This is a genomic window from Agrobacterium cavarae, assembly GCF_004310285.1.
Taxonomy (GTDB): Bacteria; Pseudomonadota; Alphaproteobacteria; order Rhizobiales; family Rhizobiaceae; genus Agrobacterium; species Agrobacterium cavarae.
Genome location: NZ_SISF01000028.1, coordinates 53923 through 108937 on the forward strand (window position 1 = coordinate 53923; position 55015 = coordinate 108937).

The 55015-nt window shown below is 58.2% G+C and carries 55 protein-coding genes (1 of these 55 cut by a window edge); 23 read left to right on the forward strand and 32 right to left on the reverse strand.

All coding sequences use genetic code 11. From position 1 onward, the window contains the following. Together EYC79_RS09090 and EYC79_RS09095 are read right to left on the reverse strand one after the other, a co-directional pair. Positions 1-723: the 5' portion of a metallophosphoesterase gene (locus tag EYC79_RS09090; RefSeq protein WP_130977762.1), read on the reverse strand. The gene continues 126 nt to the left of window position 1, outside the view; only the first 723 of its 849 coding nucleotides appear in the window; its start codon is at positions 721-723; its stop codon lies off the left edge, out of view. A 124-nt stretch (positions 724-847) separates the two neighbouring features. Next, on the reverse strand, positions 848-1450 hold the full coding sequence (locus EYC79_RS09095; protein WP_062425801.1) for a superoxide dismutase: 603 nt from the start codon (positions 1448-1450) through the stop codon (positions 848-850). A gap of 219 nt (positions 1451-1669) precedes the next feature. Between EYC79_RS09095 and EYC79_RS09100 the strand changes: the two genes are divergently transcribed. After that, on the forward strand, positions 1670-2008 hold the full coding sequence (locus tag EYC79_RS09100) for a hypothetical protein (RefSeq protein WP_082447246.1): 339 nt from the start codon (positions 1670-1672) through the stop codon (positions 2006-2008). A 111-nt stretch (positions 2009-2119) separates the two neighbouring features. Here EYC79_RS09100 and EYC79_RS09105 read toward each other — a convergent pair whose 3' ends face one another. Beyond that, positions 2120-2662: a GNAT family N-acetyltransferase gene (locus EYC79_RS09105; RefSeq protein WP_130977763.1), complete on the reverse strand. Its 543-nt coding sequence runs from the start codon at positions 2660-2662 to the stop codon at positions 2120-2122. A 101-nt stretch (positions 2663-2763) separates the two neighbouring features. Between EYC79_RS09105 and EYC79_RS09110 the strand changes: the two genes are divergently transcribed. Further along, positions 2764-3645, forward strand: a complete 882-nt coding sequence (locus EYC79_RS09110; RefSeq protein WP_130977764.1) for a LysR family transcriptional regulator — start codon at positions 2764-2766, stop codon at positions 3643-3645. On the opposite strand, the gene EYC79_RS09115 is transcribed toward EYC79_RS09110, so the two are convergent. Continuing rightward, positions 3623-4231 (reverse strand): LysE/ArgO family amino acid transporter, encoded by a 609-nt coding sequence (locus EYC79_RS09115; RefSeq protein WP_130977765.1) that lies wholly within the window; start codon positions 4229-4231, stop codon positions 3623-3625. The genes EYC79_RS09110 and EYC79_RS09115 overlap by 23 nt on opposite strands. A 91-nt stretch (positions 4232-4322) precedes the next feature. Between EYC79_RS09115 and EYC79_RS09120 the strand changes: the two genes are divergently transcribed. Beyond that, positions 4323-5231 (forward strand): LysR family transcriptional regulator ArgP, encoded by a 909-nt coding sequence (locus tag EYC79_RS09120; protein ID WP_062425805.1) that lies wholly within the window; start codon positions 4323-4325, stop codon positions 5229-5231. A gap of 57 nt (positions 5232-5288) precedes the next feature. On the opposite strand, the gene EYC79_RS09125 is transcribed toward EYC79_RS09120, so the two are convergent. Then, on the reverse strand, positions 5289-6173 hold the full coding sequence (locus EYC79_RS09125) for a branched-chain amino acid aminotransferase (RefSeq protein ID WP_112952233.1): 885 nt from the start codon (positions 6171-6173) through the stop codon (positions 5289-5291). 235 nt (positions 6174-6408) lie between these two features. Here EYC79_RS09125 and tam point away from each other — a divergent pair, with 235 nt between their 5' ends. Continuing rightward, entirely contained in the window at positions 6409-7179 is a 771-nt protein-coding gene (gene tam / locus EYC79_RS09130) for a trans-aconitate 2-methyltransferase (protein ID WP_112952232.1), read from the forward strand. Between the two features lie 52 nt (positions 7180-7231). Here the strand turns inward: tam and EYC79_RS09135 are convergent, their stop codons facing one another. Both EYC79_RS09135 and EYC79_RS09140 read right to left on the reverse strand, forming a co-directional pair. Next, positions 7232-7600 carry a VOC family protein gene (locus EYC79_RS09135; RefSeq protein ID WP_062425808.1) on the reverse strand — a complete coding sequence of 123 codons (369 nt, stop codon included), beginning with the start codon at positions 7598-7600 and terminating at the stop codon, positions 7232-7234. Between the two features lie 45 nt (positions 7601-7645). Further along, positions 7646-8350, reverse strand: coding sequence for a helix-turn-helix transcriptional regulator (locus EYC79_RS09140; RefSeq protein ID WP_113226728.1), 705 nt, complete (start codon positions 8348-8350; stop codon positions 7646-7648). A gap of 163 nt (positions 8351-8513) precedes the next feature. Between EYC79_RS09140 and EYC79_RS09145 the strand changes: the two genes are divergently transcribed. Continuing rightward, positions 8514-9794, forward strand: coding sequence for a TadE/TadG family type IV pilus assembly protein (locus EYC79_RS09145; RefSeq protein ID WP_130977766.1), 1281 nt, complete (start codon positions 8514-8516; stop codon positions 9792-9794). Here the strand turns inward: EYC79_RS09145 and EYC79_RS09150 are convergent, their stop codons facing one another. After that, complete coding sequence (locus EYC79_RS09150) at positions 9795-10694, reverse strand: LysR family transcriptional regulator (protein WP_130977767.1); 900 nt, start codon at positions 10692-10694, stop codon at positions 9795-9797. It abuts the gene before it with no gap. Between the two features lie 136 nt (positions 10695-10830). Between EYC79_RS09150 and EYC79_RS09155 the strand changes: the two genes are divergently transcribed. Together EYC79_RS09155 and EYC79_RS09160 are read left to right on the forward strand one after the other, a co-directional pair. Then, positions 10831-12012 (forward strand): MFS transporter, encoded by a 1182-nt coding sequence (locus EYC79_RS09155; protein ID WP_130977768.1) that lies wholly within the window; start codon positions 10831-10833, stop codon positions 12010-12012. An 86-nt stretch (positions 12013-12098) separates the two neighbouring features. Then, positions 12099-12926: an aldo/keto reductase gene (locus tag EYC79_RS09160; RefSeq protein ID WP_130977769.1), complete on the forward strand. Its 828-nt coding sequence runs from the start codon at positions 12099-12101 to the stop codon at positions 12924-12926. Between the two features lie 104 nt (positions 12927-13030). Here the strand turns inward: EYC79_RS09160 and EYC79_RS09165 are convergent, their stop codons facing one another. The 3 genes from EYC79_RS09165 to EYC79_RS09175 all read right to left on the reverse strand — a co-directional run bounded on the left by EYC79_RS09165 (position 13031) and on the right by EYC79_RS09175 (position 15327). Continuing rightward, positions 13031-13642 (reverse strand): LysE family translocator, encoded by a 612-nt coding sequence (locus EYC79_RS09165; RefSeq protein WP_130977770.1) that lies wholly within the window; start codon positions 13640-13642, stop codon positions 13031-13033. A gap of 76 nt (positions 13643-13718) precedes the next feature. After that, the gene (locus EYC79_RS09170) at positions 13719-14519 is read right to left on the reverse strand and encodes an AraC family transcriptional regulator (RefSeq protein ID WP_130977771.1); all 801 of its coding nucleotides are present in this window, start codon (positions 14517-14519) and stop codon (positions 13719-13721) included. A 49-nt stretch (positions 14520-14568) separates the two neighbouring features. Continuing rightward, positions 14569-15327, reverse strand: coding sequence for an SDR family oxidoreductase (locus tag EYC79_RS09175; protein WP_130977772.1), 759 nt, complete (start codon positions 15325-15327; stop codon positions 14569-14571). Between the two features lie 103 nt (positions 15328-15430). Between EYC79_RS09175 and EYC79_RS09180 the strand changes: the two genes are divergently transcribed. Beyond that, positions 15431-15856 (forward strand): winged helix-turn-helix transcriptional regulator, encoded by a 426-nt coding sequence (locus EYC79_RS09180; protein WP_116493940.1) that lies wholly within the window; start codon positions 15431-15433, stop codon positions 15854-15856. 56 nt (positions 15857-15912) lie between these two features. On the opposite strand, the gene EYC79_RS09185 is transcribed toward EYC79_RS09180, so the two are convergent. Continuing rightward, positions 15913-16305 carry a DUF937 domain-containing protein gene (locus EYC79_RS09185; protein ID WP_130977773.1) on the reverse strand — a complete coding sequence of 131 codons (393 nt, stop codon included), beginning with the start codon at positions 16303-16305 and terminating at the stop codon, positions 15913-15915. Between the two features lie 213 nt (positions 16306-16518). Here EYC79_RS09185 and EYC79_RS09190 point away from each other — a divergent pair, with 213 nt between their 5' ends. Together EYC79_RS09190 and EYC79_RS09195 are read left to right on the forward strand one after the other, a co-directional pair. Beyond that, positions 16519-18084, forward strand: coding sequence for a helicase HerA-like C-terminal domain-containing protein (locus tag EYC79_RS09190; RefSeq protein WP_113176290.1), 1566 nt, complete (start codon positions 16519-16521; stop codon positions 18082-18084). A 212-nt stretch (positions 18085-18296) separates the two neighbouring features. Beyond that, positions 18297-18863 (forward strand): GNAT family N-acetyltransferase, encoded by a 567-nt coding sequence (locus tag EYC79_RS09195; protein ID WP_130977774.1) that lies wholly within the window; start codon positions 18297-18299, stop codon positions 18861-18863. Between the two features lie 22 nt (positions 18864-18885). On the opposite strand, the gene EYC79_RS09200 is transcribed toward EYC79_RS09195, so the two are convergent. The 3 genes from EYC79_RS09200 to EYC79_RS09210 all read right to left on the reverse strand — a co-directional run bounded on the left by EYC79_RS09200 (position 18886) and on the right by EYC79_RS09210 (position 20536). Continuing rightward, on the reverse strand, positions 18886-19650 hold the full coding sequence (locus EYC79_RS09200) for an RES family NAD+ phosphorylase (protein WP_130977775.1): 765 nt from the start codon (positions 19648-19650) through the stop codon (positions 18886-18888). Continuing rightward, entirely contained in the window at positions 19610-19990 is a 381-nt protein-coding gene (locus EYC79_RS09205) for an MbcA/ParS/Xre antitoxin family protein (protein ID WP_113176293.1), read from the reverse strand. Before EYC79_RS09205 ends, EYC79_RS09200 begins: the two co-directional genes overlap by 41 nt. Before the next feature lie 120 nt (positions 19991-20110). Then, entirely contained in the window at positions 20111-20536 is a 426-nt protein-coding gene (locus EYC79_RS09210) for an organic hydroperoxide resistance protein (protein WP_062425823.1), read from the reverse strand. Between the two features lie 351 nt (positions 20537-20887). Between EYC79_RS09210 and EYC79_RS09215 the strand changes: the two genes are divergently transcribed. Beyond that, positions 20888-21334, forward strand: a complete 447-nt coding sequence (locus EYC79_RS09215) for a MarR family winged helix-turn-helix transcriptional regulator (RefSeq protein ID WP_062425824.1) — start codon at positions 20888-20890, stop codon at positions 21332-21334. 144 nt (positions 21335-21478) lie between these two features. Here EYC79_RS09215 and EYC79_RS09220 read toward each other — a convergent pair whose 3' ends face one another. The 5 genes from EYC79_RS09220 to EYC79_RS09240 all read right to left on the reverse strand — a co-directional run bounded on the left by EYC79_RS09220 (position 21479) and on the right by EYC79_RS09240 (position 27067). Then, the gene (locus EYC79_RS09220; protein WP_113272089.1) at positions 21479-22216 is read right to left on the reverse strand and encodes a L,D-transpeptidase; all 738 of its coding nucleotides are present in this window, start codon (positions 22214-22216) and stop codon (positions 21479-21481) included. A 194-nt stretch (positions 22217-22410) separates the two neighbouring features. After that, positions 22411-23295 (reverse strand): L,D-transpeptidase, encoded by an 885-nt coding sequence (locus tag EYC79_RS09225; protein WP_062425825.1) that lies wholly within the window; start codon positions 23293-23295, stop codon positions 22411-22413. 102 nt (positions 23296-23397) lie between these two features. Then, positions 23398-24336, reverse strand: a complete 939-nt coding sequence (locus tag EYC79_RS09230) for an alpha/beta hydrolase family protein (protein ID WP_130977776.1) — start codon at positions 24334-24336, stop codon at positions 23398-23400. A gap of 92 nt (positions 24337-24428) precedes the next feature. After that, complete coding sequence (locus EYC79_RS09235; RefSeq protein ID WP_130977777.1) at positions 24429-26054, reverse strand: cisplatin damage response ATP-dependent DNA ligase; 1626 nt, start codon at positions 26052-26054, stop codon at positions 24429-24431. Between the two features lie 2 nt (positions 26055-26056). Next, positions 26057-27067, reverse strand: coding sequence for a ligase-associated DNA damage response exonuclease (locus EYC79_RS09240; protein ID WP_165456992.1), 1011 nt, complete (start codon positions 27065-27067; stop codon positions 26057-26059). Between the two features lie 139 nt (positions 27068-27206). Between EYC79_RS09240 and EYC79_RS09245 the strand changes: the two genes are divergently transcribed. Further along, positions 27207-28037, forward strand: a complete 831-nt coding sequence (locus tag EYC79_RS09245) for a GGDEF domain-containing protein (RefSeq protein ID WP_130977778.1) — start codon at positions 27207-27209, stop codon at positions 28035-28037. Here EYC79_RS09245 and EYC79_RS09250 read toward each other — a convergent pair. Beyond that, the gene (locus EYC79_RS09250) at positions 28006-29526 is read right to left on the reverse strand and encodes an MDR family MFS transporter (RefSeq protein ID WP_130977779.1); all 1521 of its coding nucleotides are present in this window, start codon (positions 29524-29526) and stop codon (positions 28006-28008) included. The two genes, EYC79_RS09245 and EYC79_RS09250, sit on opposite strands and share 32 nt — an antisense overlap. A 146-nt stretch (positions 29527-29672) precedes the next feature. Here EYC79_RS09250 and EYC79_RS09255 point away from each other — a divergent pair, with 146 nt between their 5' ends. After that, complete coding sequence (locus EYC79_RS09255) at positions 29673-30143, forward strand: MarR family winged helix-turn-helix transcriptional regulator (RefSeq protein WP_418122395.1); 471 nt, start codon at positions 29673-29675, stop codon at positions 30141-30143. 36 nt (positions 30144-30179) lie between these two features. On the opposite strand, the gene EYC79_RS09260 is transcribed toward EYC79_RS09255, so the two are convergent. Then, on the reverse strand, positions 30180-31667 hold the full coding sequence (locus EYC79_RS09260; RefSeq protein WP_130977781.1) for a diguanylate cyclase domain-containing protein: 1488 nt from the start codon (positions 31665-31667) through the stop codon (positions 30180-30182). Positions 31668-31969: 302 nt separating this feature from the next. Between EYC79_RS09260 and EYC79_RS09265 the strand changes: the two genes are divergently transcribed. Further along, complete coding sequence (locus tag EYC79_RS09265; RefSeq protein WP_062425832.1) at positions 31970-32629, forward strand: glutathione S-transferase family protein; 660 nt, start codon at positions 31970-31972, stop codon at positions 32627-32629. Between the two features lie 58 nt (positions 32630-32687). On the opposite strand, the gene EYC79_RS09270 is transcribed toward EYC79_RS09265, so the two are convergent. Beyond that, complete coding sequence (locus EYC79_RS09270; RefSeq protein WP_130977782.1) at positions 32688-33695, reverse strand: asparaginase; 1008 nt, start codon at positions 33693-33695, stop codon at positions 32688-32690. 74 nt (positions 33696-33769) lie between these two features. On the opposite strand from EYC79_RS09270, the gene EYC79_RS09275 reads away from it, so the two are divergent. Next, positions 33770-34549 (forward strand): DUF3750 domain-containing protein, encoded by a 780-nt coding sequence (locus EYC79_RS09275; protein WP_165456994.1) that lies wholly within the window; start codon positions 33770-33772, stop codon positions 34547-34549. Here the strand turns inward: EYC79_RS09275 and EYC79_RS09280 are convergent. Continuing rightward, the gene (locus EYC79_RS09280; RefSeq protein ID WP_165456995.1) at positions 34492-35901 is read right to left on the reverse strand and encodes a chloride channel protein; all 1410 of its coding nucleotides are present in this window, start codon (positions 35899-35901) and stop codon (positions 34492-34494) included. The two genes, EYC79_RS09275 and EYC79_RS09280, sit on opposite strands and share 58 nt — an antisense overlap. 132 nt (positions 35902-36033) lie before the next feature. Between EYC79_RS09280 and EYC79_RS09285 the strand changes: the two genes are divergently transcribed. Further along, positions 36034-36315 carry a YlcI/YnfO family protein gene (locus tag EYC79_RS09285; protein WP_113326868.1) on the forward strand — a complete coding sequence of 94 codons (282 nt, stop codon included), beginning with the start codon at positions 36034-36036 and terminating at the stop codon, positions 36313-36315. Beyond that, a complete protein-coding gene (locus EYC79_RS09290; RefSeq protein ID WP_130977784.1) occupies positions 36312-36611 on the forward strand; it encodes a type II toxin-antitoxin system RelE/ParE family toxin in 300 nt (99 codons plus the stop codon). Before EYC79_RS09285 ends, EYC79_RS09290 begins: the two co-directional genes overlap by 4 nt. Positions 36612-36675: 64 nt before the next feature. On the opposite strand, the gene betA is transcribed toward EYC79_RS09290, so the two are convergent. From betA to betI, 3 genes are all read right to left on the reverse strand, one after another. Next, positions 36676-38328 (reverse strand): choline dehydrogenase, encoded by a 1653-nt coding sequence (gene betA, locus EYC79_RS09295; protein WP_130977785.1) that lies wholly within the window; start codon positions 38326-38328, stop codon positions 36676-36678. Between the two features lie 103 nt (positions 38329-38431). Then, a complete protein-coding gene (gene betB / locus EYC79_RS09300; RefSeq protein WP_205654356.1) occupies positions 38432-39895 on the reverse strand; it encodes a betaine-aldehyde dehydrogenase in 1464 nt (487 codons plus the stop codon). A 17-nt stretch (positions 39896-39912) separates the two neighbouring features. Further along, positions 39913-40524 carry a transcriptional regulator BetI gene (gene betI / locus EYC79_RS09305; RefSeq protein WP_062426169.1) on the reverse strand — a complete coding sequence of 204 codons (612 nt, stop codon included), beginning with the start codon at positions 40522-40524 and terminating at the stop codon, positions 39913-39915. Between the two features lie 283 nt (positions 40525-40807). On the opposite strand from betI, the gene EYC79_RS09310 reads away from it, so the two are divergent. The 3 genes from EYC79_RS09310 (at position 40808) to EYC79_RS09320 (ending at position 44086) form a co-directional block, all read left to right on the forward strand. Continuing rightward, entirely contained in the window at positions 40808-41035 is a 228-nt protein-coding gene (locus EYC79_RS09310; RefSeq protein ID WP_062438292.1) for a ribbon-helix-helix domain-containing protein, read from the forward strand. 213 nt (positions 41036-41248) lie between these two features. Beyond that, positions 41249-42997 carry a GGDEF domain-containing protein gene (locus tag EYC79_RS09315; RefSeq protein WP_376782220.1) on the forward strand — a complete coding sequence of 583 codons (1749 nt, stop codon included), beginning with the start codon at positions 41249-41251 and terminating at the stop codon, positions 42995-42997. A 102-nt stretch (positions 42998-43099) separates the two neighbouring features. Continuing rightward, a complete protein-coding gene (locus EYC79_RS09320) occupies positions 43100-44086 on the forward strand; it encodes an NAD(P)H-quinone oxidoreductase (RefSeq protein WP_130977882.1) in 987 nt (328 codons plus the stop codon). Between the two features lie 458 nt (positions 44087-44544). Here the strand turns inward: EYC79_RS09320 and EYC79_RS09325 are convergent, their stop codons facing one another. From EYC79_RS09325 to EYC79_RS09340, 4 genes are all read right to left on the reverse strand, one after another. Beyond that, positions 44545-45582, reverse strand: coding sequence for a sulfate/molybdate ABC transporter ATP-binding protein (locus tag EYC79_RS09325; protein WP_113272060.1), 1038 nt, complete (start codon positions 45580-45582; stop codon positions 44545-44547). Positions 45583-45593: 11 nt separating this feature from the next. After that, positions 45594-46466 carry a sulfate ABC transporter permease subunit CysW gene (cysW, locus tag EYC79_RS09330; RefSeq protein WP_130977787.1) on the reverse strand — a complete coding sequence of 291 codons (873 nt, stop codon included), beginning with the start codon at positions 46464-46466 and terminating at the stop codon, positions 45594-45596. Beyond that, a complete protein-coding gene (cysT, locus tag EYC79_RS09335; protein ID WP_062438305.1) occupies positions 46459-47316 on the reverse strand; it encodes a sulfate ABC transporter permease subunit CysT in 858 nt (285 codons plus the stop codon). Before cysT ends, cysW begins: the two co-directional genes overlap by 8 nt. Before the next feature lie 130 nt (positions 47317-47446). Continuing rightward, positions 47447-48472, reverse strand: a complete 1026-nt coding sequence (locus EYC79_RS09340) for a sulfate ABC transporter substrate-binding protein (RefSeq protein ID WP_062425847.1) — start codon at positions 48470-48472, stop codon at positions 47447-47449. Positions 48473-49006: 534 nt separating this feature from the next. On the opposite strand from EYC79_RS09340, the gene EYC79_RS09345 reads away from it, so the two are divergent. Genes EYC79_RS09345 through cysN form a run of 3 tightly spaced genes read left to right on the forward strand, consistent with a single transcriptional unit; the run spans position 49007 to position 52229 of the window. After that, positions 49007-49774 carry a phosphoadenylyl-sulfate reductase gene (locus EYC79_RS09345; RefSeq protein ID WP_130977788.1) on the forward strand — a complete coding sequence of 256 codons (768 nt, stop codon included), beginning with the start codon at positions 49007-49009 and terminating at the stop codon, positions 49772-49774. Positions 49775-49806: 32 nt separating this feature from the next. Further along, positions 49807-50760: a sulfate adenylyltransferase subunit CysD gene (gene cysD, locus EYC79_RS09350; RefSeq protein ID WP_111847601.1), complete on the forward strand. Its 954-nt coding sequence runs from the start codon at positions 49807-49809 to the stop codon at positions 50758-50760. Further along, positions 50760-52229, forward strand: a complete 1470-nt coding sequence (cysN, locus tag EYC79_RS09355) for a sulfate adenylyltransferase subunit CysN (RefSeq protein ID WP_130977789.1) — start codon at positions 50760-50762, stop codon at positions 52227-52229. The genes cysD and cysN overlap by 1 nt, the downstream gene beginning before the upstream one ends. A 526-nt stretch (positions 52230-52755) precedes the next feature. Here cysN and EYC79_RS09365 read toward each other — a convergent pair. Next, on the reverse strand, positions 52756-54999 hold the full coding sequence (locus EYC79_RS09365) for a capsular polysaccharide export protein, LipB/KpsS family (protein ID WP_165456996.1): 2244 nt from the start codon (positions 54997-54999) through the stop codon (positions 52756-52758). Positions 55000-55015 lie beyond the last annotated feature (16 nt).

Here is a 55015-nt window from a genome sequence, read left to right on the forward strand (position 1 = left end):
ATGAGTATTGCCGATCACGCCGTAATTGCCATCGTGATTGTGCCCGCAGAACCACGCCCTGACGCTGTGATGGGCGGCCAGCAGTTTCAGCACCTCTGGCGCGTCCCACATATTATGCGCGTTCGCCGGATAGAGCGGGTAATGGCAAAAGAGGACGACCTGCTCCTGCATGGCATCGGCCTTGGCAAGCGTTGCCCGCAGCCAGGACAGTTGCTCATTGCTGAAAGAACCGTTCCAGTCCTGTGCGTTCAGGTCTCCGGCCTCGCGTAGCGCCTCCAGACGGGCCGTGGCAAGCTCGCGGCGCGGATCGCCAGTTGGAGGCGCGAAGGTGCTGACATCATTGCCGTCCAGCACGATGAAACGGAATTCGCCGAGACTGAAGTCATGCCACCTTGCCGGCATGCCGAGCCGATCGTGGACCTTTGGCAAATGCTCCGGCTCGACAGCGAAGTCGTGGTTTCCGGGTAGCAGAATGGAGCGATGCCTGAGGTGATCGTAACAGCCAAGGATCGCGTCAAAGCTCTGCCAACCTCGGTCGATCAGGTCGCCGAGGGTGACGACGAAAGCCAGATCCTCCTGGTTGAAGGCGTCGATCGCAGCCGCCAGCTTTTTCGTGCTCTCCGCGTAAAAGCGGTTCATCTCCGGTCGGGCTGGGATGTCGGCATATTGCGGGTCAGCGACGATGCCGAAGGAAAAGAGCGGTGTGGTGGATGTGGCTGTCATGATCGCTACCGCTTAGAAGCGCCGCATGACAGAGGTGTGACAACGCCTGCAAGGATCGGAAGACGCCGCAAAGCAAAACACCCGGCGCAACGGCCGGGTGCTGCTTATCCGATCGATCGGAAAATTACTTGGAAGCGGCTTCGTAGCGCTCCAGAACGTAATCCCAGTTGATGAGATTATCGACGAAAGCTTCAAGGTACTTCGGACGCAGGTTGCGATAGTCGATGTAGTAGGAGTGTTCCCACACGTCGACGCCGAGGATCGGCTCTGCGCCATGGACCAGCGGGTTTTCACCGTTCGGGGTCTTGGAGATTTCAAGCTTGCCGTTCTTGACCGAAAGCCAGGCCCAGCCGGAGCCGAACTGCGTGGTGCCGGCTGCGATGAAGTCAGCCTTGAACTTGTCGTAACCGCCGAGATCGGAGGCAATCGCCTGCTCGAGCTTGCCGGGCAGCTTGTTGCCGCCGCCGTCCTTCTTCATCCACTTCCAGAAATGGACGTGGTTGTAATGCTGGGCAGCGTTGTTGAAGAGACCAGCATTGGTGCCGAAGGACTTCTTCACGACTTCTTCGAGCGACAGGTCGGAAAGACCGGCTTCTGCAGCCAGCTTGTTGCCGTTGTCCACATAGGCCTTGTGGTGCTTGTCGTGGTGAAACTCCAGCGTTTCGCGCGACATGTAAGGCGCAAGCGCGTCGTAGTCGTATGGGAGTTCGGGAAGTTCAAAGGCCATGGTTTTACTCCTTGTTGCAGCGGCTGGGCCGCTCCTCGAAACCTTGTGCGCGGACCATAGGATCAGCCGTCAATTCAGGCAACCTGTGAATTGTCAAAATGTTCCAGCAAAAGAGAAAATTCCTCTCACGCCTCTTCAAAAACATGATTGCGACCCAGTTTGCCGTACCGATTCCGAGCGATCCGTTCGGCTGATCCTATGAGAGACTATCGAAAGGACATGGCAGTGAAACGACAGGCTTTGGTTTTGATCATGGCATCCCTTGTGGCGCTCCCCGCAGCCGCATCGTCCGATAATGCTTGGGAAGCGTTCGTCGCCGACGTGCAGGCAAAATGCCTCGATGCGGGGGCAAGGCTGATGGATGACGCGAAGGCCGTCGTCGATCCGACAGGAAGCGAGAACTACGGCTTGGCGATCCTGACCGGAAAGGCGAAAGGAGCAGATGCAACCGTTAGTCACATCTGCGTTTACGACAAGAAGACCAAGGCCGTGGAGCTCGGCAGCGAATTGTCGGCCGATTCCGTCAAGGTCGAGCTTCCTGGCTCCACCAAGCCCTGACAGCCTGTTCAAGACTTTTCGCTCGTCTAACGAACAGAGTGAATTCAAGAAGCGGAGCGCTGCTTACGTAAAGCACGTAAGCAATGGCGATCATTGGATAGAACTTTAGATTTACACTCTAGGCGTTCTGTCCGCCTCGCCCAATGGTCGCTGCATGAGAACGATGTCCAGCCAGTGGCCGTGCTTCCAGCCGACGGATTTCAGGGTTCCCACCATCTCGAACCCAGTGGCGCGGTGAACGCCGATAGAAGCGGCGTTCTCGGAATCGCCGACAACCGCCACCATCTGGCGAAAACCCCTTGCCGCCGCCTCTTCGATCAGTGCAAGCAGCAGGGTCTTGCCGATCCCCAAGCCCTTTCTGTTCGGATCGACATAGATGGAGTCTTCCACCGTTGCTCCATAGGCCGGGCGGGCACGATGGGGTCCGGCATAGGCGTAGCCGACAACCGCGCCTTCCATTTCCGCGACGATATAGGGGAAGCCGCCGGCAAGGAGCGTTCTCCAGCGCTCCCGCATAGCATCGGCCGTCGGCGGCTCGATTTCGAAGCTGGCGCTGCCATAGAGAACGGCGTCACGGTAGATTTCAACGATCGCAGGGATATCCCCCTCTTCGCAGGGGCGGATGATCATGGCGGTTTTTGTGGCGGAGGTCATTGCAGAAAGTCCTGAAGCGTATGGCGTCGCTGCAATCTGCACCAGAGACATATCAAAATAAAGATTATAGATCTTATGCAGAGCATAAGGGTTTCTTTGATATGGATTTCGACCTCCGACAGTTGAAGAGCTTCATCGATGTCGCGGATCTCGGTAGTTTCTCCGCCGCGGCCGAGAAGGTTGGGCTGACACAGCCTGCCATCAGCCTCCACATTCGGTTGCTTGAAAAGCAGCTTGGCGTTCGGCTCATCGAGCGCGTAGGGAGACGGGCGCAACCGACGTCGGCAGGACGCGATCTTCTGGTGCATGCACGGCGCATTGCCGACGAAGTGTCTCAGGCCATTGAGACCGTCGCGCCGCATCGAAGCGGCCAGAGCGGACGCTTGCGCATCGGTACCGGTGCGACAGCCCTCATCTACTTTCTGCCGACGATATTGCGAGAAATCCGTCGGCTCATGCCCGGTATCGAAATTCGTGTGGAGACCGGCAACACGCCGGATATCGTCCGCCTCCTGGAAAATAACGAGATCGATGCAGCGATCGTCACGTTTCCCGTCACCGGTCGCAGCCTCGATCTGCGCGAACTTCATCGCGAAGAACTGGTCGCGGTTTTCGCACCGGACGTGTCTGCCATCCCAGAAAACATTGACGCCGATTATCTCTGCGGCCAGCCCTTGCTTCTCTATCAGGGTGGCAATACCCGAAAGCTTGTTGACGGGTGGCTGAAAGACAGCAGCAGACGAGTCCAGCCCGTCATGGAGCTTGGCAGCGTGGAGGCGCTGAAGACATTGGTGGAGTCAGGCCTCGGCGTCGCCATCGTACCTGCCATGGCCGTCCATGACGCGGCTTCGAAAGGGCTGCAACCGCGCTCGCTCATGCCGAAACTGGAACGTCATCTCGTGCTGGCAATGAGGCGCGACAAGCACATGACGGCGCCGCTGCGCGCACTTGTCGCTGCCCTTAGCCGCCCGTCAGAAGCGTGAGCGCGATCAGCCACATGACAAGCGCAATGACGCCTTCCAGGATGCGCCACGCTGCCGGATTGGCGAAGAGGGGGCGCAGCCAGCGGGCGCCATAGCCGAGCGAGAAGAAGAAGACACATGACGCCGTGGCGGCACCTGCGCCGAAGACCGCTTCCTTGCCTGGAAACTGGATCGAGATCGTGCCGATCAAAACGACGGTGTCGAGATAGACATGCGGGTTCAGCCATGTCAGCGCCAGACAGGTAAGAAGTGTGGGAGCAAAGGACGTGACCGTGCCGGATGCAGCGGCCAAGGTCTCTGAGGACCGAAGTGCCGATTGCAGGCTCTTTGCGCCATACCACACCAAAAACGCGGCCCCCGCATAGCGCATGGCGGGCTCGATTGCCGGCATGACCGTGGCGATCTGCCGGAACGCTGTCACGCCGATGGTGATCAGGATCGCATCCGAAAGCGCGCAGGCCAGGCAAACGGCGAAGACATGATCACCGCGAAGGCCCTGGCGTAATACGAACGCATTTTGCGCACCGATGGCCATGATAAGCGTCAGCCCCATGGTGAAGCCTGTGAGATATACCGAAAATTCCATACGATGCCCCTTAAGTCCTCGCATCGAATAGGTGGCGGCAATGGTTTAATCCAGTTAAAGATACTTACCTCGATTAAGCAGGGCTAACTCTATGGATTACGCAGGGCTTCGCGCGGTGGCTATGGTGGTGCAGACCGGCAGTTTTGAAAAGGCGGCACTGGCGCTACACGTCACGCCATCGGCCATCTCCCAAAGGGTCAAACAACTCGAGGAACGGCTGGGCGCCGTTCTCATCCTGCGTGGCAATCCCTGTACGGCGACGGAAAAAGGCGAATGGGTCTGCCGCCATATGGAGCATGTGGGCATGCTGGAGTCTGAGCTTTTCAGCCAGCTTCCCGCTCTTCTGTCTTCCGACGAAGTCAGCAGCCGCGTGACGCTGCACATCGCCACTAATGCCGACAGTCTCGGCACATGGTTCCTAAAGGCAGTTTCCGCTTTCACACATCAGTCGGGCTTTCTCCTGAATGTGGCGGTGGATGACCAGGATCACACGGCGGAATGGCTGCAGCGCGGACGCGTCCTCGCGGCGGTGACCAGTCTTGAAAAGCCGGTTCAGGGCTGCCGTGTCACGCCGCTCGGCTTTCTGCGCTACCACGCAACAGCAAGCCCCGCTTTTATCGACCGATACTTTCCCAAGGGCGTGACGGAAACCGAACTTGCACAAGCTCCTGCCCTCACCTTCAACCAGAAAGACCGGCTCCAGCAGCAATGGATCAGCCAGGTTTTCGGCGCGTCCATCGTCCACCCGACCCACTGGCTACCATCTACCCAAAGCTTTGTGGATGCCGCGCTGCTTGGCATGGGTTGGGGCATGAACCCGGCACTTCTGGTGCGCAATCATCTGGCGGAGGGGCGATTGGTGGAGCTTGTGGCGAGAACGCCGTTCGACGTCCCGCTGTTCTGGCAGGTCAACCGGCTGGCTGCGGATCGGCTAAAGTCGCTGACGGATGCGGTGATAGAGGTGGCGCGTCATGAGTTGGTGCAGATCAAGAGCGAATAGAACTCCCTGGGACACCGTAATCATGCGACATCCACAAGGAGTTCCAATGTCGTCTTTTTACTCAGCCGACACCGTCGATTTGGCCCAGTCCATGTAAAGGTCCAGCGCCTTGCGCGCCACAGGGCCGGCCTGGAGTTCGCGTTCGTCAAGCTTGATGACTGGGGAAACCTTGGAATAGTTCCCGGAGCAGAAGATTTCGTCGGCGTTGCGGAAGTCTTCGACGGAGAGCGTTGCCTCACGCACATCGAAACCAGCCTGGCGCAGCAACATCATGACGCGAGAGCGGGTAATGCCTGCCAGAAAGGTGCGGTTCGGCATCGGCGTATAGACGATGCCATCCTTGACCATGAAGACATTGGAGGATGCGGACTCGGCCACATTGCCGTTCATGTCGCGCATCAGCGCGTTGTCGAAGCCGCGCGAGCGGGCTTCAATGATGGCACGACCGCTATTGGGATAGAGGCTACCAGCCTTGGCATCGGTCATGGCCGTTTCCGGCGATGGACGGCGCAGCGGCGAGACGGTCAGCGTCAGTGGCACGCCAGCATCCATCGGTGCCTCGAACAGGCAAAGCGCGAAGCGGGTGGACTCCGCGTCCGGAGCGACGACGGAGCCACGCATGCCATGCTCGGCCCAGTACATCGGCTTGATGTAGATCGCCATATTGCCATCGAACTTCTTCACGCCTTCCAGCGCCAGTTGCTCGATCTCCTCAGGCGTCATGGTCGGCTTCATGCCCATGTTGACGGCAGAGCGGTTGACGCGCTGGCAGTGCAGATCGAGATCGGGTGCCAGGCCATCGAACCAGCGTGCGCCATCGAAGACGGTCGACGCGAGCCACATGGCGTGGGAGGTGGGGCCGATCAAGGGAGGATTGCCGGGAAGCCATTGACCATCGACGTAGGTCCAGGTTGTGGAACGGGGTGCGGTATCGACGGACATGGCATTCTCCTTCTTGAATGCAGCGGAATGAATGCCCGCTCGGCCATGAGGTCAAGATGAAATTCCCCGCGACGATCAAAAGGAAGGAATATTGCCCGAGGATTGCCGTGAAAAGCGCATTTATTGCGTGCAGCCAAGAATATGGTCCCCGCGTTGCTACGCCAATCGAGGTGATCTGGCAGTCGTGAGGACGCTGTGGCATCTTCAATAAGACATAAGCGCAGGGAGGCCTGAAATGGCATGGTCGGCACAGCAATATCTGAAATTCGAGGACGAGCGGACGCGGCCAGCGCGTGACCTTCTGGCACAGGTCCCACTGGAGCGGGTCATGAAGGGCTTCGACCTTGGCTGTGGCCCCGGAAACTCCACCGAGCTTTTGACGGAGCGCTATGGTGTCAACGTCATTACCGGCGTCGATAGCGATGAGAATATGCTGGAAGAAGCCGCACTCAGGTTGCCGACGACCGAATTCGTGCAGGCCGATCTGTCATCCTGGCTACCGGATGCGCCTGCCGATCTGTTATATGCCAATGCGGTATTCCAATGGTTGCCGAACCACATCGACCTTCTCGACAGGCTGATGGACCATCTGACCCCCGGTGGCGTCCTTGCTATCCAGATGCCGGACAACCTCAATGAGCCGGGTCACTTGTTGATGGAGGAAACGAGCCGCTCCGGTCCATGGCGTCAGAACTTCGAAGGGCGACAACTGCGTCGCAAGCCGCTGCCTTCCCCCGCTGACTACATCGATCGCCTGTCGCCGAAAGCGCTCCGCGTTGATGTCTGGCACAGCATTTACAATCACCCCATGGCGGATGCCGGGGCTATCGTGGAGTGGGTGAAAGGCACCGGTCTTCGTCCTTATCTGGCAGTTGCTGGCGCTGAACATCAAGAGGCGTTTCTGGAGGATTACCGACAGCGTATCGACGCCGCCTATCCGCGACTTGCGGATGGACGGCGCCTTTTGCGATTCCCACGACTGTTTATCGTCGCAGTGCGCGGCTGAGCGTGACCGGACAGACATGGCTTGATGCCTGTCCGGTCAACACAGTGAGACGTCAGCCGTGAAAGGCGTAGACACGCAGCCGGTAACCATCCGGATCTGCCGCAAGGAATGTGCGGCCGAAGTCCATGACGGTTGGCTCCTGCAAGATCGGTAGGCCCTTGTCGGTCCACGTGCGATGGCAGGCATCGACCTCACTGTCCGTCTCTTTGATGAAGGTGATTTCGGCAGCGTTGCCGTCGGAAGACAGTGGCGGCTGAACGGTGTGGCGGGACCAGAGACCAAGGCGCATGCCGCTTTGCAAATTGAACAGAGCGAAGGTGTCGGAGAGTTCGACAGGCTCTGCGCCGAGCAAATCGCCATAGAATGCAGCGCTATGGCGCGGGTCGTTGACAAAGAGAATGACGAAGTTCGGGTGGTTCATGTTGGTCTCCTTTTGTTGATGAGGAGACCTTAGCCAGGCGCAGTGTCAGTTTCTGTCAGTAGTCTCCTGGCGTGCCTTCATCATCTGCCGCCAACCTTTCAGCAGGACTTCGCGGCGTTTGGGATAGCGCGCGTCCAGAAGCGTGAAGCAAGAAATGCGATCGGCGCGAAAGCTGCGGTAGTCCTGTCTCAACTCACACCATGCCAGCAGCACACGAACCTGATCGAAAAACGCCAGCGCAAAGGGCCACACAATCCGGCGAGTGTCGCGCCCGCGCTCGTCGGCATAGTCGATCTCGATTTTTGCCTGACTTCTAATGGCACTGCGAATATTGCTAAGATCGATATGCGGCATATCGATCACCTTTCCGGGTCCCACAAGAAGTGTGGAATTGTCCAGTTCCTCCGCCAGCGTCTTTGGCAGAACCGCGGCGATCTTCGCAAGCCCGGCGCGCGCGGCATCCGCCAACGCGCCATCCGCCCTGCCCGCCACCCAGCGGGAGCCAAGAACCAAAGCCTCGATTTCCGCTTCGGAAAACATTAGAGGCGGCAGAAGATAACCCGGTCGCAGCACGTAGCCGACGCCGGCCTCGCCTTCTATATTGGCGCCTTGCGCCTGGAGGGTCCCGATGTCGCGGTAGAGCGTACGCAGACTGACACCTGTCGCGGCCGCCAATTCTGCGCCACCCACCGGATTGCGATAGCTTCGTAACAATTGAAGCAAATCAAGCAGGCGTTGCGCGCGTGACATGCATTTCCCCAGGCAATAGGCCCGCCCTATGAGTTTTAATCATCTATTTATACGTGTTGCGTAAAACCTTAGCGATTAAATCCACCTGTTATTATTCATTTTAAGCCATCTATTCTCGATATCAGGTCGCGACAAAGCTTCATAAGATTTTTCAGAGGCACCAATGCTTAATTTTTGGCGAGATAAAGGCGGCAATTTTGCCATTCTGACTGCACTCCTGGCCGTACCGCTGTTTGGAGCGGCAGGCCTGGCCTTAGACTTCAGCCAGGCGCTCGCCGTCAAGGAAGATCTGCAGCAGACGGCGGACGCCACCGCACTCGGCGCCGTCTCCAAAGATTCGCCATATGTTGCGGAGGCGCGCAAGATGAGCGGAGATGGCCCCATCACCGTTCCTGGTCATTCCGGCGTGGATTTCGGCAAGAAGGGGGACAGCAAGAAAAACGACTTCGAGATCGAGAACGCCACCCTGCTTGTCAAGAAGACCGGGAATATCGTTGAATCGTCCTTGGAATTGAAGGCCACGGTCAATACCACGCTCTCAGCGATTTTGGGTAAGGACTTCTTTACCGTAAGCATTAAATCCACGGGTCGATATCAAACAGAGAAGTATATGAACTTCTATTTGTTGCTGGATAACACACCATCCATGGGTGTGGGTGCAACGCCCCAGGATGTCGCAACCATGGTGGCGAATACACGCGATCAATGTGCCTTCGCGTGTCACGATGTTCAGAGTGGCAAAAATAGTTACTACGAGCTTGCGAAAAAACTGAAAGTGACCACGCGCATCAATGTGGTGGGGAAAGCAACGGCCTCCCTCATGGACACTGCAGCGGGCACCCAGACCGTCTCAGACCAATTTAGAATGGCAGTCTATACCTTTGGTGAAAAAGCCGAGGACACAAAACTTCTCGAAGTTGTACCACTCACGTCCAATCTCTCCGACGTAAAAAACAGGTCGAACAAGATCGACCTCATGTCCATTCCGTATCAAGGCTACGATAACGACCAGCAGACGGATATCGACCGCGCCTTGACGCAGATCGCCTTGAAAATGGGCCCGCAGGGGAACGGCAACAGCTCCGCCACGCCGGAAAAGGTTCTCTATTTCGTATCCGATGGTGTTGGCGACAGCTACAAACCGACAAGCTGTACCAAAAAAACCACGAATGGCCGCTGTCAGGAGCCGATTGACACCCGGCTGTGTACCGCCTTGAAGAGCCAGGGCTACCGTATCGCCGTCCTTTATACGACTTATCTGCCACTTCCGACAAACGGTTGGTATAATGACTGGATCCGCCCCTTCCAGTCTGAAATCTCCACCCGTATGCAAGATTGCGCTTCCCAAGGGCTGTTCTTCGAGGTGAGCCCGACGCAAGGCATCAGCGATGCCATGTCGGCACTGTTCAAGCGGGTGGTTTCCTCTCCTCGCCTGTCGAGCTGATCAACTCGGTTCGATTCTTTCAACGAGGAAATCGATAAAGGCGCGGATGCGGGCAGCCAGATGCTCGTGTCCGGCGTAAACCGCGTGGACGAGTTCTGTGTCGCCGCCGTTATAATACTCCAGGATCGGGACAAGCTGGCCCGCCTCGATATCGGGGCGCACATGAAATTCCCCAATCCGACCGATGCCGACGCCCAACAGGCAGAGTTGCCGTTTGATCGAACCGCTCGATACCTGAATGTTGCCGGTGATGGCCTTGATATAGGCGCTATCGGAACCGGGATCGCGAAACGGCCATTCGTCGAGGCTTCGCCGGAAGTTGAAGCCGATGCAGTTGTGCTGGTCGAGGTCTTCCGGAGTCTTCGGCGTTCCATACTTCTTCAGGTAGTCAGGCGAGGCGACGATGACACGCCTGCTGGAAAACAGGCGCCTCGCCATCAGTGAGGAATCCCGCATCGGTCCGACGCGGATTGCGATATCGGTACGCTCCCCAATGAGGTCGATCACGCCGTCCGTCAGTGTCAGATCGAGCCGCACCTTGGGATGACGTTCGGCGAACTCCCCCAGCAGAGGCAGGATGCACCGCTCGCCAAAACCGACTGAGGAGTTGACGCGAAGCAACCCCCTCGCCTCCTCCCGACCGCCGGCAACCAGTTCTTCCGTCTCGTCGATCTCTTTGAGAATACGGCGGGCGCGACGAAGATAGATGTCACCTTCGGGCGTGAGTTCCAGTGTTCGCGTCGAGCGCACCAGCAGCCGCGTACCAAGCCTCTCCTCCACTCTCGAGACAAGCTTGCTGACAGCGGAGGGCGACAGCTTCAAGCGTCGTCCTGCCGCGGAAAAGCTTTTCAACTCGGCGGCCAGAACGAAGACTTCCATTTCACCGGCGCGATTGTCCATGACCTCACCTATGACTTCAATTCAAAGATGATTATCGATTAATCGGGATTATCAAACAAGTGCCCGGTGCCGATATTCAGGTTCGACACATCAACATCTACGGGACGGCCACCAGATTGGCCGGAAAGGCACAACCATGCCCCTTGCTCTCTTTGCCTTGACGATTGCAGCCTATGCAATCGGCACCACGGAATTCGTCATCGTGGGTCTTCTGCCCACCGTCGCCAACGATCTTCACATCACGCTGCCGCTTGCCGGCCTCATTGTGTCCGTCTACGCACTCGGTGTTACCTTTGGTGCGCCCATCCTTACCGCACTAACCGGCCGCATCGAGCGCAAGCCGCTCCTGCTCGGCCTGATGGGTCTCTTCATCCTCGGCAATAGCGCCGCAGCGCTCAGCCCCAGTTACGAGATGCTGCTGGTCGCGCGGGTTATTTCCGCCTTTGCTCACGGCGTGTTCTTCTCAGTCGGCGCAACCATTGCCGCGGGTCTGGTGGCAGAGGATCGCAGAGCTTCGGCCATTGCCATGATGTTCATGGGACTGACGGTTGCCATCGTCACCGGCGTTCCGCTCGGCACGCTCATCGGTCAGATTTTCGGCTGGCGCGCCACCTTCTTCGCTGTCGCCGCACTCGGCGTCGTTGCCTTCATCGGCATTGCAGCACTGCTGCCAGCGACGCTTCAAAAGGCGCCGGCCGCCGGTCTCATGGAGCAGGTTCGTGTTCTTGGTTCCGGCCGCCTTCTGCTGGCCTTTGGCATGACGGCACTCGGTTATGGTGGCACCTTCGTGACCTTCACCTTTCTTGCCTCGATCCTGCAGGATCTCACCGGCTTTGCTGAAAGCACCGTCAGCCTTGTTCTGGTTCTCTATGGTCTAGCGATCGCCGCCGGCAATCTCGCCGGAGGGCGGATTGCAGACAGTAATCCAGCAAAGGCTCTCGGTTGGCTTTTCGGGCTTCAGGCGCTCGTTCTGGTGATCTTCACCTTCACCGCTCCGTCCGCCCCGGCTGCTCTGGTAACGCTCGTTGCACTCGGTTTTCTGTCTTTCGCCAATGTGCCAGGCCTCCAGCTTTACGTGGTGCAACTTGCAAAGCGCTTCAGGCCGAACGCGGTCGATGTCGCCTCGGCGCTCAACATCGCCGCCTTCAATCTTGGCATCGCCGTCGGCGCCTGGATTGGCGGCCTGGTCGTCGCATCGCCGCTCGGTCTTGGCGCAACACCATGGGTCGGGGCGCTGCTGGTTTCGGGAGCACTGGTTCTGACACTGGTGAGCAGCAGTCTCGACCGCCGCCAGGCAGATCTTGCCCAGACCGTGTGAACCAAATCACGTCCTCAGCACTTAGGGTGAGGACCCTTCTGCCCCGCGGACTGGCGGGGCTATCATCCGCAATGGAGACAAACACGATGCAAACAATCAACGCCAATGGCGCAAACATTCCTGCTCTCGGCTTCGGTACATTCCGCATGCCGGAAGAGGACGTCCACCGCATTCTGCCGCAGGCTCTGAAGCTGGGGTTCCGCCATGTGGACACGGCGCAGGTCTATAAGAACGAGGCGGCAGTCGGCGATGCTATCGCAAAGTCCGGCGTCTCGCGCGGCGACATCTTTCTCACCACCAAGGTGTGGGTCGATCAGTACAAGCATGATGACTTCATCCGCTCCGTGGATGAGAGCCTGACGAAGCTGAAGACGGACTATGTCGATCTGCTTCTTCTGCACTGGCCGAAAAGCGATGTGCCGCTGGCGGAGCGGATTGGCGCGCTGAACGAACTGCACAAGGCGGGCAAGGTGCGCAACATCGGCATCTCCAACTTCAACGTGGCGCTGATGGATGAATCGGTCCGACTCTCCGACGCTCCGATTGCCAACAACCAGATCGAGTACCACCCCTATCTCGACCAGACGAAGGTGATCGAGGCTGCCCGCAAGCACGGCATTTCGATCACCGCCTACTATCTGATGGCAGATGGCAAAGTGCCGAAGGATGAGGTGCTTCGTGATATCGGCGCCAAGCACGGCAAGACCGCTGCCCAGGTCGCGCTTCGCTGGGCCGTGCAGCAGCCGGACGTGATCGCCTTGTCCAAGACGGCGACGGAGAGCCGCCTTCCCGAGAACTTCGATATCTTCGACTTCGACCTGTCCGACGAGGAGATGAAGGCGATCTTCGCGTTGGCAAAGAAGGATGGACGCATCGTCAATCCCGGCCATCTGGCGCCGGACTGGGACGATTAAAGCGCCGTGCGTCCTGTTGGGCGCACAAAGGACGCTTCACCCTTTTTGAATCGACGCATCGGCTGAAAATCGAGTCCGGTTTTTGGGCCGATGCTGCAAGTCACTCAGCGCTGCACGAAGGCCAGTTTCAGGCCAAGTGCAACAAAGGCTGCGGCAAAACTTCGCCGCAGCCAGACAAGCACCGAAGGCCGCGAAACGATCTGGCGCCTGACAGACGCGGCAAAGCAGCCATAGACCACAAAAATTACAAATGTCATCGCCATGAAGACGAGACCAAGAGCGGTCATCTCGCGGGTCGATGATGAAGAGTCTGCCGCAACGAACTGCGGCAGGAAGGCAAAGAAGAAGATCGAGAGCTTTGGATTCAACAGGTTGATGAGGACAGCTTCGATCACGATGCGTACAGGCGTTCTTGCTGGCTGCGTCTCGTCGACGCGCAGAGCGCCATGTTCTTTCAGTGTGTTCCAAGCCATGTACAGCAGATAGGCCACCCCGGCATATTTGATGAGGGTGAATGCCGTCGCACTCGCATGGAGGATTGCAGCGAGCCCGGTGATCGCTGCCAGCAGATGCGGGACGGTGCCGAGTGTGCAGCCGAAGGCGGCAATTACGCTTGCGCGCGCGCCCTGCGTGAGACCGGCTGCCAGCGTGTAAACTACGCCTGTGCCGGGAGATGCCACGACGATGGCGGATGTGAGAAGAAATTCGAGTGTCATGAGGGCCTTCCTTGAAAGAAGGCGTCACTCTGCTGCGATTGGACAGATCGGTCTTGGACGAAATTGCAGGTTTCGATCAGGAGAGCGCATGCCGGTAGAGGGCGGGTGTCGTGCCGAAGTGCCGTACAAACACGCGGTTTAAGTGGCTTTGATCGCAAAAGCCGGACGCGAAGGCCGCTTCGGCGGGAGCCACGCCCTTTGCCAATGCTTGCCGCGCCAGATGCAGGCGGCTCTGCATCAGATAGCTATGCGGTGTCAGCCCCGTGAGGGAGGAGAAAGCGCGCAGAAAGCGGAAGCGGCTCATTCCCGCTACTGCCGAAAGTTCGGCGAGACCGAAGGGCGTCTGTGGTGCCTCGTCCATCATCTGCCTGACGCGGTACAGACCGGCGGTGGATGCCGCCTGATGACGCACAGCGCGGGGGCGTTCCAGCGTTTGCGACAACAGCAGAAGAAGGGCCTCCTCCCCCGGCAAAGCCGCCCGTTGCGACGTGATGGCTTGAAAAAGTGTACGGAAGCGATCGGCGAGCGGTCTCGGATCGACGGGATAGACGAACTCGAAATCGTGGCTATCGCGTTCGCGAATATCCGACAATGCGGCATGCACGATTTCGGGGTCGAGATAGAGCATCGTCCAGGCCCGCCCGCTTTCGCCAAGCGCTATGCCGTCATGCACCTCACCCGGATTGACGGTGATGACGCGCCCTGCCTCGGCTTCTACGATGCCGCGTCCGCTCGCCGATTTCTGCGCGCCACGTTCGATAACGCCAATGCCGAATTGATCATGCATGTGACGGGGAAAGCTGCGGTCGCTGTCAGCGATCACCGCAGCCACGCCCGGCATCGTCGTTTTCGGCATCGTGAACTGGTGTCTGCCCATAGACCCTGCGCCCCTATCAGGAGCGCAAGCCTATCACGGTCGATCCGGTTCAGGAATGCAGGCTGTTCACCATGCCGAAGACCTGATCGAAATTGCCGTTCTCGGCGGCAAATCGCAAAGGCTTGCAGCGCTCCACGATCACTTCCTTCGCATCAGGCCTGTTGGTCAGGATATCCATGACTTCCGCGATGAAGGCGTCAAGTGGCATGGCGCGCTCGTCCTTCGCCTGCTTTTCACCCTGCAGCGTTGTCTGCACATAGGGTGGTGCAATCTCGATCACCTCGACAGAGGTGTTCTTCAGCTGCTCGCGCAGCGCCATCGAATAGGCGTGGATGGCGGACTTGGTAGCGCTGTAGGTGGGCGTTGCTACCATGGGCACGAAAGCAAGGCCGGATGACACGGTGAGAACGGCAGCATTTTCCTTTTTGAGAAAATGCGAAAGCAGAGCCGCGGTCAATCGGATCGGGGCAAGCAGATTGGTGGCAATCGTTTCCTCCGCGATCTCCAGATAGTCCGGGGCCGCGGTGATGTCCTCGTTCTTCATGATGCCGGCATTGTTGATGACGACATTGAGATCCGGATGGTCGCGCGTCAGCGTTTCGGCAAAGGTCCGAATGTTCTCCGCCTTTGTCGCATCGAGCACGGCCGATACCATGCCGGGATTGGCGCTGGTCACTTCGTCCAGCGCGGACTGGCGTCGACCGGAAATGATGACCTTGTTGCCAAGTGCATGGAAGGCTTCGGCAAGCGCGCGGCCGATACCGGAACCACCACCGGTGATGAGTACTGTGTTTCCTGTCATCTTCATCTGGATATCCTCTCTTGTTGGATGAAACCAAGTTAGCTACGATACTCTCCAATCGAAAGTAGGCACCCAAAAGATTTATACTTACCCAAAGGAGAGCGTCGGAATGAAGAGGCATCTGGCAGATCCCGTCATCGAAGAGAAGCGCCTCCACCCGCCACCGGGAGAGACAGATCCCGTCATTGAGGCGCTGGTTCAGGACATCATCGCCAAAGTGGCGGACAAGTGGACGATGTTGATCCTTGAGGCTCTGGAAGAGCACGGGACGATGCGCTTCACGCAAATCGGCAAGGTCGTCGGCGAAATCAGTCAGAAGATGTTGACCAAGACGCTCCGGCAGATGGAGTGCGATGGGCTGGTGAAACGCACCGTGCACCCGGTCATCCCGCCACATGTGGATTACGGCCTGACGCATCTTGGCAAGACGTTGGGCAGCGCCTTTTGCGGCGTGTGGATATGGGCCGAGACGCATCATGCGGAAATAGAAAAGGCGCGGAAAGCCTTTGAAGAGCAATCACCACGCCTCAAATAATGGGCCTGAAATAATGGAAGCGCTTCCCATGGGAGCGCTTCAAATTGTCTGGCCGATCAGGCGAACTGGCTGAGGCCCGGTACGGACGCGATCACCTTGTCCACGACCTCGTCGCCGGCATGCTGGCGCGCAATCGAAATGGTGATCTTGGCGAGTGCAGAGATTTCACCCATGCCGAGGCCCTGGCTCATCAGCTGCTGGCCAAGACCCATGATGCCACCGCCACCAATGGCGCTCATCAGGCCGCCGAGCAGGCCACCGCCGCCTTGGCCTTCGCCATTGAAGCGAGCGACGAGATCCGGCCCGCCGGGGATCGATTCGATCATCTTGGCAACCGCCGCGTCATCGGCTTCGCGCTGGAGGAAACCCAGCATCATGCCGAGGGCCTTTTCCGCCTTATCCGGCGCAATGCCCACTCTATCTGCAACCTGGGTTACGATTTCGCTCATAAACTTCCTCCTGAATGCGAAATTACGTTCACGTCAACGTAAAACAATTGAAACACAGACTCAAGACCACGTAGCCCCTTGCAACAAAGGTTTTTCGATCCGCTCTTTTCAACCTTATCAAACAGTTGTTGAGGGCCAAAACAGTTCCTATAAGTATAGTGCGGAAATTAAAAACAGGGCGCCGCTGCCCGGATCATTGGGAAGGATCGCCATATGCTGCAGGACGGAAAGCTCTATATCGGCACGAGCCGCAACCCGGACGACAGCCTCAACAAGGGCGAATATCTCGACCTCCGCTTCGGCAACCGCCATGGGCTGATTACCGGCGCCACCGGCACGGGCAAGACCGTTTCCCTGCAGGTGCTGGCGGAAGGTTTCGCCAAAGCCGGCGTCCCGGTTTTCTGCGCCGATATCAAGGGCGATCTTTCCGGTATTGCCAAGCCCGGCGAAGCCAAGGACTGGGTGACGAAACGGGCTGAACAGATCGGTTTTTCCGACCTCTCCTTCGAGCAGTTTCCTGTCATTTTCTGGGATCTCTATGGCGAAAAGGGCCACCGTGTCCGCGCCACCATCGCCGAGATGGGCCCTCTCCTTCTTGCCCGGTTGATGGATGCCTCGGAAGCACAGGAAGGCGTTCTCAACATCGCCTTCAAGATCGCCGACCAGGGCGGCTTGCCGCTGCTCGATCTGAAGGATTTGCAGTCGCTATTGAATTATATGGGCGAGCACGCAAGCGAACTCTCCAGCCAGTTCGGTCTGATTTCAAAGTCCTCCGTCGGCTCGTTGCAACGCGGTCTGCTGGTGCTCGAACAGCAAGGCGCAGAGCACTTCTTCGGTGAGCCTGCGCTGAAAATTGCCGACATCATGCGCACCACCAGCGACGGGCGCGGGGTGATTTCGGTTCTCGCCGCCGACAAATTGATGATGAACCCGCGCCTCTACGGCACCTTCCTGCTGTGGATGCTTTCCGAACTCTTCGAAGAGCTGCCGGAAGTGGGCGATCCGGCCAAGCCGAAGCTCGTCTTCTTCTTCGATGAGGCGCATCTTCTCTTCAACGATGCGCCGCGCGTGCTGATCGAGCGCGTCGAACAGGTGGTCCGCCTCATCCGGTCCAAGGGCGTCGGCGTCTATTTCGTGACGCAGAACCCGCTCGATGTGCCGGAAACGGTTCTCGCACAGCTCGGCAACCGCGTGCAGCATGCGCTTCGCGCTTACACGCCGCGTGAGCAGAAAGCGGTAAAGACAGCCGCCGACACGTTCCGCCAAAATCCGGCCTTCAGCACGGCTGAGGCGATCACCACGCTCGGTACCGGCGAGGCGCTGGTCTCCACCCTGCAGGATAAGGGTGCACCCTCTATCGTGGAACGCACGCTGGTGCGTCCGCCGTCCGGTCGGGTCGGCCCCGTGACCGACGATGAGCGCCGTAGCCTCATGGCCTCCAGCCCGGTGGCCGGTCTTTACGACCAGAATATCGACCGCGAATCCGCTTTCGAAATTCTGGGCGAACGCGCCCGCAAAGCCGCCGAGACGGAAGCTGCCAAGCGTGCGGCAGAAGAGCAAGCAAGCGAGCAGCCCGACAGTGCCGCGGGGCGCTGGAAACTGCCGGGCTTTGGCGACGAGGAGCCGAAGCAGGCATCGACGACCGGCGGCAGCAGACGCACCAGCGGTTACCAGCGCGAAACGGTGATCGAGGCCGCGATGAAGAGTGCCGCTCGCTCCGTCGCAACATCCGTCGGACGCGCCTTGGTTCGCGGCATTCTGGGAAGCCTGCGCCGCTGATTTCGCTCTTCCCTTCCATCGACAAGTGAGGAAAACGCCGGGGTCCGCTTGTCTAAGCTCGCCCCGGCCACCAGATAGGTCGGGGCCTTTATTGCTTCCAAGCGGGTCGCGATCTTTCAGATTCGCGCCTTACACTTCAGTTTGTTTTTGTCGCATGTCGTTATCGCAAAACCGGTGCACGGTTTTGCGCGGACCATGCTCCAGGGAGACGCATGATCACGTCCATCTCACTGCCGGCAGAAACCGAGCGCCTTGTTCTTCGCCGTTTCGTACCTGCCGATTTCAGCGCCTATGCCGATTATCACAGCCGTTCTGAGGTCTATCGGTTTCTCTATGCAGACGCGCCAAGCGGCGATGCGTTGAGGACGCAATTCGATACCGTCCTCTCGGCCCCGTTCGGCAAGGACGGCGATGTTCTGCGGCTGGCGGTGACGCGCCGCGACGATGACGCGCTCCTCGGTGAAGTTCTTCTGAAGATCGCCAGCACGGAGGCGTTGCAGGCGGAGGTCGGCTATATCTTCAACCCGGCTTATGCGGGCAAAGGTTACGCCACGGAAGCGGTGCGTGCCATGATCGAGCTCGGCTTTACAGACCTCGGCTATCACCGGATTTTCGCGAGACTGGATGCACATAACCAAGGCTCGATCGGCATTGTCGAGCGGTTGAAGATGCGCAAAGAGGCCCACCTCATTCAGAATGACCGCTTCAACGGGTTGTGGGGCGATGAGTTCATCTACGCCATTCTCAAATCGGAATGGAATGGACTTGCGTCGAGATAATTGAAGCGATCCTCATTGCGGGTCAGACCTTCAGAAGTCTAGCAATTCGCGGATCGGCGGAGAAATCGCTCAAGGAAAAGCCGATACGCTGGACCGGCTGCTCGCACAGCGCCTGTATGCCCATTTTCGACAGGCGAATGCGCCAGCTGGAGCGAGCCACTGGACGCTTCGACTTGAAGCCGAGTGGCGCCAACAGAGCGATGTTCTTGCCTTTTCCAGGATCGCGCACCGAGCGATAGAGGATGGCCTGAAGGTCCGCCTCGCGCGCCGCATCTGCCAAAGCCTGGCATGGTGCGTAATCGTTGAGGTCGGTCCAGAGAGAATCATCGCGCGACAGCGCAGGCCTGGTCAAATCGATTGCCGCATCTGTCTGAATGTCGGCGGCAAAGGCGGTATACTCCGCCGCATTGACGGGCATGGGCGTTGCAGGTGACTCGACGTAAAACAGCAAGCGGTAGAAAGCCATTTCGGCCAGCGCTGTCTCTATTTTCTTGGCGGCATAAAAGACGCCTTTGGTAAAGCCAGCTCGACGGAAGCGGGAGCCGTAGGGATAGGCAGAATCATAGCGGAAGGGTGTTGCCAGCAGATAATCGAGGCCTGCGCATTCCGGCGGAAAGCGCCGCTTGCTGCTTTCCAGAATGTCTTCAAGCAGAGATTGCTCATCAACGGTATCGACGAGCTTCATGGTCGATACACGGTGCTGCGCCTCGACGAGGCGCCACCAGCGTCCTGATGACGGGCGGTTTTCAGAGCGGAGCGCGTCTGGCGTCCAGGTAGGAGAGGACATCGAGCAATCCGGTGATTGAGGTGAGTTTTTCGGCAGGCACGCCCGCGAGCGCGTCATTGTGGTTTTGAAGCCAGGCACGCGAGACTATGTCATCCCCGCCGACGATGGCATCGAGCGAGCGGAAAACACGGATCAGAAGCACGGCAAGTTCGAACGGCTTGCTGCCAGGCTCTAAACAAAAATCCTGCCTCTTCATCCTCGATACAGTGGGCGCGGAAATGCCGAGAATATCGGAAAGGCGTGCTGCGGTTAGGCCAAGTCGCTCCGACGCCGCGAGAGCGGCTTTCGTGATGACCCTTCCCTCTTGGGAGGCCGCCGTCGGCTTGAGCTGAATGTTCATCGCCAAATCCTTTCCTGAGAAAGAATATAACGGATCTCTTTCAGAAAACAAGAACGGCCGGTTGGGGGCAACCGGCCGCTCGAGTAGACGCCACCAGCTGAACGGTGGCAGTCAAAACCTTTATTCAACCGAAACTGGTACTTCCGTGGAGGTGCGCAGAGCGTGCGAATATGGGCAGACGATGTGTGCCTTCTTCACGAGATCTTCCGCGGTCGCCTTGTCGAGGCCTGGGATGTTGACCTTGAGCGACACGTCGATGCCGAAACCGCCACCATCTTCGCGTGGGCCGACGCCAACGCTTGCCGTCACGGCCGTATCATCGGGCAGCTTCACCTTTTCCTTGCCAGCGACAACGCGCAGAGCGCCGAGGAAGCAGGCAGAGTAACCGGTTGCGAAAAGCTGCTCTGGGTTCGTGCCGTGAGCACCATTACCACCGAGTTCCTTTGGAACCGTCAAGGTTACGTCCAAAACACCGTCTTCGGTCTTGGAATTGCCTTCACGTCCGCCACCGGTTGCGGTCGCCTTGGTTGTGTAAAGAATTGGCATGTCATGTACTCCCTTGGTTTGCGTTGGGTATCTTGTAGCGCGTTATTCAATTGCGCGCAATACAATTTTGCGCATTGAAAAATTTTCTTTGGTCTGCGATAAGGTTAATAAGATTGCTCGGCCTTCGCATGCAGCAGGAACCGAGTGACGGGATAAAATGTTCCCTAGAGCGCTTCCATGCCGCGCGGAATTGCTTCGCCGGAACGGAATTTCGCAGAATGGAAAAACATCGGCGGTCGATCTCCAAGAGATGGACGCCAAGTATGCTTCTATTCTGGCGAAACTCTTTCCGATGAAGACTGTCCGAGCAGCAAGAGAGCGCTTCAACAGCGCATTTTGGAGCTCACACGAATGGACGACGGGACAATGGAAGGCCTTTTAAGGCTGGACGTGCAGATATGTTTCGCGCTTTACGGCGCAGCCCATGCGTTTACGCGGGCTTACAAGCCATTGCTGGAGCCGCTTGGCCTCACATACCCGCAATATCTGGTAATGATGGCGCTGTGGGAGGAAGACAACGCCACGGTGAAGGCGCTGGGCGAAATGCTCGGCCTCGACTCAGGCACCCTATCCCCTCTCCTGAAACGGCTGGAACAGGCAGGTCTCATCACCCGCAAGCGTGGCAAGCAGGACGAGCGGCAGGTCGTGATCAGCCTGACGCCGGAGGGCGCCGACATGAAGAAGAAGGCAGTGCACGTCATGCGCTCCATCGGCGAAGCGACAGGATGCAGCCTGGAAGAGCTCGGGCAAATTCGGGATCGGTTGAATTCTTTGAAGGACAATCTGGCGCGGGCGTAATGTCGATCACCCCGCCCCTCGTCGCAGCACCTTTTCGCCATTCAAGCTGGCGAAGACGGGAACAGGCCTGTGCTGTTGCAGGACATGTATGCACCACCCTCAAAGCCGAAGCATGAGGGTGGTGGATCATCGAAACGAGCCGGCTTACTGCCAGACGACCACACGCGCCTTGTTCGGAACGCGGTCATAAAGGTCGATAATGTCCTGGTTCATCAGGCGAACGCAGCCAGACGACACGGCCTTACCGATGGAGTTCCACTCCGGCGAACCATGCAGACGATAGAGCGTGTCCTTGCCATTTTGGAAAATGTAGAGCGCGCGTGCACCGAGTGGGTTTTTCAGGCCAGGCTCCATGCCGCCATTCCTGGCGGAATATTTGACCAGTTCCGGCTGACGCGCCACCATCTCATCCGGCGGCGTCCACTTCGGCCATTTCTGGCGCCACTGAATGACGCCCTCGCCCGACCAGGCAAAGCCTTCGCGACCGATGCCAACGCCATAACGCATCGCCGTACCGCCTGGCTCCACCACATAGAGGAAGCGCGAGCGCGTATCGACGACGACCGTTCCCGGACGCTCGCCTGTCGGGTCCACGACCCGCTGGCGGTAATAGCGGCGATCGATTTTCTGATACGGCACTGCCGGGATAACGAAACCGCCATCCTCAACCGTGCCATACATCACCGCCAGCTCAGCGTCCGAAATACCGGAGGAGAACATTTGGCGGAAATCATTGGCAACACCACCGGCGAAACCGAGCGGCTGCGTGCTGTCATAGGGGCCGACACCGGATGATGCACAACCCGCCAACAGCGACGCGGAAGAAAGGCCCAGAAGGGAAAGGAAAGTCCGTCTTGAAAGATCTGTGTCGGTGCTCATCATAAGTCCGGTTTTCTCACATCGGAGGCGAAGAGGGAGGCACTGTACCGAAGCGTGCAGAGCCTGCCTTTCAATCTCGCCGTACGTCGTTTGTTCCACGTTACATCAGCTATTGCTATAGTGGTTAAGACATACTGAAAACCAGTTGCAGCCTTGCAACATTCGCACCGACGGGATGCTTTTAACGATCGTCGTGTTCACATCACCACAATCGGTGCGCCCTGCGGCACGCGATCATAAAGATCGATCACATCCTGATTGAGCATTCTGACGCAACCGGACGAGGTTGCCTTGCCGACCGATTGCCAGTCCGGCGTTCCATGCACACGGTAAAGCGTGTCCTTGCCGTCCTTGAAAATGTAAAGAGCCCGCGCACCGAGCGGGTTGTTCAGACCGGGGACCATGCCGCCGCGCGCCGCCGAGATCGACGCGAGCTCCGGTTGTCGCTGCACCATTTCATCGGGTGGCGTCCAGCGCGGCCATTTGGCCTTCCACTGGATGGCGCCCCGCCCTGACCAGGCATAGCCCGATCGTCCAAGCCCGACACCGTAGCGAACCGCCTTGCCGCCCGGCTGAACCAAGTACAGGAAATGCTGTCTCGTATCGACGACGATGGTGCCCGGCGCTTCCGCCGTCTGGTAGCTGACCTCCTGACGCAAAAACCGCGGATCGATGCGACTATAGGGAATGGCGGGCAGCGTATGGCCGTCATCCGACAGCACATCATACATGGCGCGATGAAGCGGATTGGAGACCGGCAGGCCGTATCCCATCGTCCTGTCGCGATAGGCAGGCGACAGCGCCGGCCCAGGGCGTGCCGTCGTTGGCGGGCCGTAAAGCTGCTGGAATTGGGATCGGAAAAGATCCGGCGGTCGGCTGTTGATCGAGCCTGGTGTCTGCGGCAGCGGCTCGCGCGGGATCGAGCCGACATTGTTGTAATTGAAGACGGGTGCTGTCTCCTTCACGAAGACATCGGCGTTCATGCGACTGGTGTCGGTGATGAACAGGCAACCGCTCACAAGCGGGGCTGTCATCAAAACGCAGGCAAATCGGCGGAGGGTCTTCAGGGCAAATACAATCATCGAACCGCTTCAAGATAGATCACTGGCGGCACAATGACTCGCGCGGCTGGCGCGAGGCTGGATAGATGGGTGATGACGGTGCCGTGCTACCCGCGCATAACTTCAGACGAAATTGTTGAAGAAGCGGATGCTCTCGTCCACCGCATGCGGCACGACGCCATTATGCGTGCCGGGCAGCAGCCTGTGGCTGATTTTGGTACCCACGGACGTTGCGCGTTCAACGAGAAGCTTATGATCAGCATCGAAAGGTCGCTCCTCAGTGCCGCGCAGCAACAGGGTCGGGCATTTGAGGCTATGCCCGAAACAGACCGAGGAGCGCATAATGAACTCCTGCTGATTGCTCTCGTCGAAACACAGTTCATCCGTATAGCGGTTGAAGTAGCGCCAGGAGTTGACACCCGCGGAGACCGGTACGGCTGCGCGGAATTTCCGCGTCATCGCCGCGAGCAAGGAGAGCGTGCCGCCATTGGAGTGACCGGCCAGGAAGAAGCGATCCTTGTCGATGCCAGGCAGGTTTTCGAGAAACTCGGCGGCGGATAGCGCATCTGAGGTCTCGTCATAGAAGCCGGAGTAATATCCCTTCTGGCCGTTTTCGCCGCGGAAGGATGGCAGCATCACCACAAAGCCTGCCTCCCAGTAAGGCTTCATCAATGCCCAGTGACCATCACCGGTCGCGTTGCCTCCATGGAGGAAAAGAACGGCAGGCTTGAGCTTCTTCTCCGGAACATATTCCGACAACCAGGCAACAAGCTCTATGGAGCCGTTCGGCCCACCCGGATATGTGACGCGCCGTGCACCGGGTGGTGTGCCGAGCGGCTCGGATTTTTCAGGCGCAGACATTTTGCGCAGCAGGTGCGTTTGAAATCTTTCGCGCGCCCTGGCGTAGTCCTCATTTTCCAGCGGCAGGACTGGCGGCAGATCCACTTCAGAATGCGCGCCTTTCGGCATCAGAGCCGCTGCACCCAGCCCGAATGTACCCGCCAGCAAGGCGCGGCGTGTGGGGGAAAAAGGAAAAATCTTATCCATGCGCTTGTCTGTCATGTGGGAATCCGATCAGCGTTGCACAGCACAATTTCAGCACCGGAATGTCCAATTGTCTACTTAATGTTTCTCTTTAATACCGTCATCTGCATTCAAGCCTCCCGTTCATCGACCATCGCCATCAGAGTGACCAACCGATCGGCTTCGGAGGGAAGTTTGTCTGCACGCAACCGTGCGATTCGTGGAAAGCGCATCGCCACGCCGGATTTATGGCGGGCCGAGCGATTGATGCCCTCAAACGCAACTTCCAGCACGAAACCGAAGGATGGCGTGGCGCGCACGGCGCGTACCGGACCAAAGCGTTCGACGGTGTTGTCGCGGACGAACTTGTCGAGAACCTCAAGCTCCGCATCGGTGAAGCCGAAATAGGCTTTGCCCACGGGCACAAGTTGTTCGCCATCTTCACCGTCTGCCCAGACGCCGAAAGTAAAATCGGAATAGTAGCTTGAGCGCTTTCCGTGGCCGCGCTGCGCGTACATCATCACCGCATCGATATTGAAGGGGTCGCGCTTCCATTTGAACCATGGACCCTTGGCGCGTCCCGCTTGATAGACGCTGTCCTTGCGCTTGATCATCACGCCTTCGATCACCAGATCGGGTGGCGCTTTGCGTAGATCGTCAAGTTCCTGCCAGTTGGTGAAGGGTACCAATGGTGAGAGATCGAAGCGGTCGTGAGGGGCGGTTTCGATGAGATCGGTCAGGTGCTTGCGTCGCTCGAGATAGGTCTTGCCGCGAATGTCCTCCTCGCGTTTGAACAGCAGATCATAGGCGCGGATGAAGGCGGGATACTCCTCCATCATCCGACCGGTGACCGTCTTGCGATTCAGCCGCTGCTGAAGGTCTGAGAAGGTTCGCGTGGCGCTGTTGGAGCGCGCCGTTCCACCGATCAGAAGTTCGCCGTCGATCACGCCGTCAAAATTCGCAGCTTCGAGAATATCCGGGAAGGCGCCTGAAATGTCGTCGCCGGAGCGCGAGTAGAGTTTGCGGGTGTCGCCAGCACGGGAGAGTTGGACGCGGATCCCATCCCATTTCCACTCCGCCGCAAAATCCTGCGGATCGAGATTGGCAAGATCATTGTCGCCGACTGGCGTCGACAGCATGACGGAATGAAAGATGGCAGGCGTTGCCAGAAGCGGCCGGTCGGTCTTTCCCTCAAGCCAGGCAAAGAGCGGTTCATAAGGGGGCTCCAGACCATGCCAGAGCGTTTCGATCTCGGTAATGTCCTTGCCGGCGAAGTCCGCAAGCGCCTGCCGGGCAAGACGCGCGGACACCCCGATGCGCAAACCGCCGGTGACGAGCTTCAGAAAGGCGAAGCGCGAGGATGTATCCAGCCGATCCAGAAGCTCTCGCACTGCGCCGCGCACTTCCGTCTTGCCGAGCGCGTTGATCTTGCGCACGACTTCGCCGAGGCTCGGATCGTTGGCCTGGGGCAGATCGGCGTTCTGGCTGGTATCCCAGACGAGCGAAATCGTTTCGGCCAGATCACCAACATAGTCGTAGGAGTAGCGGAACAAGACCTCGTCCATGCGCTCCAGAACCAGTTCGCGAAGCAAGGCCGGTTTTACGCTTTTCAGATCGAGGGTGCCTGCAATCGCTGCGAGCCCGTATCCGCGATCGGGATCGGGCGTATCGCGGAAGTAATCCGTCAAAAGCGTCAGCTTGCCGTTTCTGGATGGTGTGAGGACAAGACGGTCGAGAAGGGTCGCAAAGGCTTTCATGCTCAGTCCCCCTCATCTTCATATCCGACGAGATGCAGCGGACGGGCCGGAATGCCCTGAAGTTCGCACCAGCGCACGAGTGCTTCCTCACGGCCATGCGTGACCCACACTTCCGATGGCGCGACTTCCTTGATCGTTTCCAAGAGTTCCGGCCAATCGCAGTGATCGGAAATGACCAGCGGCAATTCGACACCGCCCTGTTTGGCGCGCTGGCGCACCATCATCCAACCTGAGGCAAAGGCAATGAGCGGTTCGTTGAAACGACGCGCCCAACGTTCCTGGAACGCCGAGGGCGGGCCAACGACGATCGCACCCTTGAACTGCGCCGGGTTGCTCTTCTCCAATGTGGCAGGGCGGATGTCGCCAAGATCGATACCTTGGGAGACGTAGTAATCGCAGAGCTTTGCCAGAGCGCCGTGAATATAAACCGGTCCGGAATAGCCGTTGTCGCGCAGCAGTCGCAGCACGCGCTGCGCTTTACCGAGCGAATAGGCGCCGACAAGATGCGTGCGCTCCGGGAACTGGCGAATGGACGTCAGAAGCTTGGCAATCTCACGCGCTGGCGCCGGGTGATGAAACACCGGAAGCGCGAAGGTGGCCTCTGTGATGAAGACGTCGCAGGGAACCGGCTCGAAGGGTGCACAGGTGGGATCAACGCCGCGCTTGTAGTCCCCCGACGCGACGATGCGCAGACCTTCATATTCGATGGAGATCTGGGCGGAGCCGAGCACGTGTCCGGCCGGATGAAACCCGACGGTCACGCCATTGACTTGCGCGATCTCTCCGAAGTCGATTGCCTGTTCGCTGAGTGTAAAATCCTCGCCATACCGCAAGCGCATGATGTCGAGCGTCTGGCGCGTCGCCAGCACCTTCTCGTGCCCTGCCCGCGCGTGATCCGAGTGACCATGGGTGATCAACGCCTTCGGCACCGGCTTCACCGGGTCGATGTAAAAGTCACCCACCGGGCAATAAAGCCCCTTCGGTGTCGGGCTGAGCAGTTTTTCTGGTTTCATGGCGTCGGGATCGACCGAAATTTACGATGCTTCAAAACTTCTTGCGCAAGACAAAACGAACCGTGCGGAATAAGGTTCATTTTGTGCGAAACGGTTTGGCGGGGGAAGCGGTTTTGCCGACAAAAGGGGTATCGGCGCAATGAAGGGATTCTGGTCACGCATCATCTTTCGCGCCACGCTCGCAGCTGTCGGATCTCTGGCGGCGTCCCTATTGATCGTTTCAGTCCTCGTTCCGCAGATGGGTGGCACCGTGGAAGGTGTCGGCCTCTTGATGGCAATCATCTGCCCTATCGCCATTGCCGGACCAGCCAGCGGCGTTCAGTTCTATCAACTAGAGCGTTTGAAACAGGCCCGCGCCGCCCTCACCCGCTCTCATCTGGAGCTCGATAGTCTGCATCGCGATCTGGTTGCCGCCCACGCTGCCGCCATAGAGGCGTCCCTGCGCGATCCCATGACCGGGGCCTATAATCGTATCGGCTTCATGCAGCGCATGAGCGAGAGTGCTAGCACCGAAGGCACCGTGCTCTTCATTGACGCGGACCACTTCAAGTCCATCAACGACCGTTTCGGCCATCGGACCGGGGATCAGGCTTTGCAGACGATTGCCAAGGCGCTGCGAAAAGGTCTGAGACCAGAAGACTTTCTGGGGCGGATCGGCGGCGAGGAATTCGTCATCTTCCTTGATGGCGTCACTTCACCGGCGGAGATCGACCGCATGGCGACCGTGTTCCTGAAATCGGTGTCCTCGACGCCACTTCTGACGGAGTCCGGCGCGATCGTGGAGCTCAGCATCAGCATAGGGACAGCGAGTTTTTCCGCACTTTGCGATGCGGACGTTCTCCTCAGGGAGGCGGACTTGCGTATGTATGAGGCCAAACGAGACGGCCGCAACCGGGCCGTCATCGGTCGGGACATATCGATACCGGTGCCGCCAGATTTCAGTCTTGCGGCGCCTTCTGTTCCATGCTGATCGGCAGCCGGACATTCTTCAGCATCACCGCAGCGACCAGACCGATCACCGCCGTTGCAGCCGCGACGAGGAAAAGCGGGGTGAAAGCGGCGGCATAAAGATCGGCCACGGCGTGTTGCGAGGCGGCAGGCAATTGCGCCAGCATTTTGGGTGTCAGTTCCTGAATGTTGCCAATCCCTTGAATATCGGCGCCGGTCCCCTTGAGACTTGAGGATATGACCGCGCCGTAGATGGAGATCGCAAGTGCCGCACCGCCCATGCGGGTCAGGGTAACGGCTCCGCTTGCCGCACCGATATCGGCTTTCGCCGCGGAATTCTGCACGCCGATAATGGGCGCCTGCTGGCCGAGGCCAACACCAAGTCCTTGCAGCAACAACAGTGCAGCGATGATCGCCAGGGGTGTACCAGCATGGACCTGCGAGAGAGACAGCATCGCAACTACGGCAATCGACAGACTGATGATCGAAAACGGCTTGTAGCTTCCCGTTTTCGAGATCAGCCGGCCTGCCGTCAGCGATCCCATGACGATGCCACCGGTGACGGCGATGAAGAAGAGTCCGGCTTCAGAAGGCGAAAGCCCGGTCGTCGTCTGCAGGAAGAGCGCGTAGTAATTGACCATGCCGATGCCGAGACCACCGCTGACGATCGAAATGATCATCAGCAATGGAAAGGTCGAATCCTTGAACAAGCGCAGTGGCACGATCGGCTCAGGCGCGCGCTTCTCCACCTGTACCCAAAGAGTGGCGCAGACAATGGCGAAGGCAATGATCGCAAGGCTCTGCCAGGCAATCAGCGAGCCGAAGAGTTCAGCACTGTCAGCCCAAAGCACAACGCTGGAAATTGCGGCGGCGAGAAGAACCGCGCCGATGTAATCGATCTTCGGTTGACGGTCGGGTCGACGATACGGCAGGAGAAAGGCAAGCCCCAGCAGCACGACAATGCCGATGGGCAGGTTGATGAGAAAGATGGAGCGCCAGCCGAAGAGATCGCTCATCGTGCCGCCCAGGATCGGTCCGACACTGCCGGACGCCATGATCACAAGGCTCGAATAGCTCTGGTAGCGGGCGCGTTCACGCGGGGCAAACAGATCGGCATTGACGGAGAAGATCGACACCATGATACCGCCGCCGCCAAGGCCCTGAAGAACACGGGCAGCGATCAGCGAATCCATCGACCAGGCCAGGCCGCAGGCAAGCGAACCGATGGTAAAGAGGACGACGGCGAAGATCATCACATATTTGCGGCCAAAGAGGTCGCCGAGCTTTCCATAAACCGGCATGACGGCGCTGGTGGCCAGGAGATAAGCGGAGCCGACCCAGCCGAAACGTTCAAGCGCGCCGAACTCGCCCACGATGGTCGGCAATGCGGTGGAGACGATCTGGTTATCCAGCGTCGCCATGAACATGGCCAGCATCAGGAATAGAAACACAATAAGTCTGCGACGGGGCTCCGTCACGAGTGGAGCCGCAGAGTTCACCGACATATCCATGGAAAGGCCTCGCGTTAGGCGTCAATTTATGTGCTTTTGGCACATATATGTCAATGGCATCTTTCGAAGGATTGTTGTATGTTGTGCTTGGTTAGGAGCGAGGGCATCACATGAACAATCAGATCCTCAAGCGCGCCGATAGGAGCATGTCCGTTCAGGATGACGTGCTAGCTATCAGCCACACCATGACACGCATGCGCATCATGATCGGCCGGCGTGTCATCGGTCGTACGGCGATCGCGAAGCTCGCACCAGGGCTCGATCTTTCGCATCTCGATGTTCTGGATGTGGTGCATCGGACACAGGGTGACGCGACAGTCGGGTCGATTGCCGAAGGCATGCGGCTTGATCCATCGCGTGGAAGCCGTCTGGTCGCAGATATGGTTGGCAGAGGATTGCTGCAGCGGGATGTGTCGCAGGAAGACGGCAGGCGCAGCGTGATTGTTGTCACGGCACTGGGCCGCAGTATTCTCGAAGATATGCGCGACGCCAAGATCGCAATCATCCAAGATGTGGTCAGTGACTGGCCGCAGGAGGATGTGGCCGCTTTCGCCGCACTTTTCGACCGCTTCATCGGACGCTTCGAGACGCGCCTTGCTCCGGATGCGCGCGCCTAGAGCGCTGGCCGTCCAGGGCCTGATTCGTCTTTCGCGTTACGCGGCGCTTCCAACCTCTGGCCCGGCTTTCGCAGCGTCTCGACCAACCCTCTTCGCCTCGTACATGGCGGTATCAGCGCGGGCCAAAAGGTTCTCCGGCGTCGTTCCATCGGTCGGATAGAACGCCGTTCCCATCGAACAGGTCACAGTAATCGCGCCTGTCGAAATTGCGATCGGCTCCTGCACCGCTTGGCGAATGGCTTCAAGCCGCGTCATCACCCCGGCTTCATCTCGTTTGGGATTGCTGAAGATGATGGCGAACTCGTCACCACCAAGGCGCACCGCAATATCCGAAGCACGAACGTTTTTGGTGATACGTTCGGCGATGGCACGAAGAACATCGTCCCCTGCTGCGTGTCCGTGGAGATCGTTGATCTGCTTGAACTTATCGACATCGAGATAGGTGGTTGCCACCAGACGACCCTCCCGCTTCGCCTCGTGAAGCGCTCGGCGGAACTGGCCCCAGAAGAGATTGCGGTTCGACAGACCGGTCAGCGGATCGTGGTGAGCCATGTAATGTACACGTTCTTCGGCACGGCGGCGGTCGATCGCGATCCCGGCAATATTGGTTGCCATGTCGATGATTTCTTTTTCCGTCTCTGTCGGCATGCGAACCGCTTTGGAGTAGAGCGCGAATGTTCCGAGCAGAACGTTGTTGTTGCCTATGACAGGCGTGGACCAGCAGGAGCGAAGGCCATGGGGCTTGACCGCTTCGACATAATTGGTCCAGAGCGGATTTTCCAGCGTGTCGCTGACATAGACAGGCTCTCTGCGAAAGGCGGCCGTGCCACAGGAGCCATTGGTCGGCCCGACGGGAACACCATCCACTTTCGACACATATTCTTTCGGTAGCGACGGTGCCGCGCCGTTGCGCAGCAATGCCGTCTTCTCGTCCAGCAACAGGACCGAACCACAGACATGGTCCAGCAGGCTTTCGACCTCGCGCACCACGGCGGCGAGGATATCCTTGAGGGGCTTTCCCTTGACGATCATTTCCAGGAGAGCAGCATGGCTTTTGCGCATGGTTTCTTGACGCTTGGTCAGGGTGATCTCGCGTGAAACGCCGGCAAGCCCCACCGGCGTACCATCATCATCGCGTAGAATGATGCGTGTGCCCGAGTACCAGCGTGTTGTTCCGTCGTCTGCGGCGATCGGCTCTTCGGCATCGTAGACATTGGTATTGTTGGAAAGGATGCGGCGATCCAGGCGATCGATACAATCGGCAACTTGCTTCGGCGCGAGGTCGAAGATCGTCAATGTGCGCCCGTCCAGGTAATCCCGCTCGTGGCCGAGTGAGGCAAGGGCGGCGGCGTTCATGTACTCGTACCGGCCTTCGCAATCCTTGATGAAAACCATTTCGGGTACGTTATCGAGCAAGAAAGTCAGACCGTGCCGGTGGATGTAAGACATCGGGATTTGGAGAGATGGCGCCGATGATGTTGACGGTATTGGACCGTTTTCTTCACGCATCTTATAAAACTCCATTAAAATTCTTCAGTCTGGTGCATTTGCTTATGATCGATGGTCAGCACAAACGGGCTGGAGAGCAATGGGATTTAGCCTACAGAAGATATACTTATACTGAATTAACAAAATTCAGTCTCTACCGTCTGCCGTCACCGCGGCTCTCTCCTAGTAATACTGTCAATATTGCATTCTTTTTATTAGGATTCCTACATATATCAGAATCTCGCCAGCTGAACTACACCTCCTGTCGAAACGTGACATAAACGTTGGATTCGGCCAGAAATGGCTCTAACGTCCTACAAAAATGAGAGGGTTTTGCAGTGCTGACAATTTATGGCGTCTATCGCTCCCGGGCCACGCGGACATTATGGCTTGCAGGAGAACTGGATATTGCGTTCGACCATGTGCCCGTCATCCAGGCGCGGCGGCTCGCCGACCCGATGGCAGCCGATGCGCCGCTCAACACGCTGACGCCCTCCTATCTGGCCATCAACCCGATGGGAACGATCCCCTGCATCGACGATGACGGCATGGTGCTTTACGAGTCGATGGCGATCAATCTCTATCTGGCGCGGAAATACGGCACGTCCGTCGCGCCAAAAGACGCGGCGGAAGATGCGCATATGCTGCAATGGTCCTTCTTCGCCGCGACGGAAATCGAGACGAATTCGCTGAAGATCTCTTCGACCTTTGCCGAGGGCCTGGCCGACAGCGAAACCGGCAAGGCCGTCATCGAGGTAGCAGCGCGCATGTTGCGCCGGCCCTTTCGCGTGCTGGAACAGCACTTGGCGGACAAAGACTATCTGGTCGGCGACCGCTTCACCGTTGCCGATCTGAACGCTGCGGAAGTGGTTCGCTACGCACAGACGCACGCGCCGCTTTTTGATGCGCATCCTGCCGTGAAGGCATGGCTGGAGCGCTGCCAGTCCCGCCCGGCCTTCAAGGCAATGTGGGATGCGCGAGCTGCCGAACCGGCTTAAGCGCTCAAGCATCGACCCGGAAATCGGAATCGATTTCCGGAAAGTAAGATGTTTTAAATCAAAGTGTTAGAGCCGACGTTACACGGATGTCACCGACATGGATGCCGTTCCAGTTCCTCATGGAGCGGTTCGCGATCGCGTCGAGAGCATGCGCTTCCACGCTCTCCTTTTCGACGTACCGCGCCAATAGAGCGGCAATCATCGCTTCGGCGGCACGGGTCGTGCCGTCCTCGCATTTGACCGCGATGGCCAATCCCTTCTCCGGAAGGATGCCGACAAAAACCCCTTCGGCGCCGGTCTTCGCAAAAATCTTACCCGGGGCGATTTCCATGAGCTTGGTGCAGGTGCGGCCCGCTCCCGCAACGTAAAAGGGCTCTGCCATACAAGCCTCGATCAGCCGACGCGAGGCCTGAGCGCGGATCGGCTCCAGCCCTTGCCCGGTCGCCATCTTGGCAAAACCGTGCGCCAGTGATTTTAGCGGTACGGCATAGGCCGGGATGGAGCATCCATCGATGCCGCAACTGTCCTCGGCGACGGCAGCGCCCGTGAGGCTTTCCATCGTCGCGCGGATTTCGCGCTGCAGCGGGTGCTCGGCATTGAGGTAACCCTTCGTCTCGATGCGATTGTGGCTGCAGGCGCAGATGAAGCCGGAATGTTTGCCGGAACAGTTGTTGTGCAGCGCCGTCGGCTTCTCCATGCTGCGCGCCTGGCCTATCAGCGCCTTCTGGTCGAGCGACCAGTGCGCACCACATTCCAGCGCGCTGAGATCATGGCCCGCCCGTGCGAGCATCGATGCCGCCAGTTCCACATGCGCCTCTTCTCCCGAATGGGATGCGCAGGACAATGCGAGCTCTCGGTTGCCGAAACCGTAAGCATCCGCAGCACCGCTTTCCACCATGAACAAGGCCTGCATGGCCTTACATGCGGAACGCGGGAAGACCACGCTCTCGGCATCGCCTGCCGAAAAGACAACCTTGCCATCGCCATCCACCACGACGGCCGTGCCTCGATGGCGGCTTTCGACGAGGTTGCCGCGGGTGATCTCAACGGTAACGGGGTTGTGCATGATGCCGGCCTCAAAAAATTCGAAATGCGATCCCTATCTAACCCTATTGTTCGCATCATGCACGGGGCACTCCATTGAAATTTGCCAAGCGGTTTCTGGCCGTCGTTTTTCTCGTCTATCTCCTGCCTGCCCTCGCCTCTGCGGGTCTGTGGGTAATGAAGGACCATCCCACCGGCTACCGCAATGCGCGCTGGTCTTCCGCGGGCATTCTGCCGGATGCGGCCATGGACAAGCCCGCGGCGATCTATGTCTACTCGGCCATGACCGGCGGCTTCAAAGGCTCGATTGCCAGCCACGCCTGGATCGTGATGAAGCCGGAGGGTGCTGCGAGCTATGAGCGCTACGACAAGGTCGGCTGGGGCTCACCCATCCGCCGCAATGCCTACGCGCCGGATGCCTACTGGTATTCGAACATGCCCCGCAAGGTTCTGGAAATGCACGGTGAAGAAGCCGAGAGGCTGATCCCGAAAATCCAGCAGGCGATCGCCGACTATCCTTATGCCAAGGCAGGGGGCTACCGGATTTACCCTGGCCCTAATTCCAATACCTTTATTGCCCATGTTCTGCGCAGCGTGCCGGAACTCGGCGTGGTGCTGCCACCCGACGCCGTCGGCCGCGACTACCTGCCGAACGGCGAGTTCGTCCATATTGCCGAGGATTGGAAGGATGTCAGCATTTCGCTCGGTGGACTGTTTGGACTGTCCGCCGGTTTACGCAGCGGCTTTGAAATCAATTTTCTCGGCCTCGTCGCTGGCATCGACGTCCAGAACCCCGGCATCAAGATCCCGGGGCTCGGTTACTTCGGCGTCAACTCGTTCGAACCGGCGCCGGAGCGCGCACCCGGCTCTGCCTGAGTATCGCTTTCGTGGTGCTCGGCTTCGCTCGCGCGCCTCGCCCTGATTCCCTGCGCGATGAAGACGCGCGACAGGCCGTGGTAGAGGGGCTCAGGAGAGATCATTCGTGAGGTCAGGTAGCCCAGCATCGACGCGGCCATGATCGCGATGACGCCATCATGATTGCCCGTCATTTCCAGAATAATCACGAAAGCCGTCATCGGGGCCTGAACGACACCGGCAAAATAACCTGCCATGCCAAGGATGGCGCCGAGCGCGATGCTGCTGCCAAGAAGAGAAGAGACGGTGCTGCCGAAGCCCGCACCTACGGAAAGCGATGGGGCGAATATGCCGCCGGGAATGCCCGACAGCATGGCAAGGAATGTCGTCATCAGCTTCTCGGCAAAGAACAACATCGGCGCGGGCTCACCTTCGACGGCCGCCCTCGCCTGCTCATAGCCGGTGCCAAAGGTCGCACCACCGCTGAGGACGCCGATGATGGCTGAGGCCAAGCCGCAGACGGCTGCAACAATCAGCATGCGCTTCAACGGAACCGTGTGCGCCCAACGGCGAATACGCTGCGAGGCGCGGAGCGCGCCCGCGCTGAAGATGGCGCCCAGAAAGCCGCCGCCGATACCGCAGATTAGAACGAGGCTCCAATCCTTCCCCGTTTGCATCATGACGGTGCTAGTGCCGAAATAGGTGTAGCTGCCGACTAGTCCGAGCGAAGCCAAACCCGAGAGGATGACGGCGGTCAGCACCAGGCCGTTGGCGCGGGACTGATAGGACCGGCTCATCTCTTCAATCGCAAAGACGACGCCGGCAAGTGGTGTGTTGAAGGCCGCAGCGATCCCTGCTGCCGATCCGGCGAGGATCAGACCCCTCGCCTGCGCCATGCCGCCAACCCGTGCGGCCAGAAGCATGATCGAGGCGCCGACCTGTACCGTTGGTCCCTCGCGCCCTATGGATGCGCCGGACATGAGACCAACAACCGTCAGCACGATCTTACCGACGGCAAGTTTGATCGACAACAGGCGAGACCGGTCTTCGTCATGATGGAAATGGCGCGCGGCGATGGCCTGCGGAATGCCACTTCCGCCGGAATTGGGAAACACCACCATCGCCAGCCAGGCGCAAAGAACGAAGCCAAGCGGCGTGATAATCAGAGGCAGAAGAAATGCCCACTCGCCTGACGATGTGGTCGCGGCAAAAACGTGCTGCGCCCAATCTGCCGCCTTGGCAAAGGCGACGCTGATCAGCCCTACCGCAATGGCCCCGAGCCAGAAAACGGCTCTTGGCTTCCAGATCCGCCACGATCCCCACATGACGCGGGAACGGCGGACCATTTTCATGTTCTTGTAAGTTGCGGGCATGGTACGTTTCTGCATTTCAAAGGGCAAGATTTCTTATCGGACCCAGGCGCGTCGATTGCAACCATGTCTTTGACAAATGCCATGGAAAGGCGCAGATTTGCGTATCGCAATTGCAATGCAGGAGCCATTCCGATGAAAAGCGCGACGCTGCCGCCCCTTCGGGTCGAGCCGGAATTTCGAGAAAAAGCACAAAGCGTCCTCAGAGAGGGCGAGACCCTGTCCAGCTTCATCGAAGAGGCCGTGCGCAAGCAGGTGGAAATCCGCAAATCGCAGGCGGAATTCATCGCCAGAGGTTTGGCATCTTTGGAGGAGGCCGAACGCACAGGGGTATATTACACGACTGAGGACGTATTATCCTCGATGCGGCAGAAACTTGAGGCCGCTAAAGCGGCGAGAGCTTCCAAGCAAAAATGACTTATACTCTCCGGTACACCGCCGAAGCGCTGGAAGACTTTGATCGCAATTACGATTACCTGATCGAATATGACATCGAGACCGCCGCACGGGCCCTAAGGGCAATAAGCGCAGGGCTTGGTATTCTGGTTGATTTTCCCTTCAGCTGCCGCCGCGCAGATGGTGGAACCAGCGTTATGCGCGAGCTCCTTGTTCCATTCGGCTCATCAGGTTATGTGGTTCTCTTCCGTATCGACGGTCCGGAAACCGTTACGATAGCCGCAGTCCGCCACCAGCGCGAAGACGACTATCATTGAGCCCTACGCATCGTGGTTTCAAAGACATAGAGCGTCCCTCGCATCCAAAAGGACGCGCGGAGCTCTAGCGATCGCTGACCGCCGCCCGCGGATTGACCCAGGGCTCCTGATTTGACCGCGGCAGCGGCTGTCGACCGAGAATATGATCGGCGGCCTTTTCTCCTGTCATGATCGACGGTGCATTGAGGTTGCCATAGGTCACATGCGGGAAGATCGAGCTATCCGCCACGCGCAGGCCATCGACCCCAATGACGCGGCATTCTGGATCGACGACGGCCAAAGGATCGTCCTTGGCGCCCATCCGGCAGGTGCCGCAGGGGTGGTAGGCACTTTCGAGATGTTCACGCAGGAAGGCGTCGATCTCCGCATCGGACTGAACCTTTTCGCCCGGCTGGATTTCAGGACCGCGGAACTCGTCGAAGGCTTTCTGGCTGAAAATCTCGCGCGTAAGGAGCACGCAATGGCGGAATTTCTCCCAGTCTTCTGCATGGCTCATATAGTTGAAACGGATCACCGGGTCGTCCTTCGGATCAGACGATCGAAGCTTAACGTCGCCGCGGGATTTCGACAGATTGTAGCCGACATGCACCTGGAAGCCATGGCTCTTAGCGGCAGCCTTGCCGTCGTAGGAAATGGCGACGGGGAGGAAATGAAACTGGATATCCGGCTGCTTCAATCCTGGTGCGGAGCGCAGGAAGGCGCAGGCCTCGAACTGGTTGGAGGCACCAAGCCCGCCCTTGGTCATCAGCCACTGCGCACCCGCCACGCCCTGCCAGAACCAGGGAAGCCATGAATAGAGCGATACAGGCTTGGTCGAGACCTGCTGGAAGTAGAATTCCATATGATCCTGCAGATTGGCGCCAACGCCGGGGCGGTCCACTTCCACCTCGATACCCATGTCCTGCAAATGCTGCGCCGGACCGATGCCGGAAAGCATCAGCAGTTTCGGCGAGTTGAAGGACGAGGCCGCGACGATCACTTCGCGGTTTGCGCTTATCGTCTCGACGGCACCCTTGCGTTCAATCTCGACTCCTGTCGCGCGGCCATTCTCGATCACGATTTTACGCGCAAAGCCGTGCACGAGCGTGACATTACCGCGCTTCAGAGCCGGCCTCAGATACGCGTTTGCCGCGGACCAGCGACGACCGTCATGGATCGTCTGCTCCATCAGGCCGAAGCCTTCCTGCTTCGAACCGTTGTAATCATCTGTCAGTTCGAACCCGGCCTGTGCGCCAGCCTGAATGAAGGCATGGAACAGAGGGTTCTTCACGGGACCTCGCTGTACATGCAGCGGCCCATCCGTGCCGCGCCAGCCTTGCTCGCCGCCATGGCTATGCTCCATGCGCTTGAAGTAAGGCAGTACATCCGCATAGGCCCAGCCCTGCGCACCCTGTTCCTCCCAGCGGTTGAAGTCTTCCGCGTGACCACGGACATAGACAAGTCCGTTGATGGAGGATGAGCCGCCAATGACCTTGCCGCGGGGTGCGGTGATGCGGCGATTGTTGAGGTTCGGCTCCGGCTCGGAGAGATACCCCCAATTGTAGCGCTTCATGCTCATCGGCCAGGCCAGTGCCGCCGGCATCTGGATGAATGGCCCGAAATCCGACCCGCCTGCCTCGATGACGATGACAGAATACTTGCCGTCTTCCGACAGGCGATAGGCCATGGCTGAGCCAGCGGACCCGGAACCGACAATGACGAAATCTGCCTGCTGCATCTGTTATCTCTCTTGGTGTTAATCACCCGCCGTCAGCGCCGAAAGGCGACTGGCGGGTAGCCGGATCGATTGGATACTCCCTGAGCAGGGGAGCAGCGCGCCATCAATAGGGCGCTTCGACTTTGCCTGTTGCCACGTAGATCGTCTTCAACTCACTGTAATGATTGAGGGCTGCGGCTGAATTTTCGCGGCCGAAGCCGGATTGCTTGGAGCCGCCGAAGGGCATTTCGACCGGGCACAGATTGTAGGTGTTGATCCAGAGCGTGCCGGCCTCCAACTGGTCAACGACGCGATGCGCACGCGACAGATCAGCGGTGAAGACGCCGCCCGCGAGGCCAAATTCGGTCGCGTTGGCGCGGGCAATGACCTCGTCTTCATCGTCGAAATCCAGCACGCACATCACCGGCCCGAAGATCTCCTCGCGGGCAATGGTCATGTCGTCCTTCACATCGGCAAAGACGGTCGGCTGCACGTAATAGCCCTGGCCGGAGATATTGTTGGGAATGCCGCCACCGCTCACGAGCGTTGCGCCTTCTGCCTTGCCCTTCTCCATATAGGCCAGCACCTTCTCCTGCTGCGCCTTCGAGACGAGCGGGCCGATCTGGGTTGTCTCATCCATGGGGTCGCCAATGATCATGGCGTCGGTGCGGCTCTTGAGATTGTCGAGGAAACGTTGTTTCGCACCCCGCTGAACGAAGACGCGCGTCCCATTGGAGCAGACCTGCCCCGAGGAATAGAAATTGCCGAGCATGGCGCCGCCAACCGCACTTTCGATATCGGCGTCGTCGAAGACGATGAGCGGCGACTTGCCGCCGAGTTCCATCGTCACATGCTTCAGATGGCCCGCAGCCGCGGCAGCGACCTTGCGGCCCGTCGGAACCGAGCCAGTCAATGACACCTTGGCGATATCTGGATGGTTGACGAGGAGCGGGCCGGTATCGCGGTCCCCCTGAATGACGTTGAAGAGACCTTTCGGCAGTCCCGCTTCGATGAGAATTTCTGCAATCTTCAAAGCACCCAGCGGGGTGTTTTCCGATGGCTTGAAGACCATGGCGTTGCCCGCGACGAGCGCGGGCGCAGCTTTCCAGCAGGCGATCTGCTGGGGGTAGTTCCAGGCGCCGATACCGAAGCAGACACCCAGCGGGACGCGCTTGGTATAGGCAAAATCGCCGCCGAGCGGAATATAATCGCCGTTCAACGCAGATGGCGCGATGCCGCCGAAGAATTCGAAGCAATCAGCACCGGAGGTCGGATCAGCAACAATGGTTTCCTGAATAGGCTTGCCGGTGTCGAGCGTTTCAAGTTCGGAAAGCTCGCGGTTGCGCTCGCGCATAATGTCTGCAGCACGGCGCAGGATACGCCCGCGTGCCGTCGGGCTCATCGCCGCCCATTCTTTCTGCGCACGCTTCGCCGAGGCAATTGCCCGCTCGACAATGGCAGGGGTCGCCGCATAAATGCGCGCGATGACCTCACCGGTCGCCGGATAGATGCTTTCGATCAGCGTTCCCTTGTCGTCTTCAACATAGTCGCCATCGATGAAGTGCGAGGCTTTCGGCTGGGCTTTCAACGTCATGATCAGTGTCCTCAAAGAATGCGGGTGGACGGCTTGTTGTCCAAAAAGCGTTTCAGCTGCACGTCGAAGTAATCTTCGACCAGAGCGCCCGCGGCGGAGATGCCAAGCGGTGCGGCATGCAGACTGTGGCGAATATAAAGCCCGTCGATCAGTGCCGCTGCCCCTTCCGCGATCCTTGCCGCGTCGTCGGGCGGGCAAAGACGACCGAGGCTATGCATGATGTTGGAGCGAAGGCGCTTGGTATAGACGACGAGAAGACGGCGGGTTTCTTCCGAGCGCTGCGCCTCGACGTAAAAGGCCAGCCACGCCGCCACCGTTTCCTGGGTGAACTGGTCGCTTTGAAACGACACCCGCACGATAGCACTGAGGCGCTCGCGTGCGCCGGAGGCCCGTGTCAACGCCGCAACCGCATCCCGCCGCAAATCCCGCAACAGGCTGCGGATCGTCTCCAGCAGGAGTTGCTGCTTGCTGCCGAAGTAATGGTGCGCGAGGGCCGCCGAGACCCCCGCCTCTCGTGCGATGTCCGACATCGTCACATTCAGCGAACCATGATGGCCTATGGTGCGTAGAGCTGCATCGACCAGCGCTTTGCGCCGCAATGGCTCCATTCCGACTTTGGGCATACCGATCTCCTTTGGGTCTTTTTTATTATTGATTGACTGATCAATCAATAAAAAATGCGACGGGTTTTCACCTGATTTGCGCCATGTCAATGAGAGGATCGATCACGTGTTCGACACTCTTCGGGCTCTGAGTATTTTTAGCGGGAACCAAGAATAACTTCCCACGTTCTATTCGACCGCCGCCTTGCGATCCGCAGAATATGCACATGCTGCAAAGTGAGTTTACGACGGCAAATGCGGCTGACGGGAAAAATCCCGCAGCTTGGTAATAGGGAGGACCACCATGCCAGTGTTGACCGTATCGATCTCTCCGGAACAGGCCGCGAAGATGCACGAAGCCGTGGCCTGCGGTGCCTACGCCTCCAGCAGCGAGGTCGTGCGAGCCGCGCTGAAGCTCTGGGCAGAGACACAGCAAAGAAACAAGGGCGGCTTCGTCGAGCGCCGCAAGATGGATAGCGAGGCCGTCAATGTGGCGGAGCTTTATGCCTTCCACAATACGCAGAGACGCTGAGCGACGTCCGCTTTGACGCCACCTGACCGGACATGAAACTGTCACCAAAGTTTCATCTGCCGTAAAGTTTTCATTGAGGAGTTCTCTCCACACTCCCGCCTAAAAACATAGGGTCGGGCAGGATTGCTGCAGACGATCCTGCAATGGTGGAGAAAACGCGTGGTGTCGATAAGTGCCGAGCCAAATATCATAAGACGGTTTTCCAGCGGCCAGATGATTTCCATGGCAAAGCTGGTGCTCGAATGCGCCTTCCAGCCGATCGTCGAAGCGACGACCGGCACGGTCTTCGGTTATGAATCTCTGATGCGCGGCTATGACCGCATCGGCTTTTCCAATCCACTCGAACTTCTCGATCATGTCGAAGCGGACGGCCAGCTCATCGAACTGGAGAAGATGATTGCGAGCCGCGCACTCGCCAAATTTTCCACGCTTCCGGATTTGGCCTCGGCCACGCTGTTTCTCAACCTCGATGTCAGGCTCATTCCCCACGGCGACATCATTGTCGACAAGCTGCTGGAACAATTGGCGCAGGCAAAGATCCCGCCCTCCTCCATCTGCTTCGAGCTGTCGGAACGCTTCGACAATACCAGCGTGCCGGAGTTCAGCACCCTCATCAACCGCATGCGCAAGGAAGGCTTCAAGCTCGCCATCGACGATTTTGGCGTCGGCCACGGCGAGATGAAGCTGCTTTGCGATTTCGATGTCGATTATCTGAAAATCGACCGCTACTTCATCCAGGATGTCGAGCGCAATCCGCGCAAGCGGCACATGGTCAAGAACATTGTCAACATCGCTCATGTGCTCGGCGTGCGCGTCATTGCCGAAGGCATCGAGACGGAAGGGGAATTCCTCGCCTGCCGGGAGATGGGCGTCGATCTGGTCCAAGGCTGGTTCGTCTCTCGCCCAACGACTTTCGTCAAGGAATTGCAGACATCGTTTCCGCATCTGCAAATTCTCGGCGAAAACCGGCGCAACCGGCAGACGCTCGACGAGATCCTGATCCGTCGCCAGATCGAGCATCTGCCCACCGTCTATGAGAACGACAGCATCGACAGCGTCTTCGAACTCTTCCGCCGCAATCCGGAGCAGGCTTTCTTTCCCGTTCTCAACGCCAATGGCGAACCGCGCGGGGTGATCAACGAGTATCACCTGAAGGAATACATCTATCAGCCCTTCGGCCGCGATCTCTTGAAGAACAAGGTCTATGAGCGGACGATCTCGCATTTCGTCGATCGCGCCCCGATCGTCGGGCTGGATGCGGATGCGGATCGGCTGATGAATATCTTCGCCAATATGGGCGGCAGTGCCTGCGTGATCCTCACCGAAAACATGCGCTATGTCGGCGTCGTCTCGGCCGCATCGCTGATCAAGGTCATCAACGAAAAGCAATTGAAGCTGGCGCAGGAACAAAACCCCCTGACGGCGCTTCCCGGCAACCGGGCGATCAGCGGCTTCATTGAGGAATCCTGCCGGGATAGCGATGAAGATCGCTTCTTCTGCTATTGCGACTTCGACAACTTCAAACCCTTTAACGACAAATACGGTTTCCATGTCGGCGACCACGCGATCAGCCTGTTTTCGGCGCTGATGAAACGATACTTCTTCTCCGGCGATTGCTTCCTCGGCCATATCGGCGGCGACGATTTCTTCATTGGCGTTCGCGACTGGACGAAGGACGAGGTGACGGAAATTCTGGAGCGGTTGCTCAGCGATTTCCACGACGATGTCATCTCGCTGTATTCGGAAGAAGATCGTCTCGCGGGACAGATCAAGGGCTTCGACCGCTTCGGCAACGAGCGGGAGTTTGCCCTTCTGCGTTGCTCCATCGGCGTCCTTCAACTGCCCAAGGGCATGTTGATCGGCAATCCCGAGGGTATCGGCGCCGAAATCGCCAACATCAAGAAGGCGGCCAAGGAAAGCGATGCCGGTCTCGTCATTTGCAGCCATGGCGAAATGAAATAAGGGGAGCGGCATTACGCCTTCTTTCATAAGCCACACGGGTCACCTAAGTTTAGCGGACGTAAGAAAGCTTTGAGGAGGCCACCCGTGTCACTGCCGTCCACCATGCGTTTTGTCGATCTGCCGAGCTTTGGCGGACCTGAGGTCATGACGTTTTCAAACGGGCCTTTGCCCTCACCCAAGGCCGGGGAACTTTTAGTCAAGGTTCACGCAGCAGGGATCAACCGACCGGATGTGGCGCAGCGTCAGGGAAACTATCCCGCGCCGAAAGACGCAAGCCCGGTTCTCGGTCTTGAAGTCGCCGGTGAAGTCGTCGCGCTCGGTGAAGGCGTCAGCGATTTCCAAGTTGGCGACCGGGTCTGCGCGCTTGCCAATGGCGGAGGCTATGCCGAATATTGCGTCGTGCCCGCTGGCCAGGCCCTGCCCTTCCCCAAAGGTTATGATGCGGTGAAGGCGGCAGCGGTGCCCGAAACCTTCTTCACCGTGTGGGCCAACCTTTTCCAGATGGCGGGCCTGACGGAAGGCGAAAGTGTTCTGATCCATGGCGGTAGCAGCGGTATCGGCACCACGGCAATCCAGCTTGCAAAGGCCTTTGGTGCCGAGGTCTACACCACGGCAGGCTCGAAGGAGAAATGTGACGCCTGCGAGACGCTTGGCGCCAAACGAGCGATCAACTACAAACAAGAGGACTTCGCCGCCGTCATCAAGGACGCGACAGGCGGTAAGGGCGTGGATGTCATTCTCGACATGATCGGCGCATCCTACTTTGAAAAAAACATCGCCTCGCTTGCCAAGGATGGCTGCCTGTCCATGATCGCCTTTCTGGGCGGTACGATTGCCGAGAAGGTGGACTTACGCCCCATCATGGTCAAGCGCCTCACCGTCACCGGCTCCACCATGCGGCCACGCACGGCTGACGAGAAACGCGCCATTCGCGATGAACTCGTCGAGCAGGTCTGGCCGCTACTGGAAGCCGGCAAGGTGGCACCTGTCATTCATGACGTGATCGACTTCGATCAGGTCTCGGAAGGCCATCGGCTGATGGAAAGCAGCAGCCATATCGGCAAGATCGTGATGCGTATCAGCGAGTAAGATCAGAGACTTGAGATTGGCGGCGGCGGGCTCGGGCAGCCTTTCCGGCGCCGCACTGCCGTTTGCGGCCTACAGCATCGGCCCGACAATCGGAGTCGATTCTCGGAAAGCACGATGCGTAGATCAAAAAAGATAGAGCGTCCTTTGCGCGTCCAATAGGACGCACGGCGCTTCATCTCGGCTTGTTCGGCTTACGGCATCGATATAAGCGCGCCCTCTTGCAATCGGCGCGAATCGGATTACCTTCATCCTATGTTCAACGTAGAGAAAGGAAGGTGATCCAATGTCTAATGAGATTTCGGTCTTGGCAGCAGGCAATGGAAAGGATTTGATTTTGACGAGGCAGCCCTCGGCCTGATCCGCCTTCCCTTCGAAGCGTTGCAAAACGTTTCGGGTCTGAGACAATGACCAAACTCATGGAAGGGCCGCTCGAAGCGGCCCTTTTCCTTTTCCACCTTTTACGTTCTGAAAACCCGCCAGCGGGTGGGACGAAAGCGCACGTCGTTACCGACGGACACAGAGGCATCCAGTGGCACCTCGATTTCGAGATGATAGGGCTCATGCCCATTATTGGCGATATCAATTTCGGCAATGCGCGTACCGGCCAGGCGGCGACAGGTGGTCACCTTCCCGTAAAGTGCGTCTCGCTCATTCGTCAGCACCACATCTTCCGGACGGAAGAACAGGTCGCCCTCCCCATCTCCGGTCTCAGCGAGGCCGATGCTCTCTCCCTGAAACACGACTTGGCCGTTCTGGATCTTGACCGGAAGGTTGGACGATTCGCCAATGAAGGAGAAGACGAAGGGGGAATTTGGCGTGTCATAGACATCATCCGCCGTTCCGACCTGTTCGATCTTGCCTTGGCTCATCACCACCACGCGGTCTGCCAGTTCCAGGGCCTCCTCCTGGTCATGGGTGACGAAGACCGTCGTGTGGCCGGTGCGATCGTGAAATTCGCGAAGCCAACGACGAAGCTCCTTGCGCACCTTGGCATCCAGCGCACCGAAAGGTTCGTCCAAAAGCAGTACCCGGGGTTCAATGGCGACGGCACGAGCGAGCGCAACACGCTGGCGCTGGCCGCCGGACAACTGGTTGGGATAGCGCTTTTCCAGCCCGGACAGATGCACCATGTCCAAAAGGTCCGAGACGCGTTTGCGGATTTCCGCCTTGGCCGGTCGTGTTGCAGAGGGTCGCACCTTCAGGCCGAAGGCGATGTTTTCCGCCACCGTCATGTGACGAAACAGCGCGTAATGCTGGAAAACGAAGCCGACATTGCGCTCCTGGACGGAACGGTGGGAGGCATCCTCGTCGCCAAAGAAAATCTGGCCGGCCGTCGGCTGCTCAAGACCCGCGATCAGGCGCAGAAGCGTCGTCTTGCCGGAGCCGGAAGGGCCCAGCAGTGCAATCAACTCGCCGGAGCGGATGTTGAGCGACACGTCGTTCAACGCTGGAAAGCGATCAAACTGCTTGGTGATGCCGGAAACTTTCACTTCCATGAATATGCCCTTCAATGCTTGCCGGCAGCGTTGCCCGCGCCAAAGCGTATTTCGAGAATGGTTTTGAGTACAAGGGTGACGAGCGCCAGTCCCGCCAGCAGTGTGGCCACCGCAAAAGCGGCGCCCATATTGTACTCGTTGTAAAGAATTTCGATATGCAGCGGCATGGTATTGGTTTCGCCGCGAATATGACCCGACACCACTGAAACGGCACCGAATTCGCCCATGGCGCGGGCGTTACACAGAAGCACGCCGTAGAGTAAACCCCATTTGATGTTGGGCAAGGTGACATACCAGAAGGTCTGCCAGCCAGAGGCACCAAGCGAAATCGCGGCCTCCTCGTCGCCGGTTCCCTGATCCTGCATGAGAGGGATCAGTTCGCGGGCAACGAAGGGGAACGTGACGAAAATGGTCGCAAGGACGATGCCCGGCACGGCGAAGAGGACCTCGATGCCATAGCTCTTCAGCCAGGGCCCGAGCACGCTGTGGGACGAAAACAGGATGACGTAGACGAGACCGGAAATCACCGGCGAAATCGAGAATGGCAGGTCGATCAAGGTGATGAGGAAGGCCTTGCCCTTGAACTCGAACTTGGCGATAGCCCAGGCTGCTGCCACGCCAAAGATCAGATTGAGTGGAACCGAGATGACGGCGACCAGAAGCGTCAGGCGGATGGAGGCAAGCGCATCCGGCTCTACGATCGCCTCCCAGAAGGATTCCAAGCCTTTACGGAAGGCTTCGACGAAAACGGCCACCAGAGGCAGCACGAGAAACAGCGCCAAAAACAGGAAGACGACAAGAAAAAGGGCAAGCTTTGCTGGCAGTCCCTCGCTTGCCGGATCGCGGAACGGCCTCGCGGGAAGGGTTTGAGCTTTATCAGGCATAACCATACCTCTTACGGCTCCAGGCCTGAATGAGATTGATGACGAAGAGCATCGCAAAGGAGATGATCAGCATGATGGTGGCGATGCCGGTCGCGCCCGCATAGTTGAATTCCTCAAGCCGGATGACGATCAGGAGCGGAGCGATTTCCGATACATAGGGGATGTTGCCGGCAATGAAGATGACGGAGCCATATTCCCCGACGCCGCGGGCAAAGGCGAGCGCGAAACCCGTGAGGATGGCGGGAACGAGGCCCGGCAGCAGAATGCGGGTGATCGTCTGGAAACGGTTGGCACCGAGCGTCGCTGCAACCTCCTCAACCTGCCGGTCGATTTCTTCCATGACGGGCTGCACCGTGCGCACGACGAAGGGCAGGCCGATGAAGATCAGGGCAATGACGATGCCGATCGGCGTGAAGGCGATCTTGATGCCGAGCGGTTCGAACAGCGAACCGATCCAGCCGCGATTGGAGTAGAGCGTCGTCAGCGAAATGCCGGCAACCGCAGTCGGCAGCGCAAAGGGAAGATCCACGATCGCATCGACAAAGCGGCGCCCCGGAAAGCGATAGCGGACCAGAACCCAGGCGATGATGACGCCGAAAAAGGCGTTGACGAGTGCTGCAATGAAGGCCGTGCCGAAACTGACACGAAGCGCGTTCAAGGTTCTACGATCGGTGGCAATAGCGACGAACTCGGCAAATCCGAGATGGGCGGTGGACCAGATAAGGCCACCGAGGGGAATGAGAATAATAAGAAAGAGATAGGTAATCGTGTAACCGAGCGTCAGGCCGAAACCTGGCAAGACGCTAGACTGACGCCACTTCCATCCGCTTTGCGATGGGGTATTGCTCATCGATGCTCCGGGTAAACGAATGGCTTGAACCAGCCATCATACGCGCTTTCGACCGGCGGTGAAGCCAGTCGATCCATTCTGCTCCACGCCGGGCGGCGCTTGGCCACCCGGACGTTCGCACATCATCCACTTACTGGGCGGGCTTGTAAATCTGGTCGAAGATGCCGCCATCGCCGAAATGCTCCGGCTGCGCCTTGGCCCATCCGCCAAAGATCGGATCGTCGATCGTGACGAGCTTGATATCCGGCAGTTGCTTCAAGAGATCCTTGGAGACGACAGATGGGTTGCTTGGGCGATAGAAGTGCTTGGCCGCAATATTCTGACCCTCGTCGGAGTAGAGATATTGGAGATAGGCCTCTGCCACCTTGCGCGTACCCTTGGCATCGACATTGGCGTCAACCACGGCAACCGGCGGTTCCGCCAGGATCGAGATCGGCGGGACGACGATATCGAAGGCATTTTCGCCAAATTCCTGGCCCGCAAGATAGGCCTCGTTTTCCCAGGCGAGCAGAACGTCACCGATCTGACGCTGTGCGAAGGTGACGGTCGAACCGCGAGCACCGGTATCGAGCACCGGAGCGCGTTTGTAGAGATCGCCGACATAGGCCTTGATCTTTTCCTGGTCGCCCTTGAATTCTTCATTCGCCCAGGCCCAGGCCGCGAGATAGTTCCAGCGTGCGCCACCCGACGTCTTGGGGTTTGGCGTGACGATCTGCACATCGCCCTTCACCAGATCACCCCAGTTGTGGATGCCCTTCGGATTGCCCTTGCGGACGAGGAAGACGATGGTGGACGTATAGGGCGAGGAATTATGCGGCAGGCGGGTGCGCCAATCGGGATTGATCTTGCCGCTGTTTTTGACGATGGCGTCGATATCGCTCTGGAGCGCCAGCGTGACGACATCGGCTTCGAGTCCGTCGATGACCGAGCGGGCCTGCTTGCCCGAGCCGCCATGCGACTGCTGGATGCTGACATCCTCACCCGTATCGGCCTTCCACTTCTTGGCGAAGGCCTCGTTGAAATCCTTGTAAAGCTCGCGCGTCGGATCGTAGGACACGTTCAAGAGCTTTGTGTCGGCCAGTGCCGGCCCGACTGCACCCAATGTGACTGACAGGCTGAGCGCAATGGCGCTGAGGCTGGAAAGAAATTTCGACATCACTACCCTCCTGGATGCGTACGGCTTCACAGTAGCGTTTAAGAACTTACGGTCAATCAGCTGCGATTTATTCGCAAAAGTGTTTCCCTGTGGCATGCTATGGCAATAAGAAAAACGCCGCGATGCGAAAGATCGACGCAACAACTCATGCGCGGAGATCCCTCAACGCGCAAAACCAGTTCGCAATCTTGCTCTCTTTGACGACTTCTTGCACGAAAAAATTATGTTACCGGAATGGTATTGCGCGAAAATGGACTGGTTTCCGACGCCCTCGCACAAAAGAATGATAACCGTGCGCAGCAATATTCTACAAAAATTACAGAAAATATCTTGATCCTCTTGCAATTCGAGACGGTTGAGGTTTTATTGCCAGGATTGGTTTGGGAGCTATCTTGTCCTCTTGGGAGTCTTTTGCGCGTAACGTCGTCGCAGGAGAGATATTTGCTCGCGAGCGACCGAGAGAAGCACGCGCGTTTCTGTAAAAGATGACGCCTTTCGAAGATTATCGAGACAGTAAAGTTTCGGAATCGAGAAATGACGATCAACACGCCTCCGCAGACCCTTTCCCTACAGGATGTGAGCTCGCTCGATGCGACCTTGAAGGATTTTTCCCTCGCGGAGAGACTGGCCCTCGTCGCGGGTCTTGGATCGCGTTCAGTCTTTACGACCAGCCTCGGCATCGAAGATCAGGTGATCACCGCAGCGATCGGCACGCATCGCCTGCCAATCGACGTGGCGACGCTTGAGACCGGGCGTCTCTTTGCCGAAACCGTCCGCCTGATCGAAGAGACTGAAGATCGGTATGGGATCACCATCACCCGTTTCTATCCAGAACAGGATGACATCGACGCCTATGCCGAGAAATACGGGCTGAACGGCTTCTACGAAAGCGTGGAAGCGCGTCACGCCTGCTGCCATGTGCGCAAGCTCATTCCCCTTGCCAAAGCGCTTGAAGGCGCGGGTTTCTGGATAACCGGCCTGCGCCGGGGGCAATCAGGCAATCGAGCCTCCACGCCATTTGCCGAGTATGATGCCGAGCGCAACCTCATCAAGATCAACCCGCTTGCGGACTGGGACATCGATGCGATCAAGGCCCATGTCGCGGCGGAGAATATTCCCGTCAATCCTCTCCATGCACGCGGGTACCCGTCTATCGGTTGTGAGCCCTGTACCCGCGCCATCAAGCCCGGCGAACCAGAGCGTGCCGGTCGCTGGTGGTGGGAAAATGACGAGAAGCGCGAATGCGGTCTGCATGTGGCCGAAGCCGCGCAAAGCTCGATCAGTCCCGCCCCACAAAACTAACAGTTCAATTCAGTACATTGCCGGAGTTTAAAATGTCCAATGCAGTTCCGGAAACGGAAGGCACCAGCGTCAGCACACCCAAGCAGCCGCTCGATCCCCATCTGAAAGCCCTCGAAAACGAAGCCATCCATATTTTTCGTGAAGTTGCCGCAGAGTTCGAGCGTCCCGTGATGCTCTACTCCATCGGCAAGGATTCCTCCGTGCTGCTGCATTTGGCGCGCAAGGCGTTCTTCCCGGGCCGCATCCCCTTCCCGCTTCTGCACGTCAATACCGGCTGGAAGTTCAAGGAAATGATCGAATTCCGCGACAATATCGTCAAGGAGTACGATCTGGATCTGATCTCGCACACCAACCCGCGTGGTGCTGTAGAGAATGTGACGCCATTTACCCATGGGTCTGCGCTCTACACCGACATCATGAAGACGGAAGCACTGCGTCAGGCGCTCGACGCCGGCAAGTTCGATGCCGCTTTCGGCGGCGCGCGCCGCGACGAGGAGGCCAGCCGCGCCAAGGAGCGCATCTATTCCTTCCGCACGCCCGACCACAAATGGGACCCGCGTAATCAGCGTCCCGAACTCTGGAACATCTATAATGGCATGGTGCGCCAGGGCGAGAGCGTGCGCGCCTTCCCGCTCTCCAACTGGACGGAAGTCGATATCTGGCGCTACATCCAGGCGGAAAACATCCCGCTTGTTCCGCTCTACTACGCCAAGGAGCGCCCCTATATCGAGCGCGATGGCATGATGATCCTGGCCGAAGACGAACGGCTGGAACTGCAGCCCGGCGAAGAAGTGAAATATGATTCGATTCGCTTCCGCACACTCGGCTGCTTCCCGCTGACGGGCGCGATCCATTCCGAGGCCACGACGCTGGACGAGGTGATTGCCGAGCTTGAGATCGCCACCGTCTCCGAACGACAGGGCCGCGCCATCGACCGCGACCAGTCGGGTTCCATGGAAAAGAAAAAGCGCGAGGGCTACTTCTGATGACACAGACCTCCACGGCGCAATCCGCCACCATTCTGCCCTTCGTCGAGCCGCCGAAAGCCGTCAAGGATACAAGACCGCTTCGCCTCATCACCTGCGGCAGCGTGGATGACGGCAAGTCGACGCTGATCGGCCGTCTGCTCTGGGACACCAAAGCGGTAAAGGAAGACCAGGCCGCGACGCTGAGGCGCGACAGCGGTAAGCAGAACGACCTCGGCCTTCCCGACTTCGCGCTGCTTCTCGACGGTCTCCAGGCCGAGCGCGAACAGGGCATCACCATCGATGTCGCCTACCGCTATTTCGCGACCGACAAGCGTGCCTTCATCGTCGCGGATACGCCCGGTCACGAGCAATATACCCGCAACATGGCAACCGGCGCTTCCACCGCCGATCTCGCGGTGCTTCTGGTGGACGCCCGCACCGGCATTCTCGAACAGACCCGCCGCCACGCCACGATCGCGGCGCTGATGGGCATTCGCCAGTTCGTGCTTGCCGTCAACAAGATCGACCTGACCAATTACGACAAGGCCGGTTTTGAGCTGATCGCGCACGACTTCAAGGAATTCGCGCTGTCGCTCGGCATCAAGCAGATCGTTGCCATTCCGATGTCGGCGCTGAAGGGCGAGAATGTCGTGCTCTCCGGCAAGGCCTCCATGCCTTGGTATGATGGCCCGACGCTCGTCGAGACGCTGGAGCTTGCAACGGTTCGCTCCACCCAGACCGGCGGCTTCCGCCTGCCCGTCCAGCGCGTCTCTCGCCCAGGCGAAAGCTTCCGCGGCTACCAAGGCACCGTAGCTGGCGGCGCCGTGAAGCCTGGTGACTCTGTCGTCATCCTGCCGTCGGGCATGGTGGCGAACGTCAAGCAGATCGTCACCTTCGATCTGGTGCGCAATGCCGCCGTTGCCGGCGACGCGATTACGCTGGTTCTCGATCGTCAGGTCGATGTCTCGCGCGGCGACATGATCGTGTCCATCGACGCCCAACCCCAGACGGGTCTCGCCTTCGACGCGCAGATCGTCGCATTGCAGCCAGGGGGCATCGAACCGAACAAGCGCTACTGGCTCAAGAGCGGCAGCCGCCGCCAGCGCGTCAGCGTTCAGCCGGTCACCCAGTTGGACCTGAAGAACGGTCACTGGCAGGCCCATGCCGAAACGCTGCCGATGAACGCCATCGGCAAGGTGCGCCTGAGCTTCGACGAAACGGCGATCTTCGACCCTTACGAGCAGAACCGCTCCACGGGCTCCTTCATCCTGATCGATCCGGACACCAACAACACGGTGGCGGGCGGCATGATTGTCGGCAAGCGCAGCGATACGGGCAAGATTTCCGACGGCGAACGCGTCATCCTCTCGCTGCCGGTCGATCTTGCGGAAGCGCTGCTCGCTGGTGAATTGCTCTCATCGCGACGCGATGAGATCGAAATTCGAAGGACGAATGCAAAGTCCGCATCCAGACTCTGGACGAACTAGAATAAACGAAAAGGCGCCGGACTGTCCCGGCGCCTTTTTCGATTCCATGATCGTCTCTGTGGTGCTTAGAATACAAACATCCAAAGCAGAACGACGACAAAAAACGGGACGCCCAGCGCCCACAACAGCAATCCTTTTAGCATGACATCTCCTCCTGTTTGTCGAGGGGAAAACGTCTGCGACTTCTGCGTGTTCCAAAAAGAATCGATATCTCCCATACCCGATGGATGCAACTGTCCGGCAAACCTATTGTTGGATGCCACGGAAGGAGAAGCGACTCGTACGTCGCAGGCATTAAATGCGCTACGCAACACGGCGCTATGGATTGTGTTCGCGCGGATTATCACGAACCCCAGAGCAGCAGCGCGCGTCCCACCTATTATAATCGACGCATCGTGCTTTTCCGAAAATCGAATCCGATTATGTAGCAGATGTCAGGTTGGCGAGGATCTAAAGAGCCAAACAAGTCCAGCGCGGTTGAAAATATCCAACAAGTCGCACTGGTCTTGCTTGGTTCATGAGGTGATTATGCAATTCTCCGGACAGAGAATTTTGCACCTTCAATGTTTTGAACACCCAGAGTGTTGCCGTCTGCGCCGAGCGACAGCAGATCGACCATGTCCCGGCCGTTCCACTTCATAGCTCCCGCTCCGTTGGCCATTGGGAACCATGCACCTGCGGGCGCACCGCCGACACTGAATGAATAGTTGTTGGAAAACGTGATTTCTTGTCCAGTATCTGTTTGCCAACTTCCAACCAAAGGACCGATCTTCGGGAAGAATTTTTCAGTTCCAGGCATGTTGGTAATAACGCAGGCGATGCGATCTGGGCGACCTGGACGAGTAATGGTAGCGACCAGACGATACTCATGAGAAATCGCCTTGAATAATCCGAGCCACTGGCCCGGATGGAAGACAGAGCAATGACTATGGCCATCGTCGTAGCAGGCGATTACGTGGTAGTTATAGCGCGCAGCCTGATGAAGCTTCTCCAACAATGGCGGCAAGGCGCTAGGCTCGAAATGCTCCAGTACGTCAGCGGAGACGCACACGTCGCCTTGCGGAATTTCGTCCTTCAGAACGTCGGCCGTTCTAAATTGAACGTTGTCCGGAATAACCGAAAGTTGAGGAGAGCGCGCCCAGTCCAAGCCAATTACATTCGGGACCATAGGGGAAATCTTGCGTAGAAATCGACCGTTGCCGCAACCGACCTCGATGACCAATCCAGGCCTCGTCGATGCGACGACATCGCAATGATCGACCAGCCAGTTATTGTCCTGATAGCCACGGTCAAAATCATGCAGCTTTTGATAATCGGAGGCACTGCGATTTTTGTGCGCAAGCGTCGGATCCGTACCAGCGGCGTATCCGGATATCAGCATTTCCGACTCAACCTGGCTTTTCAACTCCGGTGCTTGCATGGCGGTGATAGCCATATTCGCATAGGCTGAGTAGGCTGAACGGATTGTTTCTGCGAGAACGGTCTCACCGACACTGGCAGCCATGGCGCCGCCATAGAGAGACTTCGACACCGCTATCGCTTGGCCCAAATTCTGAGCAGCGTTGCGCGATTGAGCGCCCGATGTGTCACCGGATTGTTGCTGCAGCCGGGTTGCGAGTTCTACCGCTTGCGTGGCGACTGTACGAAGGTGGCTGTTCTCTGATTGTGCGCTTTTGAGAGCGGACCGTAGCTGCTCATTCTCCTGCAGGAGAGTTGCGTCATCCGATGCGGGTTGAGCCTGAACGCCAGAGATACTTGCAAGCACACGGCCAACCTGTCGTTGTACCGTTGCGGTGTCGTAGATGGAGAAGCAGCACTGCTCCAAGTAGTAGCATAAATACTGCGCCGCGCGAACCGAAGTGTCCGGAAGCTCCGCCGCGAAGGCAACCTCCAACTCTTGAAGTGAAGTGATCGGGGTCGTTGCAAGCTCATATTCACTGGCAGCGAAAGAGAATACCGGCTTTGCGTACATCAAAGCCTCCATGCCAACGCCCGAATTGGCTACGATCACAGATCGGCATCCATTCAGATGCTGATGGATTGATGCGTTGGAAATAATAACCGATGGAAAAGCCTTTTGAATTTCGTGAAGAACCTCGGCAACTTCCTGAGAGCGACATAGTGGATGACGCTTCACCACGAGCGGATAGCCACTCTCTTCCGCCAGCTCTGCGGCCTTCACCATGACATCGAAGGGGTTGATACGGCAAAACTCGCTGACAGGATCGTCGATCAGTTGCAATGGAAAATATACATATGGCTTATCGACGTAAAACTCTTCCGACGACTGACTGTACTTAGAGACGTTTTTGCGCTGGAGTTCTTCTCTCAGGTGCGAGACATAGGCGCGACTGATGCTTGGGTCCAGCGATTGCATACGAGCCAGGTGAGGTGCCGGAAACTTCGCAAGTGAACTCCAACCCGAAAAGCCATTCGCATCAACCGAGTACCAACCCGCAATCGGCGTTTCCTTGATCCGCCAGACATTTGGCTCTGTACCAATCGAGTGATAGGAAAACACCACGCCATTCGGCCGCGCAAGGCGTGCTACATGATGCATACCATGCGCCACGGGCTTGAGGTGGACATCCAAGTGATGGGACGCGAGCACGGTGCAAAGCTGCGCAAACATCGCCCGATGACGCTCGCCATCTAGAACCGAGGGAAACCAAGTCGTCGGAACTTCAAGATCGACTGGGATTCTCTGCAATCTGACTTCACCCATCGGCAGATCGGCAGACGCTGACGCGAGAGGGGAGTTCAACTTCATTATCGCTTCCATAAAC

Excerpts from the sequence above, each read along its gene's own strand:
- EYC79_RS09095 (WP_062425801.1), bottom strand. The coding sequence starts at position 1,450 with ATGGCCTTTGAACTTCCCGAACTCCCATACGACTACGACGCGCTTGCG.
- EYC79_RS09180 (WP_116493940.1), top strand. The coding sequence starts at position 15,431 with ATGAAGAGGCATCTGGCAGATCCCGTCATCGAAGAGAAGCGCCTCCAC.
- EYC79_RS09320 (WP_130977882.1), top strand. The coding sequence starts at position 43,100 with ATGCGTTTTGTCGATCTGCCGAGCTTTGGCGGACCTGAGGTCATGACG.
- EYC79_RS09110 (WP_130977764.1), top strand. The coding sequence starts at position 2,764 with ATGGATTTCGACCTCCGACAGTTGAAGAGCTTCATCGATGTCGCGGAT.
- betA (WP_130977785.1), bottom strand. The coding sequence starts at position 38,328 with ATGCAGCAGGCAGATTTCGTCATTGTCGGTTCCGGGTCCGCTGGCTCA.
- EYC79_RS09160 (WP_130977769.1), top strand. The coding sequence starts at position 12,099 with ATGCAAACAATCAACGCCAATGGCGCAAACATTCCTGCTCTCGGCTTC.
- EYC79_RS09270 (WP_130977782.1), bottom strand. The coding sequence starts at position 33,695 with ATGCACAACCCCGTTACCGTTGAGATCACCCGCGGCAACCTCGTCGAA.
- betI (WP_062426169.1), bottom strand. The coding sequence starts at position 40,524 with ATGCCCAAAGTCGGAATGGAGCCATTGCGGCGCAAAGCGCTGGTCGAT.
- EYC79_RS09115 (WP_130977765.1), bottom strand. The coding sequence starts at position 4,231 with ATGGAATTTTCGGTATATCTCACAGGCTTCACCATGGGGCTGACGCTT.
- EYC79_RS09315 (WP_376782220.1), top strand. The coding sequence starts at position 41,249 with ATGATTTCCATGGCAAAGCTGGTGCTCGAATGCGCCTTCCAGCCGATC.
- EYC79_RS09155 (WP_130977768.1), top strand. The coding sequence starts at position 10,831 with ATGCCCCTTGCTCTCTTTGCCTTGACGATTGCAGCCTATGCAATCGGC.
- EYC79_RS09210 (WP_062425823.1), bottom strand. The coding sequence starts at position 20,536 with ATGCCAATTCTTTACACAACCAAGGCGACCGCAACCGGTGGCGGACGT.
- EYC79_RS09230 (WP_130977776.1), bottom strand. The coding sequence starts at position 24,336 with ATGACAGACAAGCGCATGGATAAGATTTTTCCTTTTTCCCCCACACGC.
- cysN (WP_130977789.1), top strand. The coding sequence starts at position 50,760 with ATGACACAGACCTCCACGGCGCAATCCGCCACCATTCTGCCCTTCGTC.
- EYC79_RS09140 (WP_113226728.1), bottom strand. The coding sequence starts at position 8,350 with ATGTCACGCGCGCAACGCCTGCTTGATTTGCTTCAATTGTTACGAAGC.
- cysT (WP_062438305.1), bottom strand. The coding sequence starts at position 47,316 with ATGAGCAATACCCCATCGCAAAGCGGATGGAAGTGGCGTCAGTCTAGC.
- EYC79_RS09165 (WP_130977770.1), bottom strand. The coding sequence starts at position 13,642 with ATGACACTCGAATTTCTTCTCACATCCGCCATCGTCGTGGCATCTCCC.
- EYC79_RS09225 (WP_062425825.1), bottom strand. The coding sequence starts at position 23,295 with ATGATTGTATTTGCCCTGAAGACCCTCCGCCGATTTGCCTGCGTTTTG.
- EYC79_RS09185 (WP_130977773.1), bottom strand. The coding sequence starts at position 16,305 with ATGAGCGAAATCGTAACCCAGGTTGCAGATAGAGTGGGCATTGCGCCG.
- EYC79_RS09100 (WP_082447246.1), top strand. The coding sequence starts at position 1,670 with ATGGCAGTGAAACGACAGGCTTTGGTTTTGATCATGGCATCCCTTGTG.
- tam (WP_112952232.1), top strand. The coding sequence starts at position 6,409 with ATGGCATGGTCGGCACAGCAATATCTGAAATTCGAGGACGAGCGGACG.
- EYC79_RS09345 (WP_130977788.1), top strand. The coding sequence starts at position 49,007 with ATGACGATCAACACGCCTCCGCAGACCCTTTCCCTACAGGATGTGAGC.
- EYC79_RS09190 (WP_113176290.1), top strand. The coding sequence starts at position 16,519 with ATGCTGCAGGACGGAAAGCTCTATATCGGCACGAGCCGCAACCCGGAC.
- EYC79_RS09170 (WP_130977771.1), bottom strand. The coding sequence starts at position 14,519 with ATGGGCAGACACCAGTTCACGATGCCGAAAACGACGATGCCGGGCGTG.
- EYC79_RS09215 (WP_062425824.1), top strand. The coding sequence starts at position 20,888 with ATGGACGACGGGACAATGGAAGGCCTTTTAAGGCTGGACGTGCAGATA.
- EYC79_RS09365 (WP_165456996.1), bottom strand. The coding sequence starts at position 54,999 with ATGAAGTTGAACTCCCCTCTCGCGTCAGCGTCTGCCGATCTGCCGATG.
- EYC79_RS09135 (WP_062425808.1), bottom strand. The coding sequence starts at position 7,600 with ATGAACCACCCGAACTTCGTCATTCTCTTTGTCAACGACCCGCGCCAT.
- EYC79_RS09290 (WP_130977784.1), top strand. The coding sequence starts at position 36,312 with ATGACTTATACTCTCCGGTACACCGCCGAAGCGCTGGAAGACTTTGAT.
- EYC79_RS09145 (WP_130977766.1), top strand. The coding sequence starts at position 8,514 with ATGCTTAATTTTTGGCGAGATAAAGGCGGCAATTTTGCCATTCTGACT.
- EYC79_RS09255 (WP_418122395.1), top strand. The coding sequence starts at position 29,673 with ATGTCCGTTCAGGATGACGTGCTAGCTATCAGCCACACCATGACACGC.
- EYC79_RS09240 (WP_165456992.1), bottom strand. The coding sequence starts at position 27,067 with ATGAAACCAGAAAAACTGCTCAGCCCGACACCGAAGGGGCTTTATTGC.
- EYC79_RS09245 (WP_130977778.1), top strand. The coding sequence starts at position 27,207 with ATGAAGGGATTCTGGTCACGCATCATCTTTCGCGCCACGCTCGCAGCT.
- EYC79_RS09260 (WP_130977781.1), bottom strand. The coding sequence starts at position 31,667 with ATGGAGTTTTATAAGATGCGTGAAGAAAACGGTCCAATACCGTCAACA.
- EYC79_RS09175 (WP_130977772.1), bottom strand. The coding sequence starts at position 15,327 with ATGAAGATGACAGGAAACACAGTACTCATCACCGGTGGTGGTTCCGGT.
- cysD (WP_111847601.1), top strand. The coding sequence starts at position 49,807 with ATGTCCAATGCAGTTCCGGAAACGGAAGGCACCAGCGTCAGCACACCC.
- EYC79_RS09325 (WP_113272060.1), bottom strand. The coding sequence starts at position 45,582 with ATGGAAGTGAAAGTTTCCGGCATCACCAAGCAGTTTGATCGCTTTCCA.
- EYC79_RS09235 (WP_130977777.1), bottom strand. The coding sequence starts at position 26,054 with ATGAAAGCCTTTGCGACCCTTCTCGACCGTCTTGTCCTCACACCATCC.
- EYC79_RS09310 (WP_062438292.1), top strand. The coding sequence starts at position 40,808 with ATGCCAGTGTTGACCGTATCGATCTCTCCGGAACAGGCCGCGAAGATG.
- EYC79_RS09105 (WP_130977763.1), bottom strand. The coding sequence starts at position 2,662 with ATGACCTCCGCCACAAAAACCGCCATGATCATCCGCCCCTGCGAAGAG.
- EYC79_RS09200 (WP_130977775.1), bottom strand. The coding sequence starts at position 19,650 with ATGTCCTCTCCTACCTGGACGCCAGACGCGCTCCGCTCTGAAAACCGC.
- cysW (WP_130977787.1), bottom strand. The coding sequence starts at position 46,466 with ATGCCTGATAAAGCTCAAACCCTTCCCGCGAGGCCGTTCCGCGATCCG.
- EYC79_RS09220 (WP_113272089.1), bottom strand. The coding sequence starts at position 22,216 with ATGATGAGCACCGACACAGATCTTTCAAGACGGACTTTCCTTTCCCTT.
- EYC79_RS09280 (WP_165456995.1), bottom strand. The coding sequence starts at position 35,901 with ATGCCCGCAACTTACAAGAACATGAAAATGGTCCGCCGTTCCCGCGTC.
- EYC79_RS09120 (WP_062425805.1), top strand. The coding sequence starts at position 4,323 with ATGGATTACGCAGGGCTTCGCGCGGTGGCTATGGTGGTGCAGACCGGC.
- EYC79_RS09195 (WP_130977774.1), top strand. The coding sequence starts at position 18,297 with ATGATCACGTCCATCTCACTGCCGGCAGAAACCGAGCGCCTTGTTCTT.
- EYC79_RS09205 (WP_113176293.1), bottom strand. The coding sequence starts at position 19,990 with ATGAACATTCAGCTCAAGCCGACGGCGGCCTCCCAAGAGGGAAGGGTC.
- EYC79_RS09125 (WP_112952233.1), bottom strand. The coding sequence starts at position 6,173 with ATGTCCGTCGATACCGCACCCCGTTCCACAACCTGGACCTACGTCGAT.
- EYC79_RS09250 (WP_130977779.1), bottom strand. The coding sequence starts at position 29,526 with ATGGATATGTCGGTGAACTCTGCGGCTCCACTCGTGACGGAGCCCCGT.
- EYC79_RS09285 (WP_113326868.1), top strand. The coding sequence starts at position 36,034 with ATGAAAAGCGCGACGCTGCCGCCCCTTCGGGTCGAGCCGGAATTTCGA.
- EYC79_RS09340 (WP_062425847.1), bottom strand. The coding sequence starts at position 48,472 with ATGTCGAAATTTCTTTCCAGCCTCAGCGCCATTGCGCTCAGCCTGTCA.
- EYC79_RS09150 (WP_130977767.1), bottom strand. The coding sequence starts at position 10,694 with ATGGACAATCGCGCCGGTGAAATGGAAGTCTTCGTTCTGGCCGCCGAG.